The sequence below is a fragment of the Rahnella rivi genome (assembly GCF_019049655.1).
GTDB lineage: Bacteria > Pseudomonadota > Gammaproteobacteria > Enterobacterales > Enterobacteriaceae > Rahnella > Rahnella rivi.
On record NZ_JAFMOX010000046.1, the window covers coordinates 1 to 57,671 of the forward strand.

At 54.4% G+C, this 57,671-nt stretch carries 46 protein-coding genes and 2 pseudogenes (1 of these 48 running past the window's edge); 23 read left to right on the forward strand and 25 right to left on the reverse strand.

Annotated elements, in window-relative coordinates; translation table 11 throughout:
- Positions 1–987 (forward strand): annotated as a pseudogene (locus J1779_RS25615) (calcium-binding protein); the annotation flags it as partial.
- A 77-nt stretch (positions 988–1,064) separates the two neighbouring features.
- Here the strand turns inward: J1779_RS25615 and J1779_RS03515 are convergent.
- Positions 1,065–1,292 (reverse strand): hypothetical protein, encoded by a 228-nt coding sequence (locus J1779_RS03515; protein WP_015697366.1) that lies wholly within the window; start codon positions 1,290–1,292, stop codon positions 1,065–1,067.
- Between the two features lie 168 nt (positions 1,293–1,460).
- On the reverse strand, positions 1,461–2,348 hold the full coding sequence (gene bla / locus J1779_RS03520; protein ID WP_217202885.1) for a class A beta-lactamase: 888 nt from the start codon (positions 2,346–2,348) through the stop codon (positions 1,461–1,463).
- A 112-nt stretch (positions 2,349–2,460) separates the two neighbouring features.
- Between bla and J1779_RS03525 the strand changes: the two genes are divergently transcribed.
- Complete coding sequence (locus J1779_RS03525) at positions 2,461–3,339, forward strand: LysR family transcriptional regulator (RefSeq protein ID WP_217202886.1); 879 nt, start codon at positions 2,461–2,463, stop codon at positions 3,337–3,339.
- A gap of 45 nt (positions 3,340–3,384) precedes the next feature.
- On the opposite strand, the gene J1779_RS03530 is transcribed toward J1779_RS03525, so the two are convergent.
- The 3 genes from J1779_RS03530 to J1779_RS03540 form a co-directional block, all read right to left on the reverse strand.
- On the reverse strand, positions 3,385–4,332 hold the full coding sequence (locus J1779_RS03530) for an ABC transporter substrate-binding protein (protein WP_217202887.1): 948 nt from the start codon (positions 4,330–4,332) through the stop codon (positions 3,385–3,387).
- A gap of 9 nt (positions 4,333–4,341) precedes the next feature.
- A complete protein-coding gene (locus J1779_RS03535) occupies positions 4,342–5,439 on the reverse strand; it encodes an LLM class flavin-dependent oxidoreductase (RefSeq protein ID WP_217202888.1) in 1,098 nt (365 codons plus the stop codon).
- Between the two features lie 999 nt (positions 5,440–6,438).
- Complete coding sequence (locus J1779_RS03540; RefSeq protein WP_217202889.1) at positions 6,439–7,350, reverse strand: LysR family transcriptional regulator; 912 nt, start codon at positions 7,348–7,350, stop codon at positions 6,439–6,441.
- 184 nt (positions 7,351–7,534) lie between these two features.
- Between J1779_RS03540 and J1779_RS03545 the strand changes: the two genes are divergently transcribed.
- Entirely contained in the window at positions 7,535–8,140 is a 606-nt protein-coding gene (locus tag J1779_RS03545) for a cysteine dioxygenase family protein (protein WP_217202890.1), read from the forward strand.
- Positions 8,133–9,752, forward strand: coding sequence for a rhodanese-like domain-containing protein (locus J1779_RS03550; RefSeq protein WP_217202891.1), 1,620 nt, complete (start codon positions 8,133–8,135; stop codon positions 9,750–9,752). The genes J1779_RS03545 and J1779_RS03550 overlap by 8 nt, the downstream gene beginning before the upstream one ends.
- A 63-nt stretch (positions 9,753–9,815) precedes the next feature.
- Here J1779_RS03550 and J1779_RS03555 read toward each other — a convergent pair whose 3' ends face one another.
- Entirely contained in the window at positions 9,816–10,082 is a 267-nt protein-coding gene (locus J1779_RS03555) for a YjbD family protein (protein ID WP_056779328.1), read from the reverse strand.
- Positions 10,083–10,931: 849 nt separating this feature from the next.
- Here J1779_RS03555 and J1779_RS03560 point away from each other — a divergent pair.
- The 3 genes from J1779_RS03560 to J1779_RS03570 all read left to right on the forward strand — a co-directional run bounded on the left by J1779_RS03560 (position 10,932) and on the right by J1779_RS03570 (position 14,407).
- On the forward strand, positions 10,932–12,047 hold the full coding sequence (locus J1779_RS03560) for an ABC transporter substrate-binding protein (protein ID WP_217202892.1): 1,116 nt from the start codon (positions 10,932–10,934) through the stop codon (positions 12,045–12,047).
- A 125-nt stretch (positions 12,048–12,172) separates the two neighbouring features.
- A complete protein-coding gene (locus tag J1779_RS03565; RefSeq protein WP_217202893.1) occupies positions 12,173–13,066 on the forward strand; it encodes a LysR family transcriptional regulator in 894 nt (297 codons plus the stop codon).
- Between the two features lie 201 nt (positions 13,067–13,267).
- Entirely contained in the window at positions 13,268–14,407 is a 1,140-nt protein-coding gene (locus J1779_RS03570; RefSeq protein WP_217202894.1) for an NADH-dependent flavin oxidoreductase, read from the forward strand.
- Positions 14,408–14,463: 56 nt separating this feature from the next.
- Here J1779_RS03570 and J1779_RS03575 read toward each other — a convergent pair whose 3' ends face one another.
- Entirely contained in the window at positions 14,464–16,527 is a 2,064-nt protein-coding gene (locus J1779_RS03575; protein ID WP_217202925.1) for a TonB-dependent siderophore receptor, read from the reverse strand.
- 629 nt (positions 16,528–17,156) lie between these two features.
- Here J1779_RS03575 and J1779_RS03580 point away from each other — a divergent pair.
- The 3 genes from J1779_RS03580 to J1779_RS03590 are packed head-to-tail and all read left to right on the forward strand — an operon-like array spanning position 17,157 to position 20,983.
- Positions 17,157–17,882, forward strand: coding sequence for a gluconate 2-dehydrogenase subunit 3 family protein (locus J1779_RS03580; protein ID WP_136377543.1), 726 nt, complete (start codon positions 17,157–17,159; stop codon positions 17,880–17,882).
- 44 nt (positions 17,883–17,926) lie between these two features.
- Entirely contained in the window at positions 17,927–19,696 is a 1,770-nt protein-coding gene (locus tag J1779_RS03585) for a GMC family oxidoreductase (RefSeq protein WP_122095352.1), read from the forward strand.
- Between the two features lie 15 nt (positions 19,697–19,711).
- Positions 19,712–20,983: a c-type cytochrome gene (locus J1779_RS03590; RefSeq protein ID WP_420804200.1), complete on the forward strand. Its 1,272-nt coding sequence runs from the start codon at positions 19,712–19,714 to the stop codon at positions 20,981–20,983.
- A 122-nt stretch (positions 20,984–21,105) separates the two neighbouring features.
- On the opposite strand, the gene J1779_RS03595 is transcribed toward J1779_RS03590, so the two are convergent.
- On the reverse strand, positions 21,106–22,617 hold the full coding sequence (locus J1779_RS03595) for an anion permease (RefSeq protein ID WP_122095350.1): 1,512 nt from the start codon (positions 22,615–22,617) through the stop codon (positions 21,106–21,108).
- A 601-nt stretch (positions 22,618–23,218) separates the two neighbouring features.
- Here J1779_RS03595 and J1779_RS03600 point away from each other — a divergent pair.
- The gene (locus J1779_RS03600; RefSeq protein WP_217202895.1) at positions 23,219–25,996 is read left to right on the forward strand and encodes a flavocytochrome c; all 2,778 of its coding nucleotides are present in this window, start codon (positions 23,219–23,221) and stop codon (positions 25,994–25,996) included.
- Positions 25,997–26,140: 144 nt separating this feature from the next.
- Here J1779_RS03600 and J1779_RS03605 read toward each other — a convergent pair whose 3' ends face one another.
- Both J1779_RS03605 and J1779_RS03610 read right to left on the reverse strand, forming a co-directional pair.
- Positions 26,141–27,289, reverse strand: coding sequence for a NupC/NupG family nucleoside CNT transporter (locus J1779_RS03605; RefSeq protein ID WP_274388796.1), 1,149 nt, complete (start codon positions 27,287–27,289; stop codon positions 26,141–26,143).
- A 338-nt stretch (positions 27,290–27,627) separates the two neighbouring features.
- Complete coding sequence (locus J1779_RS03610; protein WP_217202896.1) at positions 27,628–28,515, reverse strand: LysR substrate-binding domain-containing protein; 888 nt, start codon at positions 28,513–28,515, stop codon at positions 27,628–27,630.
- Positions 28,516–28,619: 104 nt separating this feature from the next.
- Here J1779_RS03610 and J1779_RS03615 point away from each other — a divergent pair, with 104 nt between their 5' ends.
- On the forward strand, positions 28,620–29,258 hold the full coding sequence (locus J1779_RS03615) for an NADPH-dependent F420 reductase (protein WP_217202897.1): 639 nt from the start codon (positions 28,620–28,622) through the stop codon (positions 29,256–29,258).
- Positions 29,259–29,388: 130 nt separating this feature from the next.
- Here the strand turns inward: J1779_RS03615 and J1779_RS03620 are convergent, their stop codons facing one another.
- Entirely contained in the window at positions 29,389–30,027 is a 639-nt protein-coding gene (locus J1779_RS03620) for a nitroreductase family protein (protein ID WP_183847005.1), read from the reverse strand.
- Positions 30,028–30,551: 524 nt separating this feature from the next.
- Between J1779_RS03620 and J1779_RS03625 the strand changes: the two genes are divergently transcribed.
- Positions 30,552–31,076, forward strand: a complete 525-nt coding sequence (locus J1779_RS03625; RefSeq protein ID WP_056777759.1) for a phenolic acid decarboxylase — start codon at positions 30,552–30,554, stop codon at positions 31,074–31,076.
- Positions 31,077–31,350: 274 nt separating this feature from the next.
- Here the strand turns inward: J1779_RS03625 and eitC are convergent, their stop codons facing one another.
- From eitC to J1779_RS03645, 4 genes are all read right to left on the reverse strand, one after another.
- The gene (gene eitC, locus J1779_RS03630) at positions 31,351–32,112 is read right to left on the reverse strand and encodes a siderophore ABC transporter ATP-binding protein EitC (RefSeq protein ID WP_217202898.1); all 762 of its coding nucleotides are present in this window, start codon (positions 32,110–32,112) and stop codon (positions 31,351–31,353) included.
- Positions 32,112–33,149, reverse strand: a complete 1,038-nt coding sequence (locus J1779_RS03635) for a FecCD family ABC transporter permease (RefSeq protein ID WP_217202899.1) — start codon at positions 33,147–33,149, stop codon at positions 32,112–32,114. The genes eitC and J1779_RS03635 overlap by 1 nt, the downstream gene beginning before the upstream one ends.
- Positions 33,149–34,147 carry a siderophore ABC transporter substrate-binding protein EitA gene (gene eitA / locus J1779_RS03640; RefSeq protein ID WP_056777749.1) on the reverse strand — a complete coding sequence of 333 codons (999 nt, stop codon included), beginning with the start codon at positions 34,145–34,147 and terminating at the stop codon, positions 33,149–33,151. Before eitA ends, J1779_RS03635 begins: the two co-directional genes overlap by 1 nt.
- 216 nt (positions 34,148–34,363) lie before the next feature.
- Positions 34,364–35,239: a LysR family transcriptional regulator gene (locus J1779_RS03645; protein WP_217202900.1), complete on the reverse strand. Its 876-nt coding sequence runs from the start codon at positions 35,237–35,239 to the stop codon at positions 34,364–34,366.
- Positions 35,240–35,341: 102 nt separating this feature from the next.
- Between J1779_RS03645 and J1779_RS03650 the strand changes: the two genes are divergently transcribed.
- Both J1779_RS03650 and J1779_RS03655 read left to right on the forward strand, forming a co-directional pair.
- Positions 35,342–35,704, forward strand: coding sequence for a zinc-binding dehydrogenase (locus J1779_RS03650; RefSeq protein ID WP_238485053.1), 363 nt, complete (start codon positions 35,342–35,344; stop codon positions 35,702–35,704).
- A 28-nt stretch (positions 35,705–35,732) separates the two neighbouring features.
- A complete protein-coding gene (locus tag J1779_RS03655) occupies positions 35,733–36,602 on the forward strand; it encodes an NmrA/HSCARG family protein (RefSeq protein WP_217202902.1) in 870 nt (289 codons plus the stop codon).
- A gap of 53 nt (positions 36,603–36,655) precedes the next feature.
- Here the strand turns inward: J1779_RS03655 and J1779_RS03660 are convergent, their stop codons facing one another.
- Positions 36,656–37,834 carry an MFS transporter gene (locus tag J1779_RS03660; RefSeq protein ID WP_217202926.1) on the reverse strand — a complete coding sequence of 393 codons (1,179 nt, stop codon included), beginning with the start codon at positions 37,832–37,834 and terminating at the stop codon, positions 36,656–36,658.
- A gap of 28 nt (positions 37,835–37,862) precedes the next feature.
- Positions 37,863–39,059, reverse strand: a complete 1,197-nt coding sequence (locus J1779_RS03665; protein WP_217202903.1) for an MFS transporter — start codon at positions 39,057–39,059, stop codon at positions 37,863–37,865.
- 134 nt (positions 39,060–39,193) lie between these two features.
- On the opposite strand from J1779_RS03665, the gene J1779_RS03670 reads away from it, so the two are divergent.
- Positions 39,194–39,781: a TetR/AcrR family transcriptional regulator gene (locus tag J1779_RS03670; RefSeq protein WP_217202904.1), complete on the forward strand. Its 588-nt coding sequence runs from the start codon at positions 39,194–39,196 to the stop codon at positions 39,779–39,781.
- 140 nt (positions 39,782–39,921) lie between these two features.
- Positions 39,922–40,632 (forward strand): lysogenic protein, encoded by a 711-nt coding sequence (locus tag J1779_RS03675; RefSeq protein ID WP_217202905.1) that lies wholly within the window; start codon positions 39,922–39,924, stop codon positions 40,630–40,632.
- Between the two features lie 156 nt (positions 40,633–40,788).
- Here J1779_RS03675 and J1779_RS03680 read toward each other — a convergent pair whose 3' ends face one another.
- On the reverse strand, positions 40,789–41,019 hold the full coding sequence (locus J1779_RS03680; RefSeq protein WP_217202906.1) for a hypothetical protein: 231 nt from the start codon (positions 41,017–41,019) through the stop codon (positions 40,789–40,791).
- Between the two features lie 29 nt (positions 41,020–41,048).
- On the opposite strand from J1779_RS03680, the gene J1779_RS03685 reads away from it, so the two are divergent.
- Positions 41,049–41,486, forward strand: coding sequence for a hypothetical protein (locus J1779_RS03685; RefSeq protein WP_217202907.1), 438 nt, complete (start codon positions 41,049–41,051; stop codon positions 41,484–41,486).
- 439 nt (positions 41,487–41,925) lie between these two features.
- Here J1779_RS03685 and J1779_RS03690 read toward each other — a convergent pair whose 3' ends face one another.
- The 4 genes and pseudogenes from J1779_RS03690 to ychF all read right to left on the reverse strand — a co-directional run bounded on the left by J1779_RS03690 (position 41,926) and on the right by ychF (position 45,395).
- The gene (locus J1779_RS03690) at positions 41,926–43,239 is read right to left on the reverse strand and encodes a GTP pyrophosphokinase (protein WP_217202908.1); all 1,314 of its coding nucleotides are present in this window, start codon (positions 43,237–43,239) and stop codon (positions 41,926–41,928) included.
- 507 nt (positions 43,240–43,746) lie between these two features.
- Positions 43,747–43,995: pseudogene (locus J1779_RS03695) on the reverse strand (tyrosine-type recombinase/integrase); the annotation flags it as partial.
- On the reverse strand, positions 43,949–44,134 hold the full coding sequence (locus tag J1779_RS25765) for an Arm DNA-binding domain-containing protein (RefSeq protein ID WP_420804201.1): 186 nt from the start codon (positions 44,132–44,134) through the stop codon (positions 43,949–43,951). The gene J1779_RS25765 and the pseudogene J1779_RS03695, both read right to left, overlap by 47 nt.
- A gap of 169 nt (positions 44,135–44,303) precedes the next feature.
- Positions 44,304–45,395: a redox-regulated ATPase YchF gene (ychF, locus tag J1779_RS03705; protein WP_056770762.1), complete on the reverse strand. Its 1,092-nt coding sequence runs from the start codon at positions 45,393–45,395 to the stop codon at positions 44,304–44,306.
- A 217-nt stretch (positions 45,396–45,612) separates the two neighbouring features.
- On the opposite strand from ychF, the gene J1779_RS03710 reads away from it, so the two are divergent.
- The 5 genes from J1779_RS03710 to J1779_RS03730 all read left to right on the forward strand — a co-directional run bounded on the left by J1779_RS03710 (position 45,613) and on the right by J1779_RS03730 (position 53,256).
- Complete coding sequence (locus tag J1779_RS03710) at positions 45,613–47,094, forward strand: SulP family inorganic anion transporter (protein ID WP_183847030.1); 1,482 nt, start codon at positions 45,613–45,615, stop codon at positions 47,092–47,094.
- Between the two features lie 212 nt (positions 47,095–47,306).
- Complete coding sequence (hflK, locus tag J1779_RS03715; RefSeq protein ID WP_217202909.1) at positions 47,307–49,265, forward strand: protease modulator HflK; 1,959 nt, start codon at positions 47,307–47,309, stop codon at positions 49,263–49,265.
- On the forward strand, positions 49,262–50,299 hold the full coding sequence (hflC, locus tag J1779_RS03720; RefSeq protein ID WP_217202910.1) for a protease modulator HflC: 1,038 nt from the start codon (positions 49,262–49,264) through the stop codon (positions 50,297–50,299). Before hflK (J1779_RS03715) ends, hflC begins: the two co-directional genes overlap by 4 nt.
- The gene (hflK, locus tag J1779_RS03725) at positions 50,296–51,339 is read left to right on the forward strand and encodes a protease modulator HflK (RefSeq protein WP_056770752.1); all 1,044 of its coding nucleotides are present in this window, start codon (positions 50,296–50,298) and stop codon (positions 51,337–51,339) included. Before hflC ends, hflK (J1779_RS03725) begins: the two co-directional genes overlap by 4 nt.
- 12 nt (positions 51,340–51,351) lie before the next feature.
- On the forward strand, positions 51,352–53,256 hold the full coding sequence (locus tag J1779_RS03730) for a heavy metal translocating P-type ATPase (RefSeq protein WP_217202911.1): 1,905 nt from the start codon (positions 51,352–51,354) through the stop codon (positions 53,254–53,256).
- Positions 53,257–53,347: 91 nt separating this feature from the next.
- Here the strand turns inward: J1779_RS03730 and fbpC are convergent, their stop codons facing one another.
- The 3 genes from fbpC to J1779_RS03745 form a co-directional block, all read right to left on the reverse strand.
- A complete protein-coding gene (gene fbpC, locus J1779_RS03735; RefSeq protein WP_122095631.1) occupies positions 53,348–54,424 on the reverse strand; it encodes a ferric ABC transporter ATP-binding protein in 1,077 nt (358 codons plus the stop codon).
- Between the two features lie 23 nt (positions 54,425–54,447).
- Positions 54,448–56,526: an ABC transporter permease gene (locus J1779_RS03740; protein ID WP_217202912.1), complete on the reverse strand. Its 2,079-nt coding sequence runs from the start codon at positions 56,524–56,526 to the stop codon at positions 54,448–54,450.
- Between the two features lie 113 nt (positions 56,527–56,639).
- Positions 56,640–57,671: the 3' portion of an ABC transporter substrate-binding protein gene (locus J1779_RS03745; RefSeq protein ID WP_217202913.1), read on the reverse strand. Its footprint extends 9 nt past the window's final position; only the last 1,032 of its 1,041 coding nucleotides appear in the window; its start codon lies beyond the right edge, outside the window — the gene reads right to left on this strand; its stop codon occupies positions 56,640–56,642.

The following is a 57,671-nucleotide window of genomic DNA, read 5'->3' on the forward strand; positions in this document are numbered from 1 at the left end:
ATGACGTACAACGGAACGGACGCTGGTAACAATGCCTCGGGCTGGTATGCCGCTGATCTTATGTACGGCGCAGGCGGTAACGACACGCTGCAGGGAGGGGGCGGAAATGACGTGCTGAACGGCGGTGTGGGCAATGACTCACTTAATGGCAACAGCGGTGAGGACACCTACCAGTTTACTGCAGGCCACGGTAATGATTACGTGTATGACAACACCGGTGCGGGTGAACACGGCGATATCCTACGCTTTACCGGGGCTAACGCTGGTTCAGCGCTGTTCAGTCGCGATGGTCGCAGTCTGGTTATAAAGGCCTACGGAAGCGATGACAGCGTGACGGTCAGTAACTACTTTGCTGGTACTGATCAACCCGGAGGGATTTACCGCCAGTTCAGCTTTGTCTTCGACGATGCGACGCTGACGGAGTCGGATCTGGCGAGGTCGGGGATAACGTACAACGGAACGGACGTTGGTAATAATATTACTGGCTGGTACGGCGTCGACCTGATGAACGGTGGCGGCGGTAATGATACGCTGAGTGGCGGTTCCGGAGATGACATTCTGAACGGCGGCGCGGGTAATGACGTGCTGAACGGCGGAGCGGGACAGGACACCTATCTGTTCGCTAACGGACACGGTAATGACAGGGTCACTGATTACGCAGGTAAGCTTGAAGGCAAAGATATTATTGAATTCAGCGATCTCAATCTCACCGACCTGTGGTTCTCGAAAAGTAACAGTAATCTGCTTATTACCGAATCAGGATCTCAGGATTCCGTTGAAGTGATGAACTGGTATTCCAATGCTGACAGCCAAAATAAAATCATTCATACGCATGATGGCTATGAAATTGATGCAGCCCAGGTACAGCAGTTGGTTGAAGCGATGAGTACGTTTGCCGCAACGCATAGCGAACTATCAGCAGCAGATCAGCAAACAGGCTTTATGTACTCTGTCAGTGTTTCATCCTATCTCGAAGCCGCGAAATAATGTAGTGCGGTAAATATCAAAAGCTCCTCTGTTTTCACGGAGGAGCTTTTTTATTTCTGACATCTCAGGATATTTATTCAGAACACTTTGGAAGAAAAATCCGTTTTTACTTCGCTTTCAATATAGGTATTTAAACCCCATCCGGCGCGCGCTAATTCTTTCATCTTTTCAAGATGCTCGGGGCCGGGGTGACGGATATCGTAAAGATACACGTGATTATTTTTGAAACGGACTTTGATCGAGTTGGCATCTATCTGGAAGCTGACAACCTGTGAATCACCGCTTTTGTTGGCGTAATTTTCCATGCTGCATCCTGTTAGCTAAGCCTGATATCGGGCGACCTCATCTATTAACCACGTTCGGCCATTTGACACAGGGCGGAAGTTCACAGTTTGCGCAACGCACGGAAAACAAAGCTGAATACGGTAGCAGGAACACCGCTCATGACGTTCTCAGGCCATGAGCGGGGAAGATTACAGGTTTTCCGTCACGATTTTGGCGGCCGCCGCCAGCACATCTTTACGTGCTTTGGCATCCTGCTGCGGTTGGGTGAAATAGGTGACCAGAATGAGCGGCGCATGGTTATCAGGCCAGATCACCGCAATGTCATTGGTGGTGCCGTAATCGCCGCTGCCGGTCTTGTCGCCGACCTGCCACGTTGCCGGAAGTCCTGCGCGGATGCTGGCTGCGCCGGTGGTGTTACCTTTTAACCATTCCACAAGCTGCGCGCGCTGCGGTTCAGCCAACGCATTGCCCAGCGTCAGTTTACGCAGACTTTCAGCCATCGCCAGCGGGGAGGTGGTATCACGTTTGTCGCCGGGGATCGCCGTGTTGAGGCTTGGCTCCGTACGGTCGAGGCGGAAAGTCTCATCGCCGAGGGAACGTGCAAACTGCGTCACTTTTGCCGGGCCGCCGAGCTGCGCGATAAGTTTATTCATCGCCACGTTGTCGCTGTACTGAATCGCCGCCGCACCCAGTTCACCCAGCGTCATGCCGGTATCGAGGTGCTTTTCAGTGATCGGGTTGTAGTTCACCAGATCGGACTTTTTGATATCCACGTGCTTATTCAGCAGGTTTTTATCCGTTTCGCTGGCTTTCAGAATCCCTGATGCTGCCATCACTTTGCTGGTGCTGCACATGGCGAAAAGCTCATCCGCGCGGTAAAGCGTCTGCGTGTTACTGGCCGTGTCGATCATCGCCACGCCTAATCGCCCGCCGGTGCTTTTTTCCAGTTCAGCGAGTTTTTGTTGCACGGCTTTTGCCTGTGCGGGCGTCTGAGCCCACAGCGGTGCACTGGAAAATAACAAAGGCATCAGCGCCAAGGTGAGGCACGCTTTCTGACGAAATGTATTCATGAACATAGAAATCCTTATCGGTGTTGGTGTTGAAGCCGGCAATATCCTTGTTTGGTGCAGGATTGACAAGCGAGAATAATTTCGCGCAGGATAAAGAAAAACTTATGGATAAGTCATTATGCGGACCTCGCTGCCTCTCAATGCGTTGCGTGCTTTTGAAGCCTCGGCCAGACATCTCAACTTTACCCGTGCCGCACTTGAACTGAGCGTCACGCAGGCGGCGGTCAGCCAGCAGGTTCGTTTGCTGGAAGATCAGCTGGGCACGGCCTTGTTCAAACGGTTGCCACGCGGGCTGGAACTGACCGATGAAGCGCTGGTGTTATTGCCGGTGTTATCTGAAGCGTTCAGCCAGATTCAAACCGTGCTCAAGCGCTTTGAGGGCGGGTATTTTCATGAAGTGCTGACTATCGCGGTGGTGGGTACCTTTGCCGTAGGCTGGTTATTGCCACGGCTGAAAGCCTTCCGGGAACAGCATCCTTTTATTGAACTCAAAATTCTGACCAACAATAACGTGGTTAATCTGGCGTCCGAAGGGCTGGATTACGCGATCCGTTTTGGAACCGGCAACTGGGCGGCGACGGAAAACCGGCTGTTGTTTGACGCGCCGCACACGGTGTTATGTTCTGCGGACATTGCCCGCAGACTTTCGACACCGGATGCGCTGACCAAAGAAATACTATTGCGTTCGTACAGGCCGGACGAATGGGAACAATGGATGATCGCCGCCGGTCTTGACCCCTGGCGTGCTGCCGGGGCGGTGTTTGATTCTTCGCGGCTGATGGCCGAAGCGGCGATGCAGGGGGAAGGCGTGGCGCTGGTTCCCGTGTCGATGTTTACCCGCGAAATGGAGGCCGGATGTCTGGTTCGTCCGTTTGCCACTGAAATTACGCTTGGCAGTTACTGGCTGACCCGGCTTAAATCGAAACGCATGTCTGCCGCGATGCAGGTGTTCGAGGAATGGCTGTTCAGCCAGCTGGTCGAAAGGTCTGAAGAATAAGCGCGCAGTGCAGTGGGCACCGGCAAACTCCCGGTGCCCACAGCGCTAAAGGGATGGTTTCAGCAGGAAACTGTGATCAAAGGTGCCACTGACATTGAGCGCCACCGGCAGCAATCCCTGAGCATGATAAAAATCAGCGGTTTGCTGTTGCTGCGTCTCAGTTGCCGCATCGATCTGCTGCCAGTAGGACTTGCGGCGCTCAAAAGAGAGTTTCGCCGCATCCAGCGGGAAGCCGATAATCTTCGCCAGTTTTTCACTGTACGCATCCAGATTTTTATACGCCCAGATCTGCGCATCGCTCAGCCGTTGCAGATAATCAGCAATCGCCTGGCGTTTACCCTGATCTTTCAGCGCCGTCTCCGTGGCGGCGAGGAAACTGTTCCCTGACCACAACCCCCGGCCATTAATCAGCACGCGCAGATGATCCTGCGTTTCGGCGAATGCCGTGTAAGGTTCCCACGTCGCCCAGACATCCACCGAACCTTGCGTCAGCGCGAGTTTGGCATCGCTGGGTGGCAGGAAGCGGAAGGTGACATCTTTGGCACTCAGCCCGGCAGAGGCCAGTGCTTTCAGCGCCACAAAATGGCCGATAGATCCCCGGTTGGTGGCGATACTTTTGCCTTTCAGATCGGCAGCCGTTTTGATCGGGCTGTCGGGTCTGACCAGCAGCGCCGTGCCGTAAGCATCAGATTTATCCACCGCAATGGCTTTCACCTGCGCACCCGCCGCTTCGGCAAACAGCAGAGGCGCATCGCCGATAATCCCGACATCCACGGCCTGCGCGTTGAGCGCTTCTGCCAGCGGAGCCGCAGCCGGGAACTCCGACCATTCAATTTTGTAGGGCAGATTATCCAGTTTGCCCGCCGCTTCCAGCTGGGCACGCATATTCCCTTTCTGATCGGCCACGCGCAGGGTGACGGAGTCGGCGAATGACGCAGACGTGCTGGTGATAAGAGACACCATCAACAGCAGATTTTTTACAGTTACTCGCATTGCAATTCCTCAGACCAGGCTGGCACGGGCAGGGTGGTGAGCGGCCTGACGTGCAGCGATTTTCTGCTTCGTCAGCGGGATCAGGGATTTGCCGTATTCAACGGCATCATTGAGCGGGTCAAAACCGCGGATCAGGAAAGTGGTGATGCCCAGGTCATAATATTTCAGCAGCGCGTCAGACACCTGTTCAGGCGTACCGACCAGCGCAGTAGAGTTCGATCCCCCGCCGATGAGCCCGGCAATACCGGTCCACAGGCAGCTGTCGAGACGATCGCCTTGCGCCACGGCATTCAGTAACCGCTGAGCCCCGACGCTCTGTGGTTTTGCTGCCAGAGTCTGGCCGCTGGTAGCACGTTGTGCAGTGGCTTTCGCCAGGATCTCGTCGGCCTTTGCCCAGGCTTCTTCTTCCGTTTTACCGAGGATCGGGCGGAATGAGATGCTGAAGTCGATGTCACGCTGATGCTGTGCGGCCGAGGCCTTCACCGCGGCCACGGTTTCTGCCGCGCTTGCCAGCGGTTCGCCCCACAGCGCGAAGACATCGGCATGTTTACCGGCAACACGGATGGCATCTTCAGACGACCCACCGAAGAACACAGGCAACCGTTGCTGAGAGGGTCTGATGGCTGAGAAGGCTTTCTCCGCCTGATAAAACTCGCCCTGATGGTCGAAATTTTTTTCCGAGTACCAGCTTTTTTTCAGAACATCAATGTATTCATCCGTGCGCTGATAGCGGCCTGACTTTGGCACGAAATCTCCGTCGCGACGCTGTTCTGCATCGCTGCCGCCGCTGATGATATGCACTGCCACGCGGCCATCCAGCAAGTGATCGAGCGTGGCGAGTTTACGTGCCGCCAGCGTCGGGGCAACAAAGCCGGGGCGATGGGCCAGCAGGAAATGAATACGGGACGTGTTTGCGCCAGCATGCGCGGTGACCAGAAAGGCATCCGGCTGGTCGGAGGCATAGGCCACCAGAATGCGGTCGAAACCGGCGTTTTCGTGGGCTTTGGCGAAATCGGCGATGTATTTTTTATCAAAAATCGGGCCAGTTGGCGGAATGATTTCAGACGCCAGTCGATGGCCGATCATACCAATAAATTGCACGCTCATGAGCTGTCACTCCTCAGGTCAGAGGCCAGCGAACCAAGACTGCGCTGGCAGGAGTTATCACCATAAACGGGTTTTTACTATGTTAGAAATTCATTATGTGGATAAGTTAATATGAAAAATGCGCATTAAGGTTGGGGCGGTGGGTTGCCACCCACACGGGTCCTGCGAATGCGTTTTAACGTCAAGACCTTGGGCTCGCCGCCCAAACGGGCCTTAAGGGGGGCTTATCGCCGCCCCCCTTAAGAATCCCGGGCTCTTTTACAACGCGCTGCCGCTGGCAGGCTATATTCCAGCGGCTCCGGCTATTGCCGCAAACGCCGCCGCTGCGCGGTCCTCTCATTTCAGGTTCGGACCCGCTCGGAAAACACCCTCGCGGTTTCTCACCGTTCATTCGACGTCGTTTTGAGCGCGGCCAGAGGCTTTTTAAAGCGCAACCTCACCCTTTTTGACTCTATAAATCAAAAAATTAAGTCTCAATAATCTTTTGAATGACATAGTCATTGGCCGCACTCAAAAATCACGCTGGAGGGAGAGGCACCGTTTTCGACTTTTTAATTCAAAACTTAAGTCTTAATGATCTTTTGAATGACATAGCCATTGGCCGCACTCAAAAATCACGCTGGAGGGAGTGGTGGAAAACCGCGCATGTTTTTGCGCGGGTTGTAACCCGACCGGAGGGCACCGCGGAGCGGCGGGATTTTGCGGCAATAGCCGGAGCACCTGGAACATAGCCCGCGAGCGGCAGCGCGCAGTTAAAAAACGCAGGATTCCAAAGGGTTTCGTTTAAAACCCTTTGGGCCCGTTTGGGCGGCGAGCCCAAGGTCTTGACCTTAAGGCCGGTGTGGGTGGCAACCCACGGTGTTGACCTTAAGGCCGGTGTGGGTGGCAACCCACGGTTTTGACGTTAAAATGCTTTCGCAGAACCCTTAGGCCAGTGTGGGTGGCAACCCACGGTCTTAACGTTAAAACGCATCCGCGGAATCCCTCGCCCACGAGAATCTAATACTCTATCCCCGTCTGAACCGGTAAATCCAGGCCGTGCGCGATGGCGGCGGCGAAGGCATCAATGGCGGGGATCTGGCTGGCAGGGACATTGGGATAGACCAGCCATAACTGGCTTCGCGGGGCGAAATCTTTCAGGGCATACAGCGCCAGCTCAGGGCGCAGGGGGTGATGTTCCACCAGTGCGCGCGGCATCAGGCCGAGGCCGCGGCCTTCGGCGATGAGGGAGAGTTGCAGCGTGACGCCAAAGGCTTCGAGATTGATCAACAGTGGCAAACCCTGTTCGATTAATGCCCGTTGCAGCGCCGCGCGAAAACCACAGCCTTCCGGATTGAGGATCCACCCGTGCTGATAACACTCCTCCAGCCGCTGCGGCAACGCTGCCGTGGCTTTCGGTCCGACCACCACCAGATCTACGGCGCCGAGAGGCTGATTCTCAATGCCTGCCGGAAATTGTTTACTGGCGGGAAACAGCACCACCGCCGCCTCAAGCTCCTGACGCTGTACGCGCAGCAATAATTCTTCGCCCCAGCCGCTGGATAACCGCGGTTGAATTTCCGGAAACTGGCTGGAAAGCATCTTAAGCGCGGGCAGCAGGCTGCTTTCGCTCAGGCTTTGCGGAACCGCCAGACGCAGCAGGCCGGACGGCGGGCTGTCGGCAGCCACCAGATCGCTGAGCGCATCCACTTCGCGCAAAATATGGCGGCATTGCTGATAAACACGTTTACCCATCAGCGTCGGTTTCAGCGGTTTGGTTTGCCGGTTCAGCAACGGGATGCCCAGTGATTCTTCGAAATTCTGTACGCGGCGGGTAATGGCCGGTTGCGTGAGCCCCAGCTCATCGGCGGCCAGACGCGTCGATTGCAGGCGAATGACCGCAACAAACGCGGTTAAATCTTCAATTTTCATGGCATCCGGTATCCGTCAGAGAATCAACATCAGTTCGCGCAGCATAAAACAATTTGAAGTAGGACGCTGGATCGCACCGCACATTTTTATGTGTTAAATGCATATTAGCTTATCCATAAAATGAATTTTGGTTGAGTTTGACCAGTGCTAGCCTGTCCTGAATGTTGATCAAAAGGGGAAGGCGATGACCGCTTTACATACCGCGCCACTGCGCCAGTTTCTGGCCGACTTCACGCGGCTGATTCAGGAACCGCATGGTCAGACCGAGGTACTGGCGCAGGGCAGCACACTGCTGGCGACACTGATCGGCCAGGATAACTGGCTGCCGGAAGCCTTTGCTGAGCCACATGCCGAACACTATCAGCAATATTTGCTGTATGCCGATCCGCTGTCGCGATTTTCCGTGGTCAGTTTTGTCTGGGGACCAGGGCAAACCACGCCGGTGCATGACCACCGCGTCTGGGGGCTGATCGGGATGCTGCGCGGGGGAGAAACCAGCCAGAATTATGTGCGCCACCGCGACGGCACCCTGCAACCCGAAGGACCCGCCGTGACACTGCATCCGGGCGATGTAGAGACAATCGCGCCGGATGTGCTGGATATTCATCAGGTCAGCAATCTTTACGCCGATCGCGTTTCGGTCAGTATTCACGTTTATGGCGGCAATATCGGCGCAGTGTCACGGGCGGTTTACTTGCCCGACGGCAGCGAGAAAACCTTTATTTCCGGCTATTCCAACTCACTCCTGCCCAATGTCTGGGATCTGTCAAAAGAGAATCCGTATGTCTGATGCTCAAACCTTACCGCTGCGTCATTTTTCGTGGCTGCGACAGGCGTTCATCGCCGGGCAGGAAGTCGCGCTGGTTGATGTTCGTGAAGAAGCCGCGTTTGCTACCGGCCATCCGTTGTTTGCGGTCAATCTGGCACTGTCAAAACTGGAGCTGGAAGTGCTGGATCGCATTCCGCAGCGTAAAACGGCGGTGACGCTGTATGACAACGGCGAGTTCTATGACGCCGCGCGCGGCGAGCGCAAAATCACGCGGGCGGCGGCGTTGCTGCGCGCGCTGGGGTATCAGGATGTCGCCGTGCTGGCGGGCGACCTGGCTGGCTGGAAAGAGGCCGGCGGGGAAATTTTTATTGATGTGAATGCGCCGGGCAAAGCGTTTGGTGAATGGGTGGAACATCATTACCAGACGCCTTCACTGAGTGCAGAACAGGTGCTGGCACTGCAACAGCAGGGCGCGAATATCGCGGTGCTGGATGTGCGTCGTTTTGATGAATTTCAGACCATGAGCATTCCCGGCGGCGTCAGCGTACCGGGAGGGGAGCTTGTGCTGCGCTTGCGTGATGTCGTACCTGACGCCAGTACGCAGATTATTGTTAACTGCGCAGGTCGAACCCGCAGCATTATCAGTACACAATCGCTGATCAATGCCGGTTTCAGTCAGCCGGTAGCGGCTTTACGCAACGGCACCATTGGCTGGACGCTGGCGGGCCAGACACTGGCGCATCAGCAACAGGCGCAGTTTCCGCCGCTCAGTGAGAAGTCACGCCAGGCGGCGCTGGAAGGTGCGCAGGCTCTGGGAATTCGTGCGGGCGTTCGCGTGGTGACGTTGTCACAAATTCGCGACTGGCAGCAGGACGATTCCCGCACGTTATACCTTTTTGATGTCCGCACGGCAGAGGAGTTTCGCGCCGGTCATTTACCGGGTGCGCGACATGTTGCGGGCGGTCAGCTGATTCAGGAAACCGATCATTACGCCAGCGTGCGCGGTGCGCGGGTAGTGCTGGCCGATGACGACGGCGTGCGCGCCACCCTGGCCGCATCCTGGCTGGCGCAGATGAACTGGGAAGTATACGTTGCGGACGTTAGCGCGGAAGACTTCACCGGGCAAGGTGACTGGAAGGCCAGCGTTGCCCCCGCGCCGGCGGTGGAATCGGTCACTGCGCAGACAGTGCAACACTGGCTGGCAGAGGGCGACACCGGGGTGATTGATCTCACCACCAGCGCGAATTTTCGCAACCGCCGCATTCCGGGCGCAGTGTGGACCACACGCGGCAACATCCCCCAGATCATCGCTTCACAGCCTGAGAAACAGCGCTGGGTGGTGACGTGCACCAGCGGTCTGCTCGCACGTTACGCTGTCACAGAAATAGCTGCGCTGACGGGTAAAAATACTTTTTTGCTGGAGAAAGGAACGGTGGGCTGGATTGATGCCGGTCTGCCGCTTGAGCACGGTGATTCGGTGTGGCTGGAGGATCCACAGGATCGCTATCGCCGCCCGTACGAAGGGACGGATGTGAGCCCGCAGGCCATGCAGGATTATCTCAACTGGGAATATGGTCTGGTGGCGCAACTGGAAAAAGACGGTACGCACGGTTTTGTATTATTGACGTCGTGAAATGACATAAAGCAGCGCGGGGCTGACGCCTCTGCGTGAAGAACGCAGAGGATCAGTTAATACTTAACGACGGCCACGCGGATGGGTGCGGGCAGTCCAGTCATAGGTTGCAGAGGTACTTGGCACGGCTTTATTACGGCGTTTTTCCGCACGCGCTTTAGCCGCGACCTTTTCCTTCTCTTCCATCAACTTATCGATGTAATCATCTTTAATGCGGTTATTTTCAGAATTGGTCAACTCACGGCCCTGTGCTTTACGAGCCCGGTCCAGCAAGGTTTTCAGCTCGCGCTGTTCGCTTTCCGTCATATCTTGTTGTGTCAGTCTTTTCATTTTTAACGCGTCCTGTGAGGAAAGTGGCAACCAGTGTAGTCGTTAACGGGGGGAAATGCCCGCAGAATGCGTTTTAACGTCAAAACCGTGGGTTGCCATCCACGCCGCCCCTGCGAATACCTTTTAACGTCAAAACCGTGGGTTGCCACCCACACCGGCCTTAAGGGGGGCTTATCGCCGCCCCCCTTAAGAATCCCGGGCTCTTTCACTGCGCGCTGCCGCTCGCGGGCTATATTCCAGCGGCTCCGGCTATTGCCGCAAACGCCGCCGCTGCGCGGTCCTCTCATTTCAGGTTCGAACCCGCTCGGAAAAACACCCTCGCGGTTTCTCACCGTTCATTCGACGGCGTTTTGAGCGCGGCCAAAGGCTATGTAAAACGGAGGTTTTTCTCCTCCCCCTGCGAAGTGGGATGAGAAAAATAAAGCAAAACCAAATGCATCGTTCGACTTTAAAAATGCCAGTGGCCGCGCTCAAAAATCACGCCGGAGGGAGAGGTGGAAAACCGCGCGTCTGTTTGCGCGGGTTGTAACCCGACCGGAGGGTACCGCGAAGCGGCGGGATTTTGCGGCAATAGCCGGAGCACCTGAAACATAGCCCGCGAGCGGCAGCGCGCAGTTAAAAAAACGCAGGATTCCAAAGGGTTTCGTTTAAAACCCTTTGGGCCCGTTTGGGCGGCGAGCCCAAGGTCTTGACGTTAAAACGCATTCGCAGCCCTTAAGTCCGGTGTGGGTGGCAACCCACGGTCTTGACCTTAAGGCCAGTCCGGGGGGCACCCACGGTCAAACCCTTATTTGCGGAACCTAACGATAATCATTATCATCCTCGCATTCCGTTTCTCCCCGAGGTGTTATGCGTAAGTTCTCTCCTTTGTTACTGATTTCGTGCCTGCTTATGGCCGCTGGCGTGCAGGCTAAAACCGTTACGGACATTTCCAACCGTACGGTCACGGTGCCTGATAACCCGCAGCGGATTGTGGTGGGGGAAAGCCGTATGCTGTATACGCTGGCGTTGGTGCAGGACGGCAACCCGGCGCAGCGTGTGGTGGGGTGGCCGGGGGATATGGCGACGCTGGATGCGCAAAGCTGGGCAATCTATCTGAAAGCCTTTCCTGAAATCGGCAATATCCCGCTGCTGGGGCAGAACAACTACACCCAGATGAGTGTAGAAAAGGTCATTGCGCTCAAACCGGATCTGGTGATTCTGCCGATCTACGCCAAAAAGCAGGATAACCAGGATCTGATGCAGGAATCGCTGACCCGCGCGGGGATCCCGGTGATCTACGTCGATCTGCGTGTCGATCAACTGCATAACACGCTGCCGAGTGTGAAACTGCTGGGCGATGTGCTGAATCACCCGGAAAAAGCAGCGCGGTTTATCGCTTTTTATCAGCAACATATGAACCGCGTGCAGGAAAGAATAGCCGCGTATCACGGAAAAAGACCCACGGTGATGTTGCAACTGCATCTTGGCCGTCGCGAGACGTGCTGCACCACGGTGTCACACGGCAATCTGGCAGATCTGCTGGCGTTCGCCGGGGGCGATAATATTGCGAAAGGGGCGTTCAAAAGCGTCTACGGCGATCTGAACCCGGAAGCGGTGATCGTCGCCAATCCGGATGTGTATATCACCACCGGCATGGCGGGGCCGGAAGGCAAAAGAGTGTCAAACCTGATGCTCGGGCCGCAGGTGACGCAGGAGGAAGCCGCGCAGAGTTTCCGTCAGGTGATGGACAAACAACCGGTGCTCTCCACGCTGAAAGCGGTGCGGGAAGGCCGTGCGTACAGCGTCTGGCATAATTTCTACCTCAGCCCGTACCACCTGGTGGATGTCGAGGTCTTTGCTAAAGCGATGTATCCGCAACTGTTCAAAGACGTTGACCCGCAACAGACGATGCAGGATCTCTACGCTCAGTTCCTGCCGGTGCCCTTCAGCGGCACTTACTGGAGTTCCTTGCCAGCCAGATGACGCCATCTGAAAACCTTCCCTGAAGGGCAGGATTTTTAAGTCCACAAGGATGTGCAGACAGGCTACCCTGAGTTCAGTGAACCTTGCCCGCAAGCCCTGCACGGACTGATTACACAGGAATCTGAATGCGTCGAAAAAATGTGAATGATTATCAGGCTTTTATCGCCGTCGCGCGTGAGCAAAGCTTTACCAAAGCGGCGGCACAGCTCGGGGTTTCGCAGTCGGCGCTGAGCTACACCATCAGAACGCTGGAAGCCCATCTCGGGCTGCGGTTGCTGACCCGCACAACGCGCAGCGTCTCGGTCACCGAGGCGGGTGAACGTTTGCTCAGCCGCATCGGGCCTCATTTTGACGAAATCGAAAACGAGATCGCCGCCATCAGCGGGATGCGCGAAAAACCCGCTGGCACGGTCCGCATCACCGCAATTGAACATGCCGCCGAGTCCATTCTCTGGCCGAAACTGACGCCAATGCTGCTCGAATATCCGGATATTCACATTGAAATCATCAGTGAATACGGGCTGAAAGATATCGTCGCTGAACGCTATGACGCCGGTGTCCGGCTCGGCGAACAGGTTGATAAGGACATGATTTCCGTGCCCGTTGCCCCGAACTTCAGTTTTGCGGTGGTCGGATCCCCGTCTTATTTCGAAGGCAAAACGCGGCCTGTCACGCCACGGGATCTGAATGAACACAGCTGCATTAAACTCCGGCTGCCCACCCACGGCGGCTTTTATGCCTGGGAATTCAGCAAGCAGGGCACCGAACTTAAGGTGCGCATTGACGGGCGATGTACTTTCAGCAGCATCGGGCTGATGCGACAGGCCGCGCTGGACGGGCTGGGGCTGGCCTATCTGCCCAAAGATGTGGTGGAACCGGCGCTGCAATCCGGTCAGCTGATACAGGTATTGGCCAACTGGTCGCCGCCGCGCACGGCGTATCACCTTTATTACCCCAGCCGTCGCCAGCATTCTCCTGCTTTTGCGCTGGTGCTCGAGGCACTGCGCTACCGTCCTTAATATTCCTCACGCAAACCCATTGGGCTGATGGTTTCAGCTCAATGCCCTCTGATTAAGAAAATAGCCTTCTAAGCTCATGCAGATTTATCCCTCTAATCACTTAATACCAAAGAGATTATGATCGCCCCCTGAACCCGTCACGGCCCCGTGAGTCGCGGCGCCGTGCATATCCATATTTCTATCGACTAAGGTAAACCTCTCATGACACCACGCGCTCTGCTTGAAGCATTTCCCTTTGCACCGGGGCTTACCCTGCGTAACCGTATTGTGATGGCGCCGATGACTACCTGGGCAGGTAACGATGATGGCACCGTCTCTGCTGAAGAAGAGGCTTATTACCGCCTGCGGGTAAAAGACGTGGGGCTGGTGATCACCGGCTGTACGCATGTTCAGCAAAACGGGATCGGCTTCACCGGTGAGTTTGCTGCGTATGATGACACTTTCATTCCTGGTTTAATGCGGCTGGCTGCGGCGGCGAAAAGCGGGGGCGCACCGGCAATCCTGCAGATTTTCCATGCCGGTGTGAAAACCCATCCGGACCTGGTGTCCGATATTGTGGCCGCAAGCGCCGTTGCCGGTGAGGCGGGGCCATTTGCGCCTGCGGTGGTACCGCGTGCACTGGCGGATCACGAAGTGGAAGACATTGTAGAGGCGTTCGGCGAGGCGACCCGTCGCGCCATTGTCGCCGGTTTTGATGGCGTTGAGCTTCATGGTGCCCACGGTTTTCTGTTGCAGAATTTCTTTTCTCCCCATTTTAATCAGCGCAGCGATCGCTGGGGCGGTTCGCTGGCGCACCGGATGCGCTTCCCGCTGGCCGTTGTTTCCAAAGTGCGTGAAACCATTGCCCGCTATGCCACGCAACCTTTCCAGCTGGGTTACCGGATCACGCTTGATGAACATGAAGAGGACGGGCTGCGCATCGGGGAGTCACTGAAACTGGTGGATAGTTTGATCGACAGCGGGATCAGTTATCTGCATGTCTCGCTGGGCAATGCATTAGAGGCGCGCCCGGTTGATGCGCCGCAAGGCCCGGCGATTATTGCTATCGTGCGCGATCATCTCGCCGGACGGATCCCGCTTATCGCCGCGGGTCAGATGAGAACGCCTGAACAGGCTGAACAGGCGCTGGCTGCCGGCGTTTCCCTCGCGGCAATCGGGCAGGGGCTGGTGATGAATCCGGACTGGGTGAAATATGCCAAAGGCGAGGCGCAAAGCCAGATTGCGCTGGACGTTGCTGCCCCGGACGTCGCGCCACTCGCCATCCCTGAAAAGCTGTGGCGCGTCATCGAAAATACCCCCGGTTGGTTTAACGTGCGACCGGCCACGGGGTCTGTCTCGTAAGCGGAAAGTGAGAAAACGCGCAGGCGCCTGGTGTGGCTGACGCCTGCGTGAAAAGATCAGAAATCCACTGCCGCCGAAAGCACCACATTGCGCGGTTCGCCTTCGATAACGCGTAAATTACCGGCACTGGAAGAGTAATACTCTTTATCGAACAGGTTATTCACGTTTAATTTGATCTGCGTATGTTTGCCCAGCAGCTGATTATCCCAGGCGACAAACGCATCCGCCACGGTGTAATCCGGCAGGGTGAAGCTGTTTTCCGGATCGCCCGCACGGGAGCCCATATAACGCGCACCGCCACCGATGCGGAAATCACCCGGAACCTGCGACCAGCGCAGAGTGTGGCTCAGATACAGGCTGCCCATGTTGGTTGGCGCATTCACCAGGCGGTTACCGACGTTGGCGGAATTCACGTCATCTTCGGTGATTTCGGTTTTGTCATAACTGTAGCTGGCCGTCAGATCCCAGTCCTTAGCAATTTCCCCGTTAATCTCCAGCTCCGCACCGGTCGAACGTGCTTTCGGAATGTTACGCGTCACGCCGTTGATGAACACCGACATGTCCTCTTCATCGATGCGGTACACCGCCAGCGTCGCGTCCAGACGCGGTGAAATCTGCCATTTGGTGCCGACTTCATAGGTTGTGCCGCTTTCCGGCGAAGCCACATTACCGTTGTCATCCACATCGGTGGACGGCGTAAACGACTGGCTGTAGTTGGCGTAGAACGACAGATCGTCAGTCAGTTTGTACACCACGCCCACCTGCGGCAGGAATTTATCATCGGTATCGTCCAGACTTTGGGTTGGATTAACGAAACCGGAGGTCTGTTTCTGGTTGTAATGCTGATAACGCCCGCCGACCACGCCAATCCATTTATCCGTCAGATGAATGCTGTCTTTCAGATAAATTGATTTGTTGTAGAGGGTGTTCCGAAGATTGCTGTTGCTGTCGGAATAGGTGCTGCTGTTGGTGATCGGCTCAACGCCGTAAACCGGCGCATACATATTGAAGGTGCTGAAGGTTTTGCCACGGTAAGAATACTGTTTGTAGGTTTCGTTTTTCTCGTAATCGACGCCAATCAGCAGGTCGTTCATTATGCCGAAGATCTCCTGATTGCCGATCCAGTCCCAGGAAGTATAGCTGGTCTGATGGTTGAATCCCCGGTTGGCATCCGCACGACGCGTCACCGCGCCGGTATCGGTGTTGACGGCGGTGGCGCGGACTTCATTGCTGTCATAGCGGCGTTGCTGCCAGGCGTAGGTCAGACGGGTTTTCCAGTCCTCGTTCAGCTGATATTCCCAGGTGGTGTTCAGGCGCTTCGTTTTGCCCCACGCGTGGTTGGCCAGTTCGTCAAGACGACGGTTGTAAGGGATATCCAGCGGTTTACCGTTGCTGAATACCGTTCCGCGATCGTAGGGAATGTCGTATTTGTATTCCTGATAACTGACGTTAAAACTGGCTTTTTCACCGAACCAGCTCAGCGAAGGAGCGAGCAGGGTGTGCGAATCGCTGCCAAAGTTACGCCAGTAATCTTCGTACTGACGTTCAGCGATCATGCGAAACGCGAAACCGTTCCCCAGCGGGCCGGTGACATCGAGCGTGCCTGCACCGCCGCCAAATCCGCCGGTCCGGCCACTGACACGGGTATTCCATTCATACTGCGGTTTTTTGCTGATCATGTTGATCACGCCGCCGGGATTTTGAATACCGTAAAGCAGGGAAGCGGAACCCTTGAGCACCTCGATGTGATCGATGGTGGAATCAAAGCCCAGCCCCTGATTACTGCGCACGCCGTCGATCAGGATTGAGCCGTCACTGTTGGCGCCAAATCCGCGTTTGACGAAGCCGTCTTCCGTGCCGCCCAGCGTATTCCCCTGAGCCACGCCGCTGACGAACTTCATCGCGTCATTCAGCGAGGTGACGTCGTAATCCTGGATCATCGACTGCGTGACGACGCTGACTGACTGCGGAGTTTCACTGAGCGGAGTCTCACTTTTGCTGGCGGTGGAACTCTGCGTGGCGCTGTAATCGGTGGTATCCGGAGTATCCGCCTGTGCATTGACGGTAATGGAATCTTCAGAAGCAGGCTGCACCGCGAGCAGCGGCGAACAATGTAGCATAGCTAACGCAATGACGGATTTTTTGAATCCGCCGTGAGCCCCGCGCGGGGCGTGCTGGTAAGACATGTGAGTAATTCCCTGAAAGAAAGTCGAACAAAGTAAATACAAATGATAACGGTTTGCATTCTAATTTGTGGCGCGGGTAAAGGGAATCAAATTGATGATGACAATAATTACAATTGAACGCGCAGGGAGAGGGAAAGGGTACCAAAGCAGGTCAATGATCAGCCTGATATCATGAATTTTCTAACGACCGTAATGACAGCTAATTTCCTTTAATTCTCTTAATTAATCTCAATGTTAGAAATGTTAGCTACCAATTCCAACAAAATATAACAGAACATTGCCTGCTGAAATTATATTCCCGCCGATCATGGTCTGAGATTACATAAGATATTTCAGGGTTTTAATGCTAATTATCTTAGGTTTTTGATAAACGAGTAATTAAATTAAACTATTGGTTATTAAGTGTTTTTAAGTCATTTTTATTGATGTGAAAAAGGTTTCCTCATAATCGGTAAGGAAATTGTCGTTTATTTTTGATGTTGCGGTGATATTATAAATTTGTACCTAAATAATAATAAATACCAACCCAAACTTAACATCAGGCATGTGAGAGTCGTAATTCTATGCTCCTTCAAAAGAAAACTACCCGTCGCAAGTTTTTACTTGGGTCGCTGATGGCATTGCCTGTCGGCACCATCATGATGAAAGGGCTGTCAGCAGCAGAAGCGGCTGAGATGGCTGCCCCGGATTTACTCGATTATAAACCCGTGTTTTTCAGCGCAGAGGAATGGCAATTCATTATGGCCGCCGCTGACCGTCTGATCCCCGCAGGTGGCAAAGGCAAAGCGCCGGGCGCGCTGGAAACCAATGTGCCGATCTTTATTGATCAGCAAATGCATGGCGATTTCGGTGAAGAAATCTACATGCAGGGGCCGTTTAACGTCCACGCACCGGCCACGATGGGGTATCAGATCCCGTTTCGTCCACAGCAAATCTACAAAACCGGTATTCGCCTGGCGAACAGCTGGTGCCAGCAAAATCATCAGAAAGCCTTCCATGAACTTTCCGATCAGGACAAAGAGCAGGTGCTGACGAAGTTGCAGAAGAACGACATCCGCTTTGCCGATTTGGGCGAAGAGAGTCTCGTGGCCTCGCAATTTTTCAGCGAACTGCTGTCAGACACCAAACACGGTTATCTGGCGGATCCAATCTACGGCGGTAATAAAGGGATGAAGGCGTGGATCGCCATCGGGTTCCCCGGCGCGCGCGCGAGTTTCACGGAATGGGTGAAACAGCACAACGTCCCTTACCCGCTGGGGCCTGTGAGCCTGCAAGGCGCGCGTGCCTGAGGGCCGCGTCTTATTACCGTTTCTGATGAATGACAGGATAAAAGATGGCACAAGTAACTAAACCAGAAGTCGACGTTGTGGTTGTCGGCCTCGGCTGGGCGGGCTCGCTGATGAGCATCGAGCTGGCGATGGCGGGCCTGACGGTGCGTGCACTGGAACGCGGCGGCGACCGCGGCTATGAAGAATTTGCCTACCCGAAGCCGGCGGACGAATACGCCTACGCGGTACGTAACAAAGTGATGGCGACCCCGGCGCAGGCCGCGGTGACCGTGCGTTACAACATGAGTGAAACCGCGCTGCCGACCCGCAAATGGGGCGCATTTGCGCCAGGCACCGGCGTTGGCGGCTCGGGTTTGCACTGGACTGCGGTGCTGATCCGCCCGACACCAACCGATTTAAAACTCAAAACCTACGCCGACGAAGCTTATAAACCCGGCATTTTGCAGGAAGACATGCGGATCATGGATTTCCCGTTCAGCTGGGATGAAATCGAGCCGTATTACACCAAGTTTGAGCACATCTGCGGGCAATCCGGTAAGACCGGTAACCTGCGCGGCCAGATTATGGAAGGCGGCGATCCGTTCGAAGGTCCGCGTTCTGAGCCATACCCGCTGCCGGCGCTGGAAGACACGCTCAACAGCAGCATGTTTGCTGAAGTCACTAAAAAGATGGGCTATCACCCGTTCCCGAACCCGTCGGCGTGCGTTTCCCGCGCGTGGACCAACCCGTACGGCAATCAGATCGCACCCTGTAACTACTGCGGTTATTGCAGTAAATATCCGTGCCTGAACTACTCGAAAGCCTCGCCGCAAACCGCCGTGATGGACGCGCTCAAACGTATGGAGAACTTCTCGTATGAAGTTCACGCCAACGTGATGAAAGTCGAGCTGCACGATGACAAGAAAACCGCCAAAGGCGTGATCTATATTGATGCCGACGGCAACGAGTGTTTCCAGCCTGCCAAAATCGTGGTGCTGAGCAGCTTCCAGTTCTGCAACGTGCGCCTGATGTTGCTCTCCGGCATCGGCAAACCTTACAACCCGATCACCGAAGAAGGTGTGGTTGGGCGTAACTATGCGTTCCTGAGTAACGGCGGTTCGACGCTGTTCTTCAAAGACAAAAACTTCAACCCGTTTGCCACCGCGGGCGCGACCGGCCAGATGTTCAACGACATTTCTCCGGGCAATTTCGATGGCGCATCCCTGGGCTTTATCGGCGGCGCGAAGATCCACAGTTCTCAGGCCACCGGCACGCCAATCAGCACCTCGCTGCCAAAAGGCACGCCTGCGTGGGGCACCGGCTGGAAAGAAGGGATGGAAGAGTGGTACGGCCATTCGATGAAAATCAGCATCACCACCACCTGCCAGTCTTATCGCGACATTTATCTGGATCTCGATCCGAACTACAAAGATGAATACGGTTATCCGCTGCTGCGCATGACGTTCGACTGGAAACAGAACGAACTCAAATTGCAGCAATACCTGAAAGGCATCGTCGGCAATATCACCAAAGAGCTCAACCCGGACAGCTACAGCGAAAGCTTCCTGCCGATGGACGCGCACTTTGACCTGACCAAATACGTGTCCACGCACAACGTGGGCGGCGCGGTGATGGGCGATAACCCGAAAACCTCGGCGCTGAACAAGTTCCTGCAAAGCTGGGATGTGCATAACGTCTTTGTGCCGGGCGGAAACGCGTTCCCGCAAAACTTCCAGGCCAACCCGACGGACACCATCGGCGCGATCACTCTGATGGCGGCGCAGGCGATCAAAGATCAGTATCTTAAAAATCCTGGCCCACTGGTTCAGGCATAAGCGGAGATGAACAGAATGAAACTCAAACGTTTATTTATCGCTAACGCCTTGCTGCTGGGTGTCGGTTTTATGGCGAATGCGCAGGCGGATAACAGTTCACCGCCTGACAACGCGGCGCTGATTAAACAGGGCGAATATGTGGCGCGTCTCGGCGACTGCGGCGCGTGCCACACGGCGGCGGGTAAACCGGCGTTTTCCGGCGGCCTGGCGATCAATTCGAATCTCGGAACGATTTATTCCACCAATATCACCCCGGACAAAGACCACGGTATTGGCGGCTACACCGAAGCGCAGTTCTCGGATGCGGTGCGCAAAGGCGTTCTGCCGGACGGCACCCGTTTGTACCCGGCGATGCCGTATCCTGATTACGCCAAAATCAATGATGAAGACATGCACGCGCTCTACGCTTACTTTATGCAGGGCGTAAAACCGAGCGCAGAACAGCCACCGGAAACGGATCTGAGCTTCCCGTTCAGTCAGCGCTGGGGCATGCGTTTCTGGAACTGGGCGTTTGCGTCTGATAAGCCATTCCAGCCAATCGGTGGGGCATCAGAGCAGGTAAACCGTGGCGCGTATCTGGTGGAAAGTCTGGGGCACTGCGGCAGTTGCCACACGCCGCGCGGATTCGGCATGAACGAAAAAGCGCTCGACAGCAGCGACACTGATTTCCTCGCGGGCGGCAGCCTGAATAACTGGGATGTGCCTTCCCTGCGCGGCGTCGCGCACTGGAACGAACAGGAAATTATCGATTATCTCGGGACAGGGCGTAACGATAAAGCGGCAGTGGGTGGCGAAATGACGTCGGTGGTCGAGAACAGTACCGCGCACATGACCGATGACGATCTTAAAGCCATTGCCGCGTACCTCAAATTCCTGGGCGGCAATCCGCCGGTTCCGGCAGTAGACACGCAGAAAGCCAGCGCGACCGAAGCGAAACTGACGGCGGCGAAAAACCTCAGCGAAGGCGAGCGTCTGTATCTGGATAACTGCGGTGCCTGCCACTTTGTGACCGGAAAGGGCGCGCCGGGCGTGTTCCCGCAGCTGGATCAGGCCACGATTGTGAACTCACAGGATCCGACCGGGCTTATCCATACCATCCTCGCCGGTGCACAACAGCCGTCCACGGCCCGCGCGCCTTCAACGCTGGTGATGCCTGGTTTTGCAGCGCGTCTGAGCGATGAAGAAGCCGCGCAGCTTGCGACCTTTATCCGTCAGGGCTGGAGCAACTCGGCGCCAGCAGTATCGGCGAAAGACGTAAGCGAAGTGCGTAAAACATTGGCGCACTGACGTTTAGAGCGGCAAGTCTGACAGCAAAACGGCCTTCCGAAAGGGAGGCCGTTTTTTTTATCAGTTTAAGTATCAGTTTAAATATCAGGTTAAACAGTGCAAGGGATTAACCCGTTGTCGGATCAGAACATCAGTACCATCCACGGATAGCCGATGAGCATCAGGCCGCCGAGGAAGATAGCGCCGAAGATGGTGCCCAGACGCCAGTAATCTTTCGTCGGCAGGTAGCCGCTGCCGTAGTAAATCGGGCTCGGGCCGGTACCGTAAGGGGTGATGATGCCCATCACGCCCAGCGAGGTCACCATCATCAGGCAGTAAACCGGCATGTTGATGCCGGGGATCGCCGCCGCAATGGTCAGCATCGCCGGTAACAGGGCGGTGGTGTGCGCGGTGGTACTGGCAAACAGATAGTGCAACAGGAAGAAGGCAATCAGCAGCATTACGGCGGCGACCTGCGGGTCGAAACCGTCAAGCAGTTGCCCGCCTTCTTTACCCAGCCAGGCGATAAAGCCAACGCGGGCCAGACCATCCGCCAGCGCGACCAGCGTGGCAAACCAGGCGAAAGTATTCCAGGCCGGTTTGTTGCTGATAATGTCGTTCCAGTTCAGCACGCCGGTCCACAACATCAGCACCACCACCAGCAGCGCGGCCAGCGCCGGTTCGATCCAGGCGGCGGCGAAAATCCACATCAGCAGCGCAGAACAGACGAAGACCAGCAGCAGGATTTCGTTACGCGACAGCTTGCCGAGTTTTTCCAGTTCACTTTTGGCCCAGCGCGGCACTTCATCATTGATCTTCACTTCCGGCGGATAGAACCAGTAAGCCAGTAACGGCATGGTGAGGATCAGCAAAACGCCGAGCGGCAGGAAGGCGAGGAACCACATGCCCCAGGAGATTTCGAATCCGGTAATGCTTTTCACCAGCGCCAGCGCCAGCAGGTTTGGCGCAAGCGCCGACAGGAACATCGAGCTGGTAATACAGGCGGCGGTAATCGCGACCCACATCAGGTAGGAACCGATTTTACGGGCGCTCGGGTCATTGGGTTTGGAGCCGTAAAGCGGCGGCAGGTTGGCGATGATCGGGTAGATGGTCCCGCCGCTGCGCGCGGTGTTGGACGGCGTGAACGGTGCCAGCAGCAGATCGGCGAAGGTGATGGCATAACCCAGCGTCAGGCTGCGACGGCCAAGGTATTTCACCAGAATCAGCGCCAGACGGCGGCCAAACTGGGTCTTGTCATAGCCTGCGGCGAACATAAATGCGCCGAAGATCAGCCAGACCGTGGAGTTACCAAAACCGCTCACCGCCCATTTAAACGACTCGCTCGCCATCTTAAATTTAGGATCGGCGATTTCCGCCGGGCTGAACAACAGCCACTGGCTGAACAGGGCGATCACCACCACACCGGTCAGGCCGATCACCGCGCCAGGCAGGGGTTCAAAAATCAGCCCCACAATGACCCCGACAAAAATGGCAAAGAAATGCCAGGCATAGGGCTGAAGGCCGGAAGGCACCGGCGTGAGCAGCAGGATAATTGCCACCAGCACCGGAAGGAACAGCATGATCAAACGTTTTTTCACTCCGGCAGAGGCAGGAGCGGCCTTTGCGGGGTCATTCAAAGTGGATGTGGGTTTCATAGTTTTTTCTGCCAGTTATTGAAAATGAGCATCGCGCCCCCGGATATCTATGATGTTTTTTACGCTTGCGTTTTGGTAATAAATGACTGCTGTGGATATTTCACGATGACAATTGAAATACATTAATGTTTCTTCGCGAACAGGGAGACGTAATACTCTCATTCAGGCGTTATGGCACCCGGCGGATATTATCCTCAGCCAGAATGACGCCCGGATGAATTCCTATTTAACTCAGTAGTATTACATTGTGTAGGGTTATTATTTTGACCAGAAAACCTGCTCTATGAAATGTAGAGTAAATTTTGGCAAAAGCCAAACTGAGGGCATAACCTGCTGATTTTGTTCGTGGGTTTTTCCATGTTAATCAAAAGTTGATTTTTGTCAACTCATGGTTAACAATTGGAGGGGATATTCGCATTAACGCTGGGTAATTAAACAACTCCCGTCCATCAGACCTTTTACATCACATTATTTCTGCTATATGAGCAGAAAGCAGCAAAGCATTTCTATATTTATCACCTGCACCGGATAACTTATTTTAGCGGTAAGTCATTCGCCCACGAAAAGAAATCCAGGCGTTTACATTTTGGAGTTGATTACAATGAATAAGCTCACCCCGGTTCTTAAACCGCTCACGTTGCCCAACGGCGCTGTGCTGAAAAACCGTTTACTGATGGCACCGATGACCACCTGTACCGGCTTCTACGACGGCACGGTGACCAGTGAGCTGGTCGAGTATTACCGCGATCGCGCTGGCAGCATCGGCACTATCATCGTTGAGTGTTGCTTCATTGATCGTCTGGGACCGGCGTTTCCCGGCGCGATTGCCATCGACAGCGACAACAAAATCGCCGGTCTGAAAAAAATCGCCGACGCCATCAAGTCAAAAGGCTCTAAAGCCATTTTGCAAATTTACCACGGCGGCAGAATGGTGGAGCCGGAGCTTATCGGCGGCAGAACGCCCGTCGCACCCAGCGCCATCGCCGCGCCGCGTGAAGGCGCGACCACGCCTAAAGAGCTGTCCGGTGAAGAAGTTGATGTGATGATCACCAAATTTGGTGATGCGGTGAACCGCGCCATCAAAGCCGGTTTCGACGGCGTGGAGATCCACGGCGCCAACACTTACCTGATCCAGCAGTTTTACTCGCCGAACTCCAACCAGCGCACCGACAAATGGGGCGGCGACCGCGATAAGCGAGCCACATTCCCGCTGGAAGTGCTCGAGATCACCCACAAAATGGCGAAGCGTTTCGCCGACGACAACTTCATTATCGGTTACCGTTTCTCGCCGGAAGAGCTGGAAGTGCCCGGCATCCGGTTTGACGACACACTGTATCTGCTGGAAAAACTCGCTGCGCGCGGGCTGGACTACGTGCATTTCTCCGTCGGCCAGTTGCTGCGTCCTTCTATCGTAGACACCACCGACCCGACACCGCTCATCACTAAATACCGCGCCATGCGTTCTGAAACGCTGGCAAAAGTGCCGGTGATTGGCGTCGGCGGCGTGGTTAACAAAGCGGATGCGGAGAAAGGGCTGGAGTACGGTTTTGATCTGGTCGCGGTAGGCAAAGCGTGCATCGCCTATCCGGACTGGGCCGACCGTATTATTAACAACGACCATCTGGAACTGTTCATCGACAGCAACAAGCGCGAGGCGCTGAACATTCCTGAGCCGTTGTGGCGCTTCTCACTGGTTGACGCCATGATCCGCGACACCAGCGTGACAGGCCGTAAATATAAAGCCGGCGTATATCAGGAAAAAGTGGAAGCCGAAGCGCTGAAGCTGAAAATCAGCGTTACGCTCGATACCGACCGTATTACCGATATTACTCTGGTGAAAGATGACACCCTCGACGTCGATTTCACCACCACCTTTGAACAGTTGCGCACACGTATTCTGGTTGCCAACAGCCCGCACGTTGATGCAATCACCGGCGCGACGACCCAGAGTGAGGCGCTGAAAAAAGCCGTTTCCCGCGCCTTAACCACCTCCAGCAAAGAGCACGTGATTGAAGAAGGCGGTAACCCTCAGGCACCGCAGAACTTCGATGTGGTGATCGTCGGCAGCGGCGGCGCAGGTCTGGCGGCCGCCATTCAGGCGCATGATGAAGGCGCGCACGTCGTCATTATCGAAAAAATGCCCACCATCGGGGGCAACACAATCAAAGCCTCTGTGGGAATGAACGCGGCAGAAACCCGGTTCCAGAAACTCAAAGGCATCGAGGACAGCAAAGAGCTGTTCTATGACGAAACCCTGAAAGGCGGCAAGTTCAAGAACAACCCGGAACTGCTCAGGGAGTTCGTTGAGCTGGCACCGGAAGCCATTGAGTGGCTGGCGGCGAAAGAGATCGAGCTGAACGATATCACCATCACCGGCGGGATGAGCATTGACCGTACCCACCGTCCGCAGGATCGCTCCGCCGTCGGCGGCTTCCTGATCAGCGGTCTGGTGAAAAACGTCAATAAGCGCGATATCGAAGTGCTGCTCGAAACCTCCGTGGCGGAAATCCTGTATGAAAACGGCGCAGTGACCGGCGTGAAAGTGGTCGATGAATACAACGACAGCCGTATTCTGAATGCCAAAAGCGTGATTGTGGCGACCGGCGGTTTCAGTGCTAACCGCGAAATGGTGGTGAAATATCGCCCTGAGCTGGACGGCTTTGTGACCACAAACCATAAAGGCGCCACCGGCAGCGGCATTGCCATGCTGCAAAAAATCGGGGCGGATACCGTCGATATGGGCGAGATCCAGATCCACCCGACCGTTGAACAAACCACGTCATACCTGATTTCTGAATCCATTCGCGGCGGCGGGGCGATCCTGGTGAGCCAGGCGGGCAAGCGTTTCTACAATGAAATGGAAACCCGTGACAAAGTGTCGGCGGAAATCATCGCGCTGCCGGAGAAAAGCGCGTGGGTGATCTTTGATGAACAGGTGCGGGCAAACAACAAAGCGGCTGACGAGTATATCGCCAAAGGCTTTGTACTCAGCGCGCCGACGCCGGAAGAGCTGGCGGTGAAGCTGAACATGAACCCGCATGATCTGGCCGAAACGCTGGAACGTTACAATCTGTTCGTGGTGGCCAAAAAAGACGATGATTTTGGGCGCACCACTGCGCTGCGTCATCCGCTTAATCAGGGGCCATTCTTTGCCATCCGCATCGCGCCGGGCGTGCATCATACGATGGGCGGCGTGGTCATCAACACTGACACGGCGGTGCTTGATAGCCAGAAACAGCCGATTACCGGGGCCTGGGCGGCCGGTGAAGTGGCGGGCGGTATCCACGGTGCAAACCGCATCGGCGGTAACGCGGTGGCTGATATTATCATCTTCGGTATTCTGGCGGGACGAAACGCGGCCGCGCTGGCGCGGGGATAAATTGATAAGGTGAACAATGAAAAACCACGCTCCGGCGTGGTTTTTTTATGACGGGGCAAAACTGCCTGTGCCTGCCGCACAAACAAAAACGTCCACCCGGAAGGGCGGACGTTTTCAGACGTTCCGGGCGTTTATCTTAAACGCTTAACGGTAGACCAGACCCACGATGGACGCCGACAGCAGGCTGACCAGCGTCGCGCCGACCAGCAGGCGGAAAGCGGCACGGGCCACCATGTTGCCCTGAACTTCTTCGATACTTTTCACCGCACCGGCAATAATACCGACGGTAGAAATGTTAGCGAAAGACACCAGGAAGACGGACAGGATCGCCACGGTACGGGGCTCGAGATGCGCAACCAGATCTTTCATCTGCAACATCGCCACGAATTCGTTGGCGACGATTTTCGTCCCCATGATACTGCCTGCGGTGAGGGAGTCCTGGCTGACAATGCCGGTTAACCAGGCGATCGGGTAGAACAGATAACCGATGATGTCCTGGAAGCTCTTACCAAAACCGCCCATGAAGATGGCATTGATCATCGCCAGCAGGGCGTTGAAACCCACCAGCATGGCCGCCACGATCATCGCCATTTTGAAGCCCGCCATGATGTACTCGCCCAGCATTTCTACGAAGCTGTGTTTCGGTACATTGAGTTTAGGCATTTCGTTATCGGCTTCATCAGAATACGGGTTCACCACCTGTAAAACGGCAAAAGTGGACAGCATATTCAGGATCAGCGAAAGCATGACATAACGCGGCTCAAGCAGGGTCATGTAAGAACCGACAATCGACATGGACACGGTGGAAATGGCGGTCGCCGATAATGTATACATGCGGCGTTCATTCAGGTGCGGAACAATATCTTTAATAGCGATAAAGTTTTCAGACTGGCCTACCAATAAAGAACTCACGGCATTAAATGATTCCAGGCGTGGCATTCCGTTAATCTTAGATAACAGATAACCGATCCCTTTAATCATTAGCGGTAATATACGCAGGTGCTGGAGAATACCAATCAGCGCGGAAATAAAGATGATTGGACATAATACGAATAAGAAGAAGCTGAACTGATTATCATTAACCAGACCGCCGAAGACGAAATCAGTCCCTACACGCGCATAGCTCATCAGGTTAGTGAACACGCCGGAGAGGCCGGAAATCAGGTAAACGCCCGCCTGGCTGTACAGCAGAACCCAGGCCAGCACGATTTCGATCACCAAAATTTGCACGACGTAGCGCAGCTTAACACCGCGTTTGTTGTAGCTAATCAACCAGCCAATACCGAATATCATTATAAGGCTAAGTAAAAAATGCAATATATTTGACGTCATCGAGATTCCAATGGATGTGAGTGGTGTTTTAAAGCGCGAACTATAACAGCAACCTCACAAAACTCATTCTATTTTTTCATTCCGTTGCGCACAGGTAATCGATTGCGTTCAAAAAAGAAACAATCGGCGTCGGCTATTTAAAATAACGCACCGAAGTGGTGAGATTTTTATTACCACGCACTCATTTGGTGACAGGAATTATATTATGCGGTGCAATTTCCCCTGAAATACTGCCGGCACATCGCGGGGCTGGCCTTCTTATTTTACCGGCATATCAGCGTGCCGGGCGCTTTCGGGGATCAGCCAAACGCAGCGTTTAATGCTTTGATAAAACTGCGTATTTTTACCGTCTGTCGTAAGCCGGGTGATGTCAGAACGTGCATCGGGCGTGAAGGGCATGCGTAATCTGGCAGCACCTGAATCAGCCGTCCGGCACTGATTTCACCTCTTAATACGTCTTCCGGCCCCAGCGTCACGCCGTAGCCTTTGATTGCGGCGTGCAAAAGCGCCCGCCAGTCGTTGGACCGGAAGCGGCCTTCGGGATGAACTTCCCAGGTTTTTCCGTCTTTTAAAAACAGCCAGCGGCAGGGCGATTGCGGCGACCAGACGCCGTACACCAGGCAGGCGTGAAGCGCCAGGGCATCCGGTGTCGCCGGTGTGCCGTGCTGTGCGAGATATTCCGGCGAGGCGCAGGCAATCAGGCGGTAAGGACGCAGCGGATGGGCAATCAGCGGGCTGTCTTGCAGTTCACCGATGCGCACAATCACCTCATAACCCTCCTCGATCGGATCCACCCGGCGATCGGTCAGCGTCAGCTCGACCTGCGTGCCGGGATACTGATCCAGATATTGCGTAATAAAAGGCGCCAGCATGGAGGCGCCAAACGTCACCGGAGCATTGACGCGGATAATACCGGAGGGGGTGGCCTTCATTTCCATCGCGATGGCATCTGCTGCCTCGGCCTCTGCGAGCACGATTTTACAGCGTTCATAATAACTGCGGCCAATGTCCGTCAGGCTCTGGCGACGGGTCGTGCGATTGAGCAGCGTGGTCCCCAGCCGCAACTCCAGCCGGGAAATATGCTTCGCCACCATCTGCGGGGAGAGGCGCAATGCCTCCGCCGCCGAAGCGAACGAACCCAGCTCAGCGGCTTTGACGAAAACATTCATGCTGGTCAGTCGGTCCACGATTCACTCCTGTTTGTTGTTTGTTTGTGCCGATAATGAGTATTTATCAACACCGGGTGTCGAATTATTCTTAACCTTCTGACCAACAATTGAAAGGTGAAATCATGAAAATCGGCATTATCGGCGCAGGGTTCGTAGGACGTGCGGTGGCAAAACTGGCGCTCAAGGCCGGCCATCAGGTCATGCTCAGTAATTCACGGGGGCCACAGACGTTGTTCAGTCTCAGGCCAATGCTCGGATGCGAAATTGGCACAACCACGCAAGCCGCGCTCTTTGGTGACATTGTGGTGATTGCCGTGCCGCTGACCGCCATCGGGCAACTTCCGGCAGCAGAGCTTGCGGGGAAATCACTCATTGATGCAGTGAATTATTATCCTGAACGCGACGGGCAGGTGCCTGAACTTGATTCGCAGTCCACGACGACCAGTGAATATCTGCACAGTTTTCTGCCACTTTCACACATCACCAAGGCCTTCAACGCCATTCAGATGACGGATCTTGAAAGCGACGGTCTGCCTGCCGGTGACCCGGCACGTCGCGCATTGCCACTGGCCGGTGACGATGAGGCAACGAAACGTCTGGTCGCCGGGCTTTACGATGAATTTGGTTTTGACGCCTTCGACGCAGGTGCACTTTCCGAAGGCTGGCGCTTTCAGCGCGGCATGCCGTGTTATTGCGTGCGGATGAACACAACGGAACTGAAAAAAGCCATAGAGAATGCGCAGCGGCCAGAGCCGGTTTAACGGGGAAGGAGGGAGAGTGTGCCGGGCAGGCAGAGTGATGTGCGTTGGTTATTTCCGGGGTTTTTAATTCATTAGCTTAATAAAAATCCACGCCCAGACGTGGATTTTTATTTTCAACCTGTGCTCTGTTTTACTTAATTTCAGTTACGAAGTTTTCACGGCTGCGACGGACTTTTTTCAGGTTTACCAGCCAGTCACCTTCGTGGGCACGGTATCCCAGCGGCAGCATGACGACGCTGCGTAAGTTCTTCGATTTCAGATCGAGGATTTCATCAACGACGGTAGGATCAAACCCTTCCATCGGCGTGGCGTCGACTTCTTCAAACGCGGCGGCGATAAGCGCAGCACCCAGCCCGATGTATGCCTGACGGGCAGCAGCCTGATAGTTGGCTTCGGTTCCACGATCGGCGACGATGCCCAACAGCATCTGACGATAGTTTTCCCACCCTTCATTTTTGAAACCACGGATGTCATTGGTCAGGTCGAACATCATATTCACCCGCTCTGCGGTGATATCGTCCCACGCCGCGAACACCAGCAGGTGAGAACAGTCGGTGACCTGCGCCTGATCCCAGGCCACGGTTCTGATTTTTGCGCGGATATCCGGGTTGGTCACCACGAAGAGTTCAAAGGGTTGCAGCCCGCTTGAGGTTGGCGCCAGGCGCACGGCTTCTACGATACGGTCGATTTTTTCGTCAGAGACACTTTTCGTCGCATCAAATTTTTTGGTCGCGTAGCGCCATTCCAGTCTTTCGTTTAAGGTCGTCATCTTGTTTTCCTGAAGGATAAATGCAGAAGCAGTGCGTTGATACGATGGGGGTTTCAGTCTCCCAGCGCGTGCAAGATAATCGCATGATCCGATGGCGAAATTTTATGAATTTGAGCCCTGAGGCGGTAACACCGGGCAAACTGTATTCTCTTCCTAAGCTGCTGAATAATGTCGCGCTAATTCACTGTGCCCCTTTACATTGACCCCAGGTGGGTCTGTTTAATTTTCAATGTCTGTTGTTACAATGAGATGAATTATCCCGGTAATAACGTATGGGTAATTTATCTGAAAGAACGGCGGCTTTTCTTTTGTGATAATGGATGTTGTCACCCGCTAAAGTGAGCTATTTATTTCAAAAAGTTGATGGGTTTACCACGGCGTTTTGCTTTCAATTTTATGTAGCTTGCTTCCTTTCAGATGCGGCCTGAACGCGGCTCTTGTGTTGAATAATATCGAATGATCGTCTAAACGTTTAAGTGCAGGTTAAGCGCTATTTGAGTCTTAATACAAAACAAAGGTGAGTTATGGTTAATAATACGCAACAGGATATCTCTGACGATCTTTCTGCGTTCGTTGGAACCCATTTCGTATATACCTATGATAATGGGTGGAAATATGAATGGTACGCACGTAACGATAATACCTGCGATTATCGTATTCATCAGGGGCTGGTGGGTGGCCGTTGGGTCACCAATCAAAAGATGAATGCCGTGCAGTTCGCGCCGGGGATTTACAAGGTTGACTGGCATGAGCCGACAGGAACGTGCGTCAGCTTGCTGTTTGATCTGCAAAGAGAAATTGTTCATGGCACCATCTTCTTCCCGCAATGGATCGCAGGTGAAGGTCAGCATCCGGAAAAAACCATCTGCTATCAGAATGAATTTATTGAAGATATGCACAGATTCCGTGATGAAGGACCGGCATATCCTTACGTCGTTATCCCGGAATTTGCTACGGTGACCTACATGAAAAATGAAGGCCCTGATAACGATGCTGTTATCAACATGCCACCAGGGCAAATGCCTGCCGATTTCTTTGATGGCAAATAATCTCCCCAACCAAACGTTTGGATATGTCCTCTTCTGAACGTTAGCGTGACTCAGCAGCGTTTCGCACTGTCTGAGCGGGCATTACCGTACTGGACGGAAATGCCCGGCTAATTGAATTTACGCCCTCAAAATCCAGCACGTATACTATTTTCCTACCGCAGGCGGGTATGACGTAAATAATCATGTGCGCGCGCTCCGCGTCCCTTATTCAGCATTTCCAGGAAGAGGGATTATTCGTATTCAGGCCGCATGATAGCAACAGAAAAATCTTATTCTACACAATGTAGTGAATATGTTTTTTGCCATGATAGGGTGAGATCTCAATTCTGGTTTCAACCCGAAAAACATCCCGCAGAAGTGACTCTGTCAGTATTTCATCCGGTGTTCCTCTGGCAACCACTTCGCCTTGTTGCATAACAATCAGTGCATCACAAAACATCGACGCATGGTTGAGATCGTGGATAGCAACAAGGCTGGTCACCGGTAATTCGCTGATCAATTTCATCAGCTGAATCTGGTGGTGAATATCCAGATGATTTGTCGGTTCATCCAGCAGAATTTCGGTGGGTGACTGTGCCAGTGCTCTGGCGATGTGCACGCGCTGACGCTCGCCACCGGACAGACTCTGCCAGCCCTGATCACTGTGATCCAGCATACCCACTCTTTCCAGTGCACCATTGACGGTTTCATCATCATGGGCGCTCCAGTTAGAAAAGGGTGTGTGGTGGGGAATACGGCCCAGTTTTACGACATCGCGAACGCGCATATTCGCTTCCGTCATCCCGTGCTGCTCTACGAAGGCAATGCGGCGGGCCAGCTGCTTTTTAGCAATCTGACTGATGTCTTTGCCATCCAGCGCGACACATCCGGAGTGAGGGCGGCGTAATCCTGCCAGGAGGCGCAGCAGTGATGATTTTCCCGAACCATTCGGGCCAAGCAAACCCACGGTTTCGCCACGGTTAACCCTGAGAGACACGTCGTTGACGATGATTTTTTTCCCTACCTTCCAGGTCACGTTTTCCGCGCTGATACTCATCACTTACTCCTCGAGCGGTAGATAATAATGGCAAAGAACGGCACGCCAACCAACGCAGTGACCACGCCGACAGGCAAGCTTTGCGGCGCAATCAGCAGCCGCGAGGCGATGTCCGCCAGCACCATCAGAATGGCGCCTGCTAACGCACTGGCAATCAGCAATACTCTGTGCAGCGGGCCAAAGAAGAATCGCATAACGTGGGGGACAACCAGGCCGACAAAGCCAATGGAGCCCGCCATACTGACAATGGTTGCAGTGATAAGCGCAGTGGTGGTGAACAGGATAAACCGAACCCGCGGGACGGAAATACCCAGCGAGGCCGCAGCGTCGTCACCAAAGGTAAACGCGTCCAGCGCGCGGGAATAGAAGAGGCAGAGCGCTAAACCCAGCATGACAACGATCAGCACTAACTGAAACTCCGGCCATCTCACGCCGCTAAAGCTGCCCAGCAACCAAAACATGACGTCGCGTGCCTGTTGAGCACTGGCGGAAGTGCTGATGGTGTAAGCGGTAATCGCGTTAAAAAGCTGCGAAGCGGCTACGCCCGCCAGAATGGTGCGATCGTTGCCACCGCGTGCGCCGTTGCTCAGAAAGGTCACAAAGGCAAAGGCCGCGAAGGCCCCGGCAAAGGCGCCCATGGAAAGGGAGATTGACCCGGTGCCGATGCCGAGCACGACCACAGACACCGCGCCGGTTGAGGCTCCGGCTGAAACGCCCAGTACATAAGGTTCTGCCAGGGCATTTTTCAGCAGGCTTTGCAGTACCGCACCGCAGATGGCCAGCCCGGCCCCACAGCAGGCAGCCACCAGGGCTCTGCTCAGACGAAAATCCCAGATGACGCTTTCATAAATGCGACTCAGCGGGACATGGGTTATCCCGGTTTTATTCCCGATAGCCTGGAAAACGCTTGTCATCGGGATCGACAGCTCGCCGACGCTGACCCCAAAGGCAATCACCAACACCAAAAGCAGCACGGAGAGAACACACGAGGTCGTCAGGATCAGCCCTTGTCGTGTGGGATGAACTGCTGAAGCCATTAATTCAGCCCCATTTTTTTAAGCTGTTCGCCAACCTGCTCAGCGCCGTAAAGCGTGCGGATAGTCGGGTTCATTGCTTGCCCGTCCATGACGACAATATGATTTTTACGCACGGCATCCAGCTGGCTGACGGCAGGATCGCTTTTGAGGAATTTGATTTTTTCCTGCGCGTTATCAAGCGCCCAGCGATTACGGTCGAGGCTTGAAACAACAATCACATCCGGGTTTGCCGCAATAATGCTTTCCCAGCCGACGGTCGGCCATTCCGTTTCCGATGTGATGGCGTTATGGCCGCCTAACACATTGGCGATAAATCCTGATGCGCTGTTTTTACCGCCAACATACGCATCAGAGGAAGGTGAGGCGCTGGAGAACCAGAAGACAAAAGAGAGATCTTTAGGGTTTTTACTGAATGCCTGACGCAGGGTGGCTTCCCGGTTTTTAAAGTCGGCGATGAGCACCTGACCGCGATCTTCAACGTTGAAAATAGTGGCCATATCCTCGATTTCTTTATACAGATAGGTCATGTCCCACAGCTTCTGGCGACTGCCATACATATCGCCAATGTCTTTTTTGGTCGCACACATTCCCGGAGACATATAGCTATTTACGCCGACGGCATCAAAATCTGCTCTTTTGGCGACTTTACTTTCCGGCCCCAGCAACAAGGGTAACTGCGCGGGGACAAAATCAGGATCCTGGGCCAGGATGGATTCCAGTGTAGGAATTTCTACCGTCAGGGTTTTCACTTTAGCGTTTTTTTCAGCCAGCGACGGCAGAACTTTCGATGGCCAAAATGCGCTTGCGATGACCTTATCCTGTAACCCTAACAGCAGCAGAATTTCAACGGTGTTTTGACCTAACGCGACAACGCGCTCAGGGGCTTTAGTGAAAGTGAGCTTATAACCACAGTTGTCGAGGGTTAACGGGTAGGTGGTCGCGAAAGCGGGGCTTAACGAGGCGCACAGCATACCCGCAACGCAGAGGATTCTTTTCATGCAACATATTCCTTCACTGAAATCATTTATTTGAATGGTGTGATAGTTACCGCTCGCAATGATAATGAAAATTATTATTGAAGCGATACTTATTTGAGTTCAGTGAAGTGACAACCCGCCGGGAGGGAACACTTGGCGTAAAAAATAGCCTTAGCGGAGGCTGTTTCCCTTTACCAGACGGCCTGATAATTTGACGAAGAGTTTGCCTGTGCGGTGTTATCCGTTGAGAACCAGAGACATGTCCGGGTACCGGGCGCACATAAAATCGACAAATGCGCGAACTTTTGGGGCCGCAAGCCGCCTTGATGTATGCAATACCCACAGTGCACGATCCGGACCCGACACGATGCCCCACTGAACCAATTCGCCGCGGGCAAGCTGGCTCCATGCGATGGACTGCGGGATCAGGGCCGCACCGCCGCCGGCGATAGCCGCATCCCGGACCATCAGTAATGATGAGAATCGCAGTCTGGGAACCGGCTCCAGCAGCAGTTCGCCTTCATCCAGCGCCCAGTGAGTGGGCTGAAAACCCGACGTGACAATGGCGGGCACTGACCTTATTGCACCGGGGAGTGGCCTGACGAATTGGGGCGCTGCCACGACAACTAACCTGTCTCTGGCGAAACACCGTCCGACTAAATTGCTGTCGGGGCTCGGGTTGATTCGGATCGCGACGTCAAATTGTTCCTCTACGAGATCTACCATGCGATCTTCCGCCACGATTTCAATTTCAATTTCAGGGTAGGCCGCACAAAATTCGGCTCCAATGCGCCCCATTGCAAGGTGGGAAAAAAGGGCGGGAGCGGCGACGCGCAAACGTCCGCGAGGGGTCGAAACACCGTCACCGACCGCCGTCATGGCTTCGGTCATCTCACTCAGCAGGCCTTCAGTCCGTGACATCAGCGTCGCGCCGGCTTCGGTAAGCTTCAGACCGCGAGCGCTGCGCTCGATCAGCCTCACACCCAGTTGCTCCTCAAGATCGGCGATGCGTCGCGATAATGTGGCTTTGGAAATGCCGCTCGCACGGCTTGCCTTCCCCAGCCCCTCATTGGTGGCGACGAGTATAAAATCGGACAGCGCGTTCAGGTTCATGGTGTTCCATTTATGAGACAAGGTATCTCTGTTTTAAGGTCTTTGTTTATTTATTGCAACGGAATACTGTCTCGTTATCAACACTGGCAACGAGGAACTGCAATGAACAACACACAACGCGCTGTACTGATCAGACGCCACGGCGGGGCTGAGGCGGCGGAAGTGGCCGGGATCGACATACCCGCACCGGGAGAAGGTCAGGTTCTGATTTTGGCCGCGGATGGCGTCATCACCGGCACCACCTCACCGGACATTCTTTCCCGCAAACCGGCAAATCGCCGGGGACTCTGGTTTATGAATAAGCCCGACCCCGTATTGCTGGAGACGCTGGCGAAAGAAGTCGCCAGCGGCACGCTTCAGTCCAGAATTGGCGGCATCGTGGGATTCGCTGATCTTCCCGACGCCATCGAACGTCATCGCACGGCCTCCCGGACCGGGAAAGTTGTTGCAGATTTTTCACGTTAATCTTTCTTTGTATTTACAGGAGTCAACTATGAGCATTCTCGTTACAGGTGCCACGGGCACGGTGGGTTCACTGATCATTCAGAGGCTGGCTGACGCCGGTGTCGACGCTAAAGCCCTTGTCCGTCGGGCAGGTAAACGTGAATTCCCCGCAGGGGTCACGGAAGTCGTTGCAGATCTGAGCGATGTCGCTTCAATGCGCGCGGCATTGTCATCCGTACGCACGCTATTTTTGATCAATGCGGTCACGCCCGACGAGGTGACGCAGGCCCTGATCGCGCTCAATCTGGCTCGCGAGGCGGGCATCGAGCGTATCGTGTATCTGTCTGTCATTCATTCTGACAAGTTCACTAACGTGCCGCATTTCACCGGCAAGCATACGGTTGAACGCATGATAGAAAGCCTTGATATGCCTGCCACCATTCTGCGTCCGGCTTACTTTATGCAAAACGACCTTATGGTTCAGCAGACCATTCAGAGCTATTCAGTCTATCCAATGCCGATCGGATCGGCTGGCGTCTCAATGATTGATGCACGGGATATCGCGGATGTCGCTGTGGCGGAGTTGCTGCGACGCGACAGAGCCACGTCTGCGCTGGAACGCGTCACGCTGGAACTGACCGGGCCGCAGCCGCTCACCGGCGCATCCGTTGCGCAAATCTGGAGTTCCGTTCTGGGCAGAGAGATCACCTATGGCGGTGATGATGTCGCCGCTTTTGAAGAACAGCTCACCTCATATTCTCCGGGCTGGCTGGCCTACGACATGCGCCTGATGATGGCAGGTATCCAGATGCACGGCATGCACTCAGCAGAGGGAACGACTGAAAAGTTACAATCCATCACAGGGCATCCGCTGCGCACCTATGAAGACTTCGTACGCGAATCTGTCGCAGGGAACTAAAACAGCAGGCACCGGGGCGGTTAACTGCCAGGCAGATAGCCGCCCCGATCTGATTATGCCTGTCTGCGTTTCAGGCCAGTAACGACGGCCAAAAGTAAGGCTGCAATCGCTAACGCACAGGCCAGCCAAAGGGTGTCTGTTAACGCGAATGTATCGACGATGTGGCCTCCGGCCCATGATCCCAGCGCAATCCCTGCATTAAATACACCGACATACAGCGCAGCCGCGATCTCCACGGCGCGGGGTGCCGCTTTTATCATCCAGGTCATCAGTCCGACAGAAAGCCCGCCGTAAGCCAGCCCCCAGAAGACGAGGACGGCACCTCCGCCCGTGACTGATTGCCCCGCAGTAATGAACAGCAATGGTGTTAACACCAGTCCTGTCGCGATCACCATCAGCGTGATAGTCGTATGGCGCGCGGCGGTGATACCCGCCAGAAAGTTACCGGCGATACCGGCAATACCGTAGGCAAACAGGATGGCTCCTGTCCATTGCGCATCAAATCCTGACACGTCGGTCAGCAGCGGGCGCACAAAGGTAAAGGCCGTGAAATGGCTTGTCACCAGCAACAACGTCAGGAGCAAGCCCGCTTGTATTTTGCGGTTGCCAAGTTGATCCACGAACTGGCTGATGTTAGCGGAACCCGCCACGGGCAGCGCCGGAATGACGGCAAGGTGGAGTGCCAGCACCAGTGCGCTGAAAATTGCCATGATGGCAAACGCCCAGCGCCAGCCGATGACGTCGCCAATAAACGCCCCGAGGGGCACGCCCAGTACCGAAGCCGCAGCAACACCGCCAAAGATAATGGATGTCGCCAGGCCAGCCGCGCTCTCCGGAACCAGACGCGATGCCAGACCGCCCGCGATGGCCCATACTCCGCCCATGCAGAAGCCAACCAATATCCGGGCGGCCAGCATGATCATCAGATTCGGTGCCAGCGCGGAGGTAAGGTTTGCTATCACCAGCAACGCCAGCAGACCACAGAGTATCCGGCGACGATCTATTCCGCCCGAGGCAATGACTACAAAGGGCGCGAATAAAGCGGCCAGCAAGGCTGGCAGGGAAATCATCAAACCCGCATGGCCTGTGGTGATACTGAGCGTCCCGGCGATAGACGTCAGTAACCCCACCGGCAGCATTTCGGTCGTGACCACAGAGAATGTCGCCAGACCCACAGCGAGGACGGGCGTCCACGATGCGCGAACAGATGTCATGGTGGAAAATGTATTCATCATTCAGATCCTGTAATGTGCACCGCGCTCAGGCGCGACTGCTCTGCTTGAGCAGGGTTAAATGACTTAAAAATGCCATAAGCACCACCCCGGTTCCGGCACATAAGGCGACGTAGGATCCAGCCCGCGCTCCGGCGTTATCCACAACCTGACCGGCGATGACGGCACCCAGCGCAACGCCCACGTTCAGCCCGGCCAGCAGCCAGGTCATGCCTTCTGTTAACTGATTTTCTGAAACCTGGCGTTCAACGAGCGACATCGCCACGATCATGGTCGGGGCGAAAAACAGGCCAGCCATCATGAGGGCCATCGCTAACGCCGTAAGATTCGTGACCAGTATCAGCGGGAGAGTGGTGGCGGCGGTGGCCAGCCCGCCCAGCCACAACAGCCGGTGAAGTGGAGTTTTCAGGCTGAGTGAGCCATACAGCAACCCGGACACACACGACCCCGCGGCATAGGCTGATAACACAAGGCTGGCCGCAGCCGGGCGGCCGAGCTGTTCCGCGAAAGCGACGCTGACGATATCAACCGTACCGACAATGACCCCCATCGCCACCATCAGCAGCGTCAACAGTTGCACGCTTGTCATACGGATGACCGAACCCGAGCCAGGTATGGCGGAACTGGCCGCGACAATAGGAGGCTCTGTCCTGCGCTGCATCACCAGAGCAAACACGCCCACAATCAGCAAGAGCGCAGCGAGCAGCAGACCCGCCTGGGGAAACAGCGTAACGGAAAGGCCGATTGAGAGGGGCGGTCCTACAATGAACGTCAGTTCATCAAGCACCGTTTCAAGTGAATAGGCTGTCTGCAAACGGGGCTGCCCCCGGTACAGCGCCGTCCAGCGGGCCCGTACCATGGCAGACATGCTGGGCATAAACCCGGCCAGTAAAGCGCCTAAAAACAGGAGCGCATCAGTGACGTTCCAGTGAGAACCCGCCATCAGGATAAATAACCCGGTGATGCTGATGGCCGTCGCCGCTGGCAAAACGCGGCGTTGCCCATAACGATCGACATACCGGGAGATTTGCGGAGACAAAAGGGCGTAGGTCAAAACAAAGGTGGCGGAAACCGCACCCGCCAGGGCATAGCCGCCGCGCTGCTGGGATAACAGCGTGATAATGCCGATCCCGGCCATCGGCAACGGGATCCGTGCGAGGAGTCCTGCAATCACAAAATTGCCGGTTCCAGGTTCAGTAAAAAGGTGTCGGTACAGAGTAGCCATCTTCTTCTCCGGTAGTATTTGCTTGCCATCACGACAACGCGCAGTGACAATACATACAGCGCGTATGAAAAGAATCCTATATACATACGCGGTGTTTGTAAATAATCATTCATTCCGTATGTAAGGAGCAAAACATGGTTCGCCGAACCCGTGCCGAGATGGAAGAGACACGAGCCACATTGTTAGCGACGGCCCGTAAAGTCTTTTGCGAATATGGCTATGCTGAAACCTCGATGGATGATCTGACTGCGCAGGCAGGGCTGACCCGTGGTGCGCTTTATCATCACTTTGGTGACAAAAAAGGGTTGCTGGCGGAAGTCGTGGAGCAGATTGATGACGAGATGGATCAACGCCTGCAGGCGATTTCCAATAATGCCGGGGAGCCGTGGGAGGGTTTTTGCCACCGCTGCCGGGCTTACCTTGAGATGGCGCTCGAACCTGAATTTCAGCGCATTGTTTTGCGTGATGCAAAAGCGGTGCTGGGCGGTTCCTCACCTGAATCGCAACGCCATTGTGTTGAATCCATGCAAAGCCTGATTCGCAATCTGATTCAGCAAGGTGTCGTTGAGGACGTTGACCCGGAGGGACTGGCTTCGCTGATATACGGCAGCCTGGAAGAAGCGGCGTTTTGGATTGCCGACGGTGATGGGAGCAAGACGAGGTTGCAACAAGGCATTATCGCGCTCAACCTGCTGCTTCGCGGATTGCGACGTGTCGGCTGAAACGCATTTTCTTTAGGTGCTGCGCGTTCACGCAGCAATCTCAATTAGATCTAATAGAATGATATGATTGAAAAATTTGTATTTAAAGAGTAAGTGAAATAAATTAGAGTGGAAGAGTTAAATATTAATAAGAGGTTAAGATGAATGTGACATTAATTACGAGCATCATTGGTGGAGTTTTTGCCATAGCTTCTGTTCTGATTTCTGTTGGAATTACCACATATAATCAGAACAGAGCCAACAAAATTAACAATTCCATGGAGGTAAAAAGAAGGCATCAATATTACCTTGAGCCATTGATTAGGTCGGCCGCTGACTTGCAAAGTCGAATTTATAACATACTAGAAGGTAGATTCATTGAAAGGTATTATCATAACGGAAGTGATCGGAATAAAAACTATGTTATAAACAATACTGTTTTCCTTGTGGCTCAATTTTTTGCATGGACCGAAGCTGCTCGCATTGATGTTCAGTTTCTTAACCTTGAAAATGATTTAAAGACTCGTAAGCTATCCGAACTGCAGAGTAAAATATATTCATTGATACAAACAGATAGCCTTGGCCCTCATTTTGTTTTTTTTGCAGGAGAGCAAAGAGCTATTGGTGAGCAGATGTTAATCAAAATGGACAAGGGTTACAACTGTATAGGTTATGGTGAATTCATAAAAAAAAATGCATTCTGTAACGAATTTTTATTTGAAGAACTGAAAAGTGAAGTCGTTAAAATGACGGAAAACATACAAGGTTATCGCGTTCGATTACATAAATTACAGCATGCACTGATTGATTTACTTGATTATCTTGATCCCAATGAGGTCAGGATCAATAGTAACGAGCGTTCTAAAATATAAAGTTAAACCCCTAATATCAAAGACCATGTTACATAGAAAGAGATTACTTAAGAATTAGTGAGAATTCTTATTCCTTGAAAAATAGGCAATGAAACTCGGGGCTCTCTTTGGCGGCATGAATGTCCGCTCCTTGCACTCAGCAGACGTTCAGGCCCATCAAGGTTCCTGCTTTGCTGGCGGAAGCAATTTTTTAGCTTTGTGAATGAGCTTTTCAATCTCTTCCAGAAGGATGCATCCTTCGTAGCAAGAAAAAGAGAACTCATGAGTGACATCGGAATAGAAGACTTCAGCAATTTTCCGGAGCGGGGATGTTTCAGCCTCAGAAAGTTCGAGGTACTTCCCATCACGGATGACATCATGATCACACATCAGTGTGATGTGGAACATTCATAATCAATAAGCTAAAGGTGATAAAAATGACTACTTACTGGCATATGCAAATGCATCCTGACGATCAATCCTTCGCAAACGCGCATATATATTCCATATTGGAAAGTAAGAAGATTATCGGGTTAGGTGAATGGGATGAAGGGAAATCGACAATATCATCTTTCAATAATGACATGAAAGTGAATGATATCGTCGCAATTAAAAATGGTTCAAAGCTGATAGCTCTGGTTCAAGTTATTGGGGGATCTTACTCCGTGCATGATGACAGCAGTGAAATAGGTTGGATTGAACATCGTCGCCCTATTAGAGTTCTCGACTGGGAGATTTGGGGTAAAACTCTTCCCCAGCCAAGAGGAACACTCGAGAAATGCGTAAATGAAGTCGAAACGACAAGAATCATCAGGGAATGGCACACTCGCATTGCAGAAGTGCTTACCAAACGAGGCATTGCTACCTCTGTTTAAGCCTTCTTGGGGTTTTACGCCGGAACCCCTGATTTTTCCTCCCTCAGACACTGCGGGCTTTGTCATATACACGACCGATTGAGTGACGACATCAAAACGACGATTTTGACGCCAAAACCGTCACATAACCCGTAATTTATTTAACGTCATACAAATTAGATGGACATTAGCTTTGGTGACGGAATTTGTCCGGGGTTCCGGTGTAGAACCCCAATAGAGTGTATTCCCGTGCTATAGACTGCTTGGCTAGCATTTTTAGCCAATGAGGTATCCTAAAAAGTCAGATCTTAAGTAATGAGTTACCAAGAGTCAGTTTGGAAATTCGCTACGCGTACAATAATTTCCGATATCCAAACTGACCTCATGCTTGGTTCAAATGTAACTTATCTCTGAATCCTTCCCATACATTTCACCTTGACCTTCACGTTAAAAAATTAAACTATTCATTACTTTTTTGTTTTTTTATAATGCTATCTATCCGTTTGTTTTTATTAATTAAATCATCGATAATGGCTTTCTTGAAACTATCCGGATTGAGCAATTTTCGAGTCTCAATGTAATCCTCAAAAATTTCACTCGTTTCCTCTTTAGTTATTAGTAAAGCAATACCCTTTTGTTCTAATAAAGAGTCCATTGCTTCTTCTTTTGAAGAGTAAATTACTTCTGAATAAAACTCATAGTTATCGACAATTGATTCTACAAATTTCATACTTGGCGTATTCATGTAATGCTTGGTGATATGATGGATTAGGGAAGTAATATCTAAAAACTGTACATCTATATGTTCAAAAAGATCGGTGGAGAATTTTTCCAATATTTTAACTGTATCTTCAGGGAAAATATTCGCGATGGCGGAAATTATTTCTTCACGTAAGTGAGTCGATGGGTCTTTTCCATTCCTTTTTAATCGTGCTATTGTTTCTTTTTGTAAAGCACTCTTTTTTAACCATTCAATTATATCTGAAAGATCAGTCCTTTTCGTTTTCTTGATTGCTTTGAATATTTTGAAAACCTCATGGAAGTTAATGTTATCTAAATTTTCATCAGCTAAATAACTAATGAAAAATGATGCTAAGTCATAATGATTTTTAAATTCGTAATGATCTTCACTTGTTCTTTTTATTCCCGCCTGCTGAAGCCTTTCTAAGGCCAGATTACCGCTTAGAACTAAGCCGTTTATCTCATCAAGAATCATTAGTTCCTCATGAGAGAGGCTTCCCTGGAGGGGTTTATAGACTAGATCATGCTCTACTTCAGACCAGGCATGCATGAGAACAGAAGCAACCTGTATCTCAACTGGATAATTATTAGCATAGCGTCCAGAACCCTTGATCTTCACCCTGAAGTGTCTTGCAGCATAACCGGAGAACACTTTTTGATAGCCACTGATTGCTCGATAATTTTTTCGCCGCTCGGGAAATGTTTTAGGTTCATCATCTAAGATAAACTCTGCTTTAATTAATTCATCTACTTTTAATAAATCGCCAGGGAAGTATATCGCAACGCGTACACCGGCCAAGTCAATAATGTCTTTATATATATCTTCAATAGATTTGTATGAGTTTCTTGAATCTCTATCAATTATCTTATCTCGTAATCTTTTAGGCGATTTAGCTCGGGATGAAACAATTGCCCTCACTCCAAAAGAGTCGAGTTTAGTTCGAATTTCAGACTCTACCTTATTTGAAAGATTTAAATAAAAATCAAATTCCTTATTATATCTTTCCATGAATCCGTTTATTACTTCACTCATCAGTATCCTCTCGTTAGTCGTCGAAGCTTAATTTTATGTCTTAGATATTGCCGATCCACCTAACACGTCGATTGAATATAAATGTGATAAGCCTCGATGGGAAGCTATAAAATTCAACATTATTAGGGGGTTGAGGATCAATCTTGCAAAAAAACCACTCCAAGTGACTAACAGTTTGAAATATAGTGACTTATAAGAATGCATACTTAGGCCGAAAATCGTTTTCAATTATGGATTTTGATCGTTTGGTGACCTGATTGTATGAAAATCGATTTCTGATACCCGTTAGCATGGTTTTTTACATCACTGGACGTCAAACCCCGTAAACACCATCTCAAAGTGGTAGTTACTGGTTGTATCTTCGGGCTTATAAGAAAAGCCCGAAGATACACATCTATTGAGGGGAATTATTTTCCAAGCGTGCCGTAAACGCTACGTCCGCTTCTGGCACACAGTGGACCCTGAGGAATGAGTTCTATTCTCGTGGTTCACTAAGTGCAGTAAGTTCTACTCGAATCCTGGTACCCATTTGTCCCCCATATCAGCCCATTCCTGCATCATCACTTTACGCTCATCAAGATAAGTTGCATGGTTGCATGTGCGACGAACATTGTTGATATCAGCATGTGCAAGTTGAGCCTCAATTGCATCAGGCCTCTAGCCCATCTCGTTTAAACGGGTACTTCCTGTGGTTCGGGTTGCATGTGGGCTATATATACCAATCCAGCCGAGGCTTTTCAGTAGCTGGCGCTCCGAGTCGCCACGCCTTTTTTCCATTAGGTTTGACTTCAACGTATAACCCATTGAAATCATCTAGCCGATAGAGTTTTTCTTTCGGCTTGGCAGTACGGCATTGCGTATCAGTGAGCCTAACGATTCCTTGTATATTTATTATACCGTTTTGTGCTCACTTAAAATGAAGATGGATGAATGTTGTACTCATCAATGTACTCATTTTTGACAGCGTTTTTACGAGATGAGTTGAGACTCTGGGAAATAAAAAATCCACGCAATTGCGTGGATTTTTGTCGGAGCATCAGAGCAATGTTGCCCTGAAGCAGAGGTTAGACGTTGAACAGGAAGTTCATTACGTCGCCATCTTTGACGATGTAGTCTTTGCCTTCTGAACGCATTTTGCCGGCTTCTTTCGCGCCTTGTTCACCTTTGTAGGTGATGAAGTCTTCGAACGCGATGGTTTGTGCGCGGATGAAGCCTTTCTCGAAGTCGGTGTGGATTTTACCTGCGGCTTGCGGGGCGGTTGCGCCGACAGGGATGGTCCATGCGCGAACTTCTTTTACGCCCGCGGTGAAGTAAGTTTGCAGGTTCAGCAGTTCGTAACCGGCGCGGATCACGCGGTTCAGACCCGGCTCTTCGATGCCCAGTTCTGCCATGAATTCTTCACGGTCAGCGTCGTCGAGTTCTGCAATGTCAGACTCCACGGCGGCACACACTGCTACCACCACTGAACCTTCGGCGTCTGCGATTTTACGCACGATGTCGAGGTAAGGGTTGTTCTCGAAACCGTCTTCGTTGACGTTCGCGATGTACATGGTAGGTTTCAGCGTCAGGAAGCTCAGGTAGCGGATGGCCGCTTTGTCTTCTTCGGACAGATCCAGCGCACGCAGCATGCCCGCGTTTTCCAGCTGTGGCAGACATTTTTCCAGTGCGGCCAGTTCTGCTTTCGCATCTTTGTCGCCGCCTTTGGCGCGTTTCTGCACACGGTGAATCGCACGTTCGCAGGTATCGAGGTCAGACAACGCCAGTTCGGTGTTGATAACGTCGATGTCATCAGCCGGATCCACTTTGTTGTTAACGTGAATGATGTTGTCGTTTTCAAAGCAACGTACCACGTGGCCGATAGCTTCGGTTTCGCGGATGTTGGTCAGGAACTGGTTGCCCAGGCCTTCACCTTTAGAAGCGCCTTTCACCAGGCCCGCGATGTCCACGAATTCCATGGTCGTTGGCAGGATGCGCTGCGGTTTTACAATCTCGGCCAGCTGGTCGAGACGCGGATCGGGCATTGGTACCACACCGGTATTCGGTTCGATAGTGCAGAACGGGAAGTTTGCTGCTTCGATACCCGCTTTGGTCAGCGCATTGAACAGAGTTGATTTACCGACGTTCGGCAGGCCGACGATACCGCATTTGAATCCCATGTTTTTCTCACCTTAATATCTTAATAATCAAACGATTAAGTATAACCGCACGATGTAATGACCACAATTCCCCGCATTATACACGAGAACAACATTTATCTCGATCCGCTTGTGACCGGCCCGCCGCGGTGCAGCGGATTAAACCTTGCCTCGGTTCCGTCATTTTTAGATACTTGTCACAATTTTTTAACTGAACTGGAAATGTACCGGATGTTTTATGTTTAGCCCGCGTGGTCTGAAGTTATCGCAAGTGAAGAATGAAACGCTGGCCGGATTTGTGGTGGCCGTGTCGATGATCCCGGAAGCGGTGGGTTTTTCGCTGGTGGCCGGATTGTCTCCCATTGTCGGTTTGCACACTGCGTTTATTATCGGGCTGGTGACTGCGCTGTTCGGCGGCAAGCCGGGCATGGTGTCGGGCGCGGCGGGTTCCATCGTGGTTGTGCTGATGAGTCTGGCGGCGCAGCACGGCATGGGGTACGTGCTGTGGGCGACGATTTTTGCCGGTGTGATCCAAATTCTGATTGGCGTGTTTCGCCTCGGGAAGTTTATCCGCCTGGTGCCGCTGCCTGCGGTACACGGCTTTGTGAACGGTCTGGCGATTGTCATTATGCTGGCGCAGTTGCACATGATTGCCGGGCAGGGGCCGCTGATGTACGGGCTGGTGCTGCTGGCGATTGCCGTCGTCGTGCTGTTCCCGAAACTGACCAAAATTATCCCGTCTTCGCTGGCAGCGCTGATTGTTGTCTCCGCCGTGGCGATTGGTTTTAACCTGCATACGCTGCGTGTCGGGGATCTGGCGGATATCTCCGGTGCCTTGCCGCACTTCAGCCTGCCGGTGGCGCCGTTCAACGTGGAGATGCTGAAAGTGGTTCTGCCTTACGCCGTGGTTATCGCCCTGGTCGGGCTGATTGAATCGCTGCTGACCATGACGGTGCTCGATGAAATGGGCAATCAGAAAGGCAACGGCAACCGTGAAAGTATCGCGCAGGGCGCGGGCAATACGATTTGCGGGCTGTTCGGTTGTTTCGCCGGTTGCGCGATGATCGGGCAATCGATCATCAATTTCACCTCCGGCGGTCGCGGGCGGATTTCCGGTACGGTCGGCGCGATTTTGCTGATCCTGTTTGTGGTCAGCCTTTCCGGTTACATCGGTCTGCTGCCGGTGGCGGCGCTGGCGGGCATTATGCTGGTGGTCTGCTACAACACCTTTGAGTGGAGTTCGCTGCGTCGTCTTCGCCGTATGCCAAAAGCCGATGTACTGGTGATGCTGATTGTTACCGTCATCACCATCTTTACCGATCTGGCCGTGGCGGTGATCAGCGGCGTGATTATTTCGGCGCTGGTCTTTGCCTGGCAGCAGGCGCGTATCCGTATCCGTGAGCACAAAACCAAAGGCGATCTGGCGGTGTATAAGCTGGACGGGCCGCTGTTCTTCGGCTCTGCCGCAACCTTTGCTGAACTGTTCAACCCTGAAAATGATCCGCAAAATGTGGTGCTGGATTTCGCCGGTACGCGGGTGATGGATTCGAGCGGCGTGGAGGCGATCGATAAGCTAACCGCGCGTTATCTCGACGCCGGTAAAACCATTCGTCTGCGCCATCTGAGCAATGACTGCGTCAGTCTGCTCAAGAAAGCGGGGCCGTTCTGTTCTCATGAACTCGACGATCCGCAGTATTACGTCGCAGAAGACAGTCTCTGAAATCCCGAAGGTGCCGCTTAATCACGGCACCTTTTTTCATCATGCGTCCCGTCGCTGCGCCTTTAAGATAAACGCTTACAATTCGTGCCAAAAAAGCCACCAAATTCATATCGCTGAAAATTCTGTAATGTTATACCGTTACGCCCGGTTCATTCCGCACACAGGGCTCACCGCCCGCGCTGCGGATGATTATTTCCTCTGCCGGAGCGGACATGAGCATAAACACAACATCTCCTGCTGATGATGCCAGCAAACCGCTGCGCTTTCAGGCCGCCGCTTCCCATACGCGTTGGCTGAACGGGCTGATCACCGGCGTGATGGTGATCAGCAGCGTGATGTACCTGATATTGCTGATGCTGTATATGGTTGCGCCGGCGTCGGTGTGGCCGTGGGTGACCGGCAATATGATGGCGGCGATGTGGGTATGCGCCGCCTCCCTGCAATGCGCGCGGCGTATCTCCCGCTGGCGTGCGCAACAGTTTGCGCCGGGGGTGGAAGATGTCACGCCGCCAACGCCCGCCGGATTTTCTCAACGTCTGATTTCCCGCCCGTGGATGCGCCCGGTTTTGCGTTATATCGACGCGCACGTCTTCTTTCAGGCATTCCCCGCTGCAGCCGCCTTGCTGCTTATCGCGCTGTTATGGCAACTGCCGCTGCCGGTCAGTGACACCGGTGACGCGGGCTATTTCGCCGGTTCGGTGTTGCTTCTCTGCGCTTTTGCGGTGCTGGTGCTGGAACGCCACTGGACGTTAAAAAATCCGCTGGAATGGCCGGAGGCGGCAAAACTGGCGCTGATGATGCGCATGATGATTGCCGTCTTTTTACTGAGTGCGCTGGCCCTGATGTTCGCCCGTGGTCCGTCGGTATGGCCGGCACAGCTGCTGCGGCTTACCGTGCTGTTACCGGCGCTGGTGGCGCTCGAGCTTTTGCTGCGTGCGCTGATGGCGATGTTTTCGCCGCCGCGTGAGGACAAAGAACCGGAGTTTATTGCGGGCAGCCTGCTGGCCGCGCAAATTTGCTGGCCACCGCGTCCGTTACAGTTTGTGCAAAACGAACTGCATCAGCATTTTGGTATCGATTTGCGCCAGATCTGGGCATTCCATTTTATCCGCCGCGCGCTGCTGCCGCTGGCCGCGTTCCTGATGCTGACCGGCTGGCTGCTGACCGGCATCAGCGAAGTGCCGCTGACCCAGCGCGGCATTTATGAATCCTTCGGTAAACCGGTGGCGGTCAGACAACCCGGTTTACACCTCGGGCTGCCGTGGCCGTTTGGCCGCACGCAGTTTGTCGATAACGGCGAAGTACATGAACTGACCACCGGTTCTGAAGAGCCGTTAACCGCGGTGCCTGCGCAAGTGGCTGACACCGCCGAAGGCCCGGCGCCGGAAAGCGCCAACCGGTTATGGGATTCCGGCCACAGCAGCGACAAATCGCAAATCATCGCCAGCGCCGCCAGCGACCGGCAAAGTTTTCAAATTATGGATATGGATGTGCGCTTCGTTTACCGCGTGGCGATGAATGACGACGCGGCGATGGCGAGCCTGTATCACACCGAAAACATGCCGGTGCTGATCCGCAGTATCGCCAATCAGGTGCTGGTGCATGATTTCTCCTCGCGCACGCTCGACAGTTTGCTGGGCAGCGAGCAGACCCGGCTTGCCGCTGACATCGGCCAGAAAGTGCAACGCCAGCTGGACCAGCTTCACAGCGGCGTGGAACTGCTGGCGACGGTGATTGAATCGATCCATCCGCCTGCGGGCGCGGCGGACGCGTATCACAGCGTGCAGGCAGCACAAATTCTGGCGCAAAGCGCGATTGCCGGTGAGAAAGGACAGGCCGCGCAGCAGCTCAATGCCGCGCAGCAATTTGCCCGTCTGGCGCTCGATGCCGCCAGCGCACAAAGCCACGAAAATATTGTCCGGGCGCAGGTGATGGCGCTGCGCACCAACGCCGATAATCAGGCGTATCAGGCTGGCGGACAATCCTTCCTCACCGAGCGTTATTTCAGCCAGCTGACGCTGGCGATGAAGCCACATCCGAAGGTGTTGATTATCGATCACCGTATCGGTGACGGGACGCCGCCGGTGCTGGATCTGAGAAATTTTACCCTGCCATTTACGCCCGGAGCGGATAAAGCGGCACATCCTGTTAAAGCGGAGACTACCCGGTGAGTGATTCCCAACACCCTGACGGCCACGATCACAACGCACATGGCGGGCATCACCACGCTGCCGGACATCATCACCATCATCATCATCATGGCGGCCCGGCCGCGCCCAAACTCTGGCGGCGGGCGACGGTGGCCGTCGTGCTGGTGGCGCTGATTGTCGCCACGGCCTGTCTGGTGCAGGTGCGTTCCGGTGAAGCGATGGTGATCACCCGCTTTGGTGACCCGGTGCGTGTGCTGTTGCAGCCGGGGCTGGCGTGGCATCTTCCGGTGCCGCTGGAAACCGCCATCCCGGTGGATTTACGGATCCGCACCACGTCGAGCGGTTTGCAGGATGTCGGCACTCGCGACGGCCTGCGCATCATCGTGCAGGCGTATACCGTCTGGCAGGTGAAAAACGATCCTCAGCATGTGCAGCGGTTTATCCGTGCGGTTCAAAATCAGCCGGATATGGCGGCTGCGCAAATACGAACCTTCATCGGGTCGGCGCTGGAAACCACCACCAGCGGGTTTGCGCTGGCCGATCTGGTGAACACTGACGCCAGCAAAATCCGTCTCTCCGGTTTTGAACAGCATCTGCATGACCAGATTGCCCGTCAGCTGCTCGACAGCTACGGCATCGAACTGGTGCAGGTGGGCGTTGAGCGCCTGACGCTGCCGTCGGTGACGTTAGATGCCACAGTGGATCGCATGCGGGCAGAGCGTGAAACCATCGCCACCGAGCGTTCAGCCGAAGGAAAACGTCAGGCGGCAGAAATCCGTTCTTCCGCCGAGCGCGAAGCCCGCGTGATGAAGGCCGATGCGTCCGTGAAAGCCGCCAATATCGACGCGCAGGCGCAGGTGCAAAGTGCGGCGATCTACGCCAGCGCCCGTGCCGGTAACCCCGAACTGTACGATCTGCTGCGCTCGCTCGACACGCTCAGCAGCGTGATCACGCCCGGCACCCAGATGGTGCTGCGCACCGATGCCGCGCCGTTCAAGCAACTGGTGGAAGGTCCGCCGGTTTTACCCGCCGCCACTCACGGGCCGCAGCCATGAATCCGTTAGCCCGTTTTCAGGGGAATGCCTGGTTTCAGGCGGGGCGCATGGCGTATCTGGCGCTGTTTGCCATGACCCTGATTGCCGCCGCTGACTGGCTGTTCTCCAATGTCCGGCAGATTGAGCCGGATAAACGCGCGGTGGTGATGCGTTTTGGTGCGGTTTCGCGCACGGCGGGCGCCGGGCTTTTACTGGCGTGGCCGGAGCCGCTGGAGCAGGTGGACATCCTGCCCGCCGCTGACCGGGTGATTGAACATCACGTCACCGCCTTGCTGCGCTCAGACATTATCCCCGCCTGGAACAATACCGGCAGCGAGAAAAGTGACGCCGTCGCCGGTGCGGGGTATTTACTGACCGGCGATGCCGGTGTGGTTCAGCTGGATGTGCAGGTGTATTACGTCATCACCGATCCGGTGGCGTATGTGTTGCAGGGCGCGCACGTGCTGCCTGCGCTGGACAGGTTAACCGAGCACGCGGCGGTGGCGATTTGCGCCTCACGGGATCTGGATACCATTCTGGTTGCCAGGCCGGAAATGGCCGGAAACGGCAGCCAGATTGCGCAAAGCCGTGAGCGGTTGCGCGGGGATTTACGTCAGGGGATCAATCAGCAGCTCGCCGCTCTGAGAGCGGCAGGCAGCGATCCGGGTATCGAAGTTCGCCGCGTTGACGTGCAGTCATCGCTGCCCCCTTCAGCGGTGGATGCGTTTAACGCGGTGCTGACGGCCAGCCAGCAGGCGGAACAGAACATCGCCAGCGCCAGCAATGAGGCTGCCCGCGTGCATCAGGACGCCGTGCAGTCTGCGGACCGTGCCTTACAGGTTTCCCATGCCAGAGCCAGCGAACAGATTGCCCGGGCTTCCACCGATACCGCGACCATTGTGCAACTGGCGAACGATCATTCGCCCGAACTGCTGTGGCGTTTATGGCGCGAACGAATGCCGCCAATCCTCGCGCAGGCTGGCAGCGTGACCGCCGTTAATCCTCACGACGACGCGCATCTGATCCTGCCAGGGCCAGACCGTCCATCCTCTCAACCCTGAGGTATTTACCCTGTGACTTCGATCTCTTCTGAAGAACCGTCAGCGAAAAGCGTGCTGCTCACGCGCCATGAGCAGCGGAACATGGCGGTGCAGCTGCTTCTGGCGATGACCGCATTCGGCCTGTTGCTGTGCGGCTGGATCTGGCAGTGGGTGTTTCCGCAACAGCGCGACGTCGGGCAGATTCTGTTTGGCGTGGCGTCCCTGCTGGTGGCGGTGCCGGTATTGCGCTCGGCAATGTACAGTCTGCGCAGCCCGAGTTTGCATGGCGTGACCGATCAGCTGATCGCGCTGGCGATGCTGGGTGCCTGGGCTACCGGCGACCTGATGACCGCCGCCTTGCTGCCGGGCATCATGATTTTTGGTCATATTCTGGAAGAGCGCAGTGTGATCGGTTCGCAGGAAGCCATTGATGCGCTGAGCCGTCTGACCCGCAGCCGTGCGCGACGCATTCTGCCGGATGGCGGGATTGAAGAAATCGATAATCATCAGCTGCAAACCGGCGATTGCGTGGAAGTGCGCGCAGGCGACCGTTTGCCCGCCGATGGCCGCGTGTTGTCCGGCAGCGCCAGTCTGGATACCGCGCCAATCACCGGTGAATCCGTGCCGCAGGAAGCCCGCGCAGGGGACGACGTGTTTGGCGGTGCCATTAATCTGGACGGATTGTTGTCTGTCCAAGTCACGCGAACCGGCGCGGATGCCACGCTGGGCAAAGTGATTGCGCTGATGCAAAAAGCCGAACATGCCAAACCGCCGATCACCCGCCTGCTCGAACGTTATGCCGGGCAATATCTGGTACTGATTTTGCTGATCGCGGCGGCGACCTGGTTTATCACGCGTGATGCCCACGCCATGCTGGCTGTGCTGGTGGCGGCCTGTCCGTGTGCGCTGGTGCTTTCCGCGCCCGCGACGGCCATCGCGGGTATCGCTGTCGCCGCGCGCCACGGGATTTTGATCCGAAGCTCTGCATTCCTTGAAGAGCTGGCCGATCTCAACGCCATTGTGGTCGATAAAACCGGCACGCTGACCCACGGTGAACTGCATCTGCAACGCACGGTGCTCCAGGAAAACGAATCCCCGGCAGCGGTACTTGGCCTGGCGGCCAGTCTCGGGGCGGCAAGCAGCCATCCGGTCAGCCGCGCGCTGGCGAAGTTACTGCCGCGTGAGCAATATTTGCCGCTGGAAGAGGTGTCAGAACAACAGGGCATGGGCGTGCGGGCGCACACCGCACAGGGCGAAGCTTTGCTGGGACGTCCGGCATTTTTCAGCCAGAACACTATCGCGGTGAGTGATGTGCCTGAACATGACGGGCCGCTGGTCGGGCTTTCGCTGAACGGGCATTTTCTCGGCTGGCTGTTGCTGGCGGATTCATTACGCCCAGAAGCGCAGACCGCGCTGGCCGAACTGCGTCAGCTCGGGCTGCAACGCCAGCTTTTACTGACCGGCGACCGCGCCAGCGTGGCACATCATATTGCCGGTGAACTGGGCATCAGCAACGTGGTCGCTCAGGCTTTACCGGAAGACAAACTGCATCAGGTGTCTGCGGAAATTGCGCAGGGCTATCGCCCGATGGTGGTCGGTGACGGCATTAACGATTCGCTGGCGCTGAAGGCGGGTGTGGTGGGGATTGCAATGGGCGCAGGCGGCAGTGATATCGCGCTGGCTTCCGCCGATGTGGTACTGATCGGCAGCGATTTGCGCCGTCTCGGCACCTGTGTGCGCCTGAGCCGGGCGTGCCGCAGAACGCTGAAAATCAATGTGTTCATCGGGCTGGGCTGGACGCTGGTGGTGATGGCGGTAGCCGCTATGGGGTTGCTCGGCGTGGCGGGCGTGTTGATCGCCGCTTTGCTGCACAATCTCAGTACCTTGCTGGTGCTGGGCAACGCCGGGCGGTTACTGCGTTTCGACGAGCCGCTCTGAACATTATTGCGTCAGAATAAAGAAAATTGCGTCAGAATAAAAAAAGGTGCCGCTGAAAAACGGCACCTTTTTTTTGACGTTTTTGGATTTATCACACCAGCACAAACATGCCGTACGGATGGATTTGCAGGAAGAAATTGTCACCCGCGGTCGGTTGCAGTTGTGTGGCGTTGACCTGCAACAGCAACGACTGGCCGTGCCATTCTACCGTCACTTCATACTGCGGCCCCATATAGGCCACGTGGGTGATGACGCAGCGCTGGCTGTCGTCGCCCTGCAAACCCAAGGTGATCGCCTCAGGGCGGACGCCTACCGTACATTGCTGCATGCCCGGTGCGAACGCGGCGGGTTTCGGGATGTGATAGCCGAAAATCTCCACGGTATCGCGGTGCAAATCCGCCGGGAAGACGTTGGCGTCGCCCATAAAACTGGCCATAAAGCGTGACGCGGGCTGGCGGTAAAGCTCCTGCGGCGCGCCAATCTGCATGATTTTGCCTTTGTTCATCACCAGCACGGTGTCGGAAACCGCAAAGGCTTCGCTCTGATCGTGCGTCACGTACAGCGAGGTAATGTTGAACTGCTGTTGCAGCTCGCGGATTTTCTCGCGCATGCTGCGGCGCAGGTTGGCGTCGAGGTTACTCAGCGGTTCGTCGAACAGCAGCACTTTCGGTTTGAGGATCAGCGCACGGGCCAGCGCCACGCGCTGCTGCTGACCGCCGGAAATCTGATCGACGTAGCGATCTTCAAAGCCCTCTAGATCAACCAGCGACAGCGCCTCGCGCACCCGGTCGCGGATTTCAGCTTTCGGACGGCCAAGCATTTTCAGCCCGTAACCGATGTTTTCCCCCAGCGACATGTGCGGAAACAGGGCGTAAGACTGAAACACCATGCAGATGTCACGCTGCTGAATGGAACGGTCGGTGACGTCTTCGCCGTCGATAAAAATGCGGCCTTCAGAGGGTTTCTCCAGCCCGGCGACCATGCGCAGTACCGTGGTTTTACCGCAGCCGGACGGGCCGAGCAGGGTGACCATTTTCCCTTTCGGGATCGCCAGGTTCAGGCCTTCCAGCACCGTATTGTTGCCAAACCGTTTGGCGACATTTTTCAGCTCAACAAAGCTTTTGGTGGTTTCTGCCGGTGCGGTGTTAACCGGGTATTCAGTGGTCATTGTCATGTCAAAGCGCTCCAGAATTATTGGCCGGTTTTGGCTTTTGAGCGGGAAATTCGCGCTTCGCCAACCAGATAGTCAAAGATGAAAATGATCGCCAGCATCACGACGATAAGGATTGAGCCGTAGGCAATCGCCACGCCGTATTCGCCGTCTTCCACCCGGTTGAGGATGTACGCTGTGGCGACGCGGGTGTCCGGCGTGACCAGGAAAACAATGGCGCTGACGGTGGTGATGGCGCGCACGAAGCTGTAAATCAGCGCCGACAAAATGGCTGGCCGCAACAGTGGCAGCAGGATGTACATCACCGTACGCATCGATCCGGCGCGCAGGCTGAGCGAGGCTTCATCCAGCGATTTATCCAGCTGACCCAGCCCGGCGATCCCGGCGCGGATACCCACCGGCACGTTACGCATCACCATGGAAATGATCACGATGGCCGCCGTACCGGTCAGATACACCGGCGCGCTGTTAAACGCCAGAATGTAGGAGATCCCCGCGACCGTGCCCGGCACCGCAAAGCACAGCATGGTGCTGAACTCGATGGTTTTTTTGCCACGGAACTGCTGGCGTACCACGATGTAGGCGATGAGCAAACCAAACAGCGCGGTGATCGGTGCGGCAATTCCGGCGTAGAGCAGGGTGTCGAGCAGCGAAGGCCATGCGCCGTCAGAGAAGCCCTGTCCGAACAGTTTGGTGAAGTTGTCGAAGGTCAGGGTGTAATCCACGCCCCAGTTGACGGTAAAACTGCCGTAGAAAATGCTGCCGTAAAGCAGGGCGTTGAAGGCTATCCACACCGCCAGCAGCGCGGTCACGCCCCAGACTAATGTGACCGGCAGCGGCTGAACGTCGCCGCGTGAGGTTTTGCCGGAAATGGTGACGTACGAGCGTTTGCCGATCCACATGTATTGCACGCAGAACACCAGCAGCGAGAACACCAGTAAGATCACGCCGAGCGTACTGGCGGCCTGATAATCCAGCTGTGCGCCGGTGATGTAGAAGTAGATTTGCGTGGCGAGCACGTCGAAATTGCCGCCGAGCACCAGCGGGTTACTGAAGTCCGCCAGCGACTGGACGATGACAATCAGAAAGGCGTTCGCCAGCGCCGGTTTCAGCAGCGGCAGAAACACGCGGTGAAAGGTCTGCCAGCGGCTGGCGCGCAGCGTATACGACGCTTCTTCCAGCGACGGATGAATGGTTTTGATGGCCCCGTCGAGGATCATAAACGCCATCGGCGTGAACGCCAGCACCTGTGCCAGCCAGATGCCGGTGAAACCGTAAAGCCAGTTGGTGTTGGTCAGCCCGAACCAGTCGACCATCAGTTCGGTGACATAGCCTGAGCGGCCCATCATCAGGGTGACGCCCAGCCCGACGATAAACGGCGGGGTGACAATCGGCAAAATCGAGAAAATACGCCCGATAATCGCCGAGCGTTTGGCGATGCGCGTGGTGTAAATCGCCAGCACCAGCCCGAAGAAGGTACAACCGATCCCGACAGCCACAGAGAGCAGGAACGAGTTCCAGATCACCTGCAAAATATGCGACTGGCCGAGGACCGTCATAAAGGCCAGCGGCGCGAAATCTCCGGCGTCGTTGGTGAACATCGGGATGAAAATCGCAATGCTCGGATAAATGATAAACACGCCGATCAGCGCGATGATGCAAATCAGCGAGCCGAGGACGAAGCGGTCACCGCCCAGCCACTCAAGGCGTGACAGCGCCAGCGAGCAAATCGCGCCGAGGGCAATAAACATCACTATGCTGCCGTAACCCAGCCCGCGTCCGATAAGCGTGGCACTGACGATCATAAACAGTGCACAAAACACCGACCAGGCGGCATCAAACTGATGACGGCGGCGGGCTTCCAGCCGTTGTGCATGGCGCGGACGGAACAGTAACGCCATCGGCAGGATCAGCCACAGCAGGCTGAGATTCAGCCCCGACCAGCCGTACGCCGCGAGAATTTCATCCTGCGTGGATTCCAGCAGACCGTAGTCCAGACTCCAGGACGGCAGCAGCACAAAGGCGAGCAGAATAAGCCCCAGCCAGCCGAAAACCGGGTCACGGCGTCGGGTGTCAGGCAGGGTTAATGAATGAGACATAGCGTCTCCTTATTAAGAGAAAAAAGGTGTTGGCGAAAATAATGCTGAGTGCGTTAACTCCCCCTTTGCAGGGGGAGGCGCAAAGCGCGTTCACTCAATAAGTACGCGGGCTTTTATTGAGACTCTTTGCCCATCTTCACTTCGTTGACCCACTTGGTGATGAGCTCTTTACGCATATCGGATGCGCCGTACTTGTCCATGTCGTAATTGATGAGCTTCAGGTCGCTCATTTTCAGCGAGTTCGGGGAGGTTTCTGCGGTGGTGTTGGTCAGGATTTGATAAGACTGGCCTTTTTTCCATGCCAGTTCCTGCGCCTCTTTGGACAATGCCCAGTCAACGAACAGTTTGGCGTTATCCAGGTTACGTGCGCCTTTCAGGATGCTGACGCCGCCGATTTCATAGCCGGAACCTTCGCACGGGGAAATCAGTTTCAGCGGTGCGCCGCTCTCTTTTTCCTGAGCGTAATCGTGCAGGAAGCCGATGCCGATGGCAGTTTCACCGCGTGCGGCGTTACGCGCCGGGGCGATACCGGATTTGGTGTACTGGGAGATATTGTTGTTGAGTTTTTTCAGGTAATCGAACGCCTGATCTTCGCCCCACAGCTGCGCGAAGGTCGCCAGCGCGGTGTAGGCGGTGCCGGAACTTTGCGGATCGGCAATCTGGATTTCGCCTTTGTAAATCGGGTTGGTCAGGTCTTTCCAGCATTTAGGTTCTGGCAGATTTTTCTCTTTCAGGCGGTTGGTATTCACGCCGACGCCCAGAATGCCGATGTACACGGCGGAAGAGTAGTTACCTTTGCGCTTAGCCGGATCCTGGAAGGCAGGCATGATTTGCGCGAGGTTAGGGGATTTATACGCCTGCAACAGATCCATTTCACCGGCCTGTGACTGCGGATCTAAGGTGCCGCCGTACCAGACGTCAGCCTGCGGGTTCTTTTTCTCGGCTTCCACTTTCGCCAGCGTGCTGCCGGAACCGTTGCGGATGAAGGAGGTTTTGACGTCGTACTTTTCCCCGAAGGCTTTGGTTTCTTCTTCACACATGGCGTTGGTGGCGCTGCAATACACCACCAGACGGCCTTTGGCCTGAGCGGCACCGGTGAACGCCGTCATGGCGACCGCCGCGGCGAGGAGAGAGTAAGTCAGAGT

Excerpts from the sequence above, each read along its gene's own strand:
- J1779_RS03600 (WP_217202895.1), top strand. The coding sequence starts at position 23,219 with ATGAATAAGCTCACCCCGGTTCTTAAACCGCTCACGTTGCCCAACGGC.
- J1779_RS03685 (WP_217202907.1), top strand. The coding sequence starts at position 41,049 with ATGACTACTTACTGGCATATGCAAATGCATCCTGACGATCAATCCTTC.
- J1779_RS03670 (WP_217202904.1), top strand. The coding sequence starts at position 39,194 with ATGGTTCGCCGAACCCGTGCCGAGATGGAAGAGACACGAGCCACATTG.
- hflK (WP_056770752.1), top strand. The coding sequence starts at position 50,296 with ATGAATCCGTTAGCCCGTTTTCAGGGGAATGCCTGGTTTCAGGCGGGG.
- bla (WP_217202885.1), bottom strand. The coding sequence starts at position 2,348 with ATGTTCATGAATACATTTCGTCAGAAAGCGTGCCTCACCTTGGCGCTG.
- J1779_RS03605 (WP_274388796.1), bottom strand. The coding sequence starts at position 27,289 with ATGATATTCGGTATTGGCTGGTTGATTAGCTACAACAAACGCGGTGTT.
- J1779_RS03645 (WP_217202900.1), bottom strand. The coding sequence starts at position 35,239 with ATGAACCTGAACGCGCTGTCCGATTTTATACTCGTCGCCACCAATGAG.
- J1779_RS03545 (WP_217202890.1), top strand. The coding sequence starts at position 7,535 with ATGACCGCTTTACATACCGCGCCACTGCGCCAGTTTCTGGCCGACTTC.
- J1779_RS03740 (WP_217202912.1), bottom strand. The coding sequence starts at position 56,526 with ATGTCTCATTCATTAACCCTGCCTGACACCCGACGCCGTGACCCGGTT.
- J1779_RS03635 (WP_217202899.1), bottom strand. The coding sequence starts at position 33,149 with ATGGCTTCAGCAGTTCATCCCACACGACAAGGGCTGATCCTGACGACC.
- J1779_RS03675 (WP_217202905.1), top strand. The coding sequence starts at position 39,922 with ATGAATGTGACATTAATTACGAGCATCATTGGTGGAGTTTTTGCCATA.
- J1779_RS03570 (WP_217202894.1), top strand. The coding sequence starts at position 13,268 with ATGACACCACGCGCTCTGCTTGAAGCATTTCCCTTTGCACCGGGGCTT.
- eitC (WP_217202898.1), bottom strand. The coding sequence starts at position 32,112 with ATGAGTATCAGCGCGGAAAACGTGACCTGGAAGGTAGGGAAAAAAATC.
- J1779_RS03595 (WP_122095350.1), bottom strand. The coding sequence starts at position 22,617 with ATGAAACCCACATCCACTTTGAATGACCCCGCAAAGGCCGCTCCTGCC.
- J1779_RS03655 (WP_217202902.1), top strand. The coding sequence starts at position 35,733 with ATGAGCATTCTCGTTACAGGTGCCACGGGCACGGTGGGTTCACTGATC.
- J1779_RS03565 (WP_217202893.1), top strand. The coding sequence starts at position 12,173 with ATGCGTCGAAAAAATGTGAATGATTATCAGGCTTTTATCGCCGTCGCG.
- J1779_RS03550 (WP_217202891.1), top strand. The coding sequence starts at position 8,133 with ATGTCTGATGCTCAAACCTTACCGCTGCGTCATTTTTCGTGGCTGCGA.
- J1779_RS03710 (WP_183847030.1), top strand. The coding sequence starts at position 45,613 with ATGTTTAGCCCGCGTGGTCTGAAGTTATCGCAAGTGAAGAATGAAACG.
- J1779_RS03690 (WP_217202908.1), bottom strand. The coding sequence starts at position 43,239 with ATGAGTGAAGTAATAAACGGATTCATGGAAAGATATAATAAGGAATTT.
- J1779_RS03615 (WP_217202897.1), top strand. The coding sequence starts at position 28,620 with ATGAAAATCGGCATTATCGGCGCAGGGTTCGTAGGACGTGCGGTGGCA.
- J1779_RS03575 (WP_217202925.1), bottom strand. The coding sequence starts at position 16,527 with ATGCTACATTGTTCGCCGCTGCTCGCGGTGCAGCCTGCTTCTGAAGAT.
- J1779_RS03585 (WP_122095352.1), top strand. The coding sequence starts at position 17,927 with ATGGCACAAGTAACTAAACCAGAAGTCGACGTTGTGGTTGTCGGCCTC.
- ychF (WP_056770762.1), bottom strand. The coding sequence starts at position 45,395 with ATGGGATTCAAATGCGGTATCGTCGGCCTGCCGAACGTCGGTAAATCA.
- J1779_RS03535 (WP_217202888.1), bottom strand. The coding sequence starts at position 5,439 with ATGAGCGTGCAATTTATTGGTATGATCGGCCATCGACTGGCGTCTGAA.
- J1779_RS03650 (WP_238485053.1), top strand. The coding sequence starts at position 35,342 with ATGAACAACACACAACGCGCTGTACTGATCAGACGCCACGGCGGGGCT.
- J1779_RS03555 (WP_056779328.1), bottom strand. The coding sequence starts at position 10,082 with ATGAAAAGACTGACACAACAAGATATGACGGAAAGCGAACAGCGCGAG.
- hflK (WP_217202909.1), top strand. The coding sequence starts at position 47,307 with ATGAGCATAAACACAACATCTCCTGCTGATGATGCCAGCAAACCGCTG.
- J1779_RS03515 (WP_015697366.1), bottom strand. The coding sequence starts at position 1,292 with ATGGAAAATTACGCCAACAAAAGCGGTGATTCACAGGTTGTCAGCTTC.
- J1779_RS03590 (WP_420804200.1), top strand. The coding sequence starts at position 19,712 with ATGAAACTCAAACGTTTATTTATCGCTAACGCCTTGCTGCTGGGTGTC.
- J1779_RS03530 (WP_217202887.1), bottom strand. The coding sequence starts at position 4,332 with ATGCGAGTAACTGTAAAAAATCTGCTGTTGATGGTGTCTCTTATCACC.
- J1779_RS03525 (WP_217202886.1), top strand. The coding sequence starts at position 2,461 with ATGCGGACCTCGCTGCCTCTCAATGCGTTGCGTGCTTTTGAAGCCTCG.
- eitA (WP_056777749.1), bottom strand. The coding sequence starts at position 34,147 with ATGAAAAGAATCCTCTGCGTTGCGGGTATGCTGTGCGCCTCGTTAAGC.
- fbpC (WP_122095631.1), bottom strand. The coding sequence starts at position 54,424 with ATGACCACTGAATACCCGGTTAACACCGCACCGGCAGAAACCACCAAA.
- J1779_RS03625 (WP_056777759.1), top strand. The coding sequence starts at position 30,552 with ATGGTTAATAATACGCAACAGGATATCTCTGACGATCTTTCTGCGTTC.
- J1779_RS03620 (WP_183847005.1), bottom strand. The coding sequence starts at position 30,027 with ATGACGACCTTAAACGAAAGACTGGAATGGCGCTACGCGACCAAAAAA.
- J1779_RS03540 (WP_217202889.1), bottom strand. The coding sequence starts at position 7,350 with ATGAAAATTGAAGATTTAACCGCGTTTGTTGCGGTCATTCGCCTGCAA.
- J1779_RS03660 (WP_217202926.1), bottom strand. The coding sequence starts at position 37,834 with ATGAATACATTTTCCACCATGACATCTGTTCGCGCATCGTGGACGCCC.
- J1779_RS03580 (WP_136377543.1), top strand. The coding sequence starts at position 17,157 with ATGCTCCTTCAAAAGAAAACTACCCGTCGCAAGTTTTTACTTGGGTCG.
- J1779_RS03680 (WP_217202906.1), bottom strand. The coding sequence starts at position 41,019 with ATGTTCCACATCACACTGATGTGTGATCATGATGTCATCCGTGATGGG.
- J1779_RS03665 (WP_217202903.1), bottom strand. The coding sequence starts at position 39,059 with ATGGCTACTCTGTACCGACACCTTTTTACTGAACCTGGAACCGGCAAT.
- J1779_RS03560 (WP_217202892.1), top strand. The coding sequence starts at position 10,932 with ATGCGTAAGTTCTCTCCTTTGTTACTGATTTCGTGCCTGCTTATGGCC.